Consider the following 57,671-nt stretch of genomic DNA (forward strand, 5'->3'; position numbering starts at 1 on the left):
CGAGTGACCGCCCGGCTCGCCGAGTCCCCCGCCCAGTCGGCCCGTACGGCACTCGGGCACGCGACCACCGAGATCTCCCTGCTGCGCCCCGAGCACCGGGCCGAGGCACGCGTCTGGCTCGCCTTCGTCGCCCAGGCCGCGGTCAGCCCATCACTCGCCGAGATCCTGCGCGGCAACTACACCGACCTGCACGGCCTGTTCACGCGCCTCATCGCCGAGGCCACCGGATCGCCCCACTCGGAGCGCGAGGCGCGCACCCTGCTCGCCCTCACCGACGGCCTGACCACCCACGTCCTGATCGGCCATCTCTCCCCCGACACCGCGCTCGACGCCCTGGACAGCCACTTGGCGCGCCTCTGGGGCGACCTGGCCGCCTGACGCGCCCCGGCCGCCCGACCACCCCCGCGGACGGCACCCCGTACGGCACGGCCCGTCAACTTGCCGCCCACGGCGCCGACATCGCGGTATCGCCGCCGGCCCACCCCGCCTGGGCTCCAGTCTCCGTACGCCCCATCCACGTACCCCGAACGAGGTACTCGTGGAACTTCAGACCTACCGCATACGTCGAAGAGGAAGTACGCATACCAGTCCGGCCGACCGGACGGCGTCGCCCCGACCGCCGGGGCAGGGCTTGCAGAGCGTGACACGATGGATGGTGAATCACTCCGCACAGTCCGAGAGTTGCAACACCGGAAGGGATCTCTGTGAGCAGCCTCAACAAAGGGATCGACAAAGTCGAAGTGACCCTCAAGTGGGACCCCAGCCCCGCGGGCACGTCGGACCACGACCTGGATCTCATCGCCGCGACCTACACGAAGGACGACCCGCGCGGGACCCCCGACTACCTCGTGCACTTCGACAGCCGCTCGCCCGACGGCACCATCATCCTCAGCCGCGACAGCCGCACCGGCCTGGGTCTCGGCACCGACGAGGCCATGGTGCTGGAGCTGAACCGGCTGGCGGACACCTACGCGCGCGTGGTCGTCGGCGTGGCCATTCAGCAGCGCGACGGACGCAAGACCTTCGGGGAGATAGCCAACACCGCCGTCCGCGTCAACGAGGGATACGACGAACTGTCGGCGGACGACTTCTCCGCGGTCGCCGGCGCGACCGCCGCGGTGATAGCCGAATTCGGCCGCGACGAGTCGGGCGAATGGCGATTCCACCCGTCCGTACGGGGCTTCGACGCCGACCCGGAAACCTTCGTCACCGTCATGGGCAACTGAGGGACGACGCAGCCGGCGACGGGCGCGGAGAACACCTCGTACGGACAACTCACCCTTATGTGACCCGCTACGCCCGACCGGTGGGCTCCCCCGCACAGACGCAGGGTGGGGAACCGGAATTCCGGCTCCCCACCCTGGTCATTCAGTCACCCGGAAGGTGTCCCGATCAGCTGCATCCGCTGGTCGAGCCGCAGCCCTCGCACAGGTAGCAGCTGCCCGCGCGCTGCATCTTCGTGCCGCACGAGAAGCACAGCGGCGCGTCGGCGTTGATGCCGAGCTGCATCTCCACCAGTTCCGCGTTGGTGTGGGCCTGCTTCGGGGCCGGGGCCGCGGTCTCCTCGACGATCTCGGTCGTCGAGGTGGGGGCCGACTCCAGGCGGCGCGGGGCCGACTGGACCAGGCTCTCGGCGTCCAGCTCCTCGTCCTCGACCGGCTCGTACGAACCGGTGTCCAGGTGGCGCTGGCGCTCCTCGACGGAGTGGATGCCGAGCGCGGAGCGGGTCTCGAAGGGCAGGAAGTCCAGCGCCAGGCGGCGGAAGATGTAGTCGACGATCGACTGCGCCATCCGCACGTCCGGGTCGTCCGTCATGCCGGCCGGCTCGAAGCGCATGTTGGTGAACTTCGAGACGTACGTCTCCAGCGGCACGCCGTACTGGAGACCCACCGAGACGGCGATGGAGAAGGCGTCCATCATGCCCGCGAGGGTCGAACCCTGCTTGGACATCTTCAGGAAGACCTCGCCCAGACCGTCGTCCGGGTAGGAGTTGGCGGTCATGTAGCCCTCGGCGCCGCCGACCGTGAAGGAGGTGGTGATGCCGGGACGGCCCTTGGGCAGGCGCTTGCGGACCGGACGGTACTCGACGACCTTCTCGGCCGGCTTCTCCTCGGCCTTCTTCTCCTCCTCCTTCTTCTTGGCGGAGAGCGGCTGGCCGACCTTGCAGTTGTCGCGGTAGATCGCCAGCGCCTTCAGGCCGAGCTTCCAGCCCTCGAAGTAGACCTCCTCGACCTCCTCGACGGTGGCCGACTCGGGCAGGTTGACGGTCTTGGAGATCGCGCCGGACAGGAACGGCTGGGCCGCCGCCATCATCCGTACGTGGCCCATGGCCGAGATGGAGCGCTCGCCCATGGCGCAGTCGAAGACCTCGTAGTGGGCGGGGTCCAGGCCGGGGGCGTCGATCACGTTGCCGTTGTCGGCGATGTGGGCGACGATCGCCTCGACCTGCTCCGGCTGGTAGCCGAGCCGCTTGAGCGCCTTGGGGACCGTGTTGTTCACGATCTGCATGGAGCCGCCGCCGACCAGCTTCTTGAACTTGACCAGGGCCAGGTCCGGCTCGACGCCCGTGGTGTCGCAGTCCATCATCAGGCCGATGGTGCCGGTCGGGGCCAGCACGGAGGCCTGCGCGTTGCGGAAGCCGTTCTTGTCGCCGAGGCGGATGACGTCCTGCCACGCCTCGGTGGCCGCGGCCCAGACCGGGGTGTCCAGGTCGTCCATGCGCTTGGCGGCGCCGTTGGCGTCCGAGTGCTGCTTCATGACGCGCTTGTGGGCGTCGGCGTTGCGGGCGTAACCGTCGTACGGGCCGACGACCGAGGCCAGCTCGGCGGAGCGCTTGTAGGAGGTGCCCGTCATCAGCGAGGTGATGGCACCGGCCAGGGCGCGGCCGCCGTCCGAGTCGTACGCGTGGCCGGTGGCCATCAGCAGGGCGCCGAGGTTGGCGTAGCCGATGCCCAGCTGGCGGAAGGCGCGGGTGGTCTCACCGATCTTCTCGGTGGGGAAGTCCGCGAAGCAGATGGAGATGTCCATCGCGGTGATGACCAGCTCGACGACCTTCGCGAAGCGCTCGGCGTCGAACGACTGGTTGCCCTTGTCGTCGTCGCGCAGGAACTTCATCAGGTTCAGCGAGGCCAGGTTGCACGAGGAGTTGTCCAGGTGCATGTACTCGCTGCACGGGTTCGAGGCGGTGATCCGGCCCGACTCCGGCGAGGTGTGCCAGTGGTTGATCGTGTCGTCGTACTGGATGCCGGGGTCGGCGCACGCCCAGGCGGCCTCCGCCATCTTGCGGAACAGGCCCTTGGCGTCGACCTCCTCGATGACCTCGCCGTTCATCCGGCCACGCAGGCCGAACTTCGAGCCGGTCTCGACGGCCTTCATGAACTCGTCGTTCACACGGACGGAGTTGTTGGCGTTCTGGTACTGGACGGACGTGATGTCGTCGCCGCCCAGGTCCATGTCGAAGCCCGCGTCGCGCAGGGCGCGGACCTTCTCCTCCTCCTTCACCTTGGTGTCGATGAAGGCCTCGACGTCCGGGTGGTCCACGTCCAGGACGACCATCTTGGCCGCGCGGCGGGTGGCGCCGCCCGACTTGATCGTTCCGGCGGACGCGTCGGCGCCGCGCATGAAGGAGACCGGGCCGGAGGCGTTGCCGCCGGAGGACAGGAGCTCCTTGGAGGAGCGGATGCGGGAGAGGTTCAGGCCGGCGCCGGAGCCGCCCTTGAAGATCATCCCCTCTTCCTTGTACCAGTCCAGGATCGAGTCCATGGAGTCGTCGACGGAGAGGATGAAGCACGCGCTGACCTGCTGCGGCTGCTTCGTGCCGACGTTGAACCACACCGGGGAGTTGAAGCTGAAGACCTGGTGGAGCAGGGCGTACGCCAGCTCGTGCTCGAAGATCTCGGCGTCCGCCGGGGAGGCGAAGTAACCGTTGTCCTCGCCGGCCTTCGTGTACGTCTTGACGACCCGGTCGATGAGCTGCCGCAGGCTCGACTCACGGGTGTCGGAGCCCACCGCGCCGCGGAAGTACTTGCTCGTGACGATGTTGACCGCGTTCACCGACCAGAAGTCGGGGAACTCGACGCCACGCTGCTCGAAGTTGACCGAGCCGTCGCGCCAGTTGGTCATGACGACGTCACGGCGCTCCCACGTCACCTCGTCGTACGGGTGCACGCCGGGGGTGGTGTGGATGCGCTCGATGCGCAGCCCCTTGCTCGCCTTGCTGCCCTTGGCGCGGGAGCCTCGTGCCGGGCCGCTCGTCGTCTCTGTCATTCCGCCTCCCTGTACGGGCAAACGCCCATATGTGCGCACTTCTTCCCGTGGCACGGTGTGTGTCTGTCTGGCACCAGGGCGCCTGCTTTTGCCCTGGTCAGGTATGTGGTGTGCCGATCTCAGTCGGCGGCGGTGGCGGGCACCGGGACCGCCGGCTGCCCGGCGCTCCCCTCGCACCCGCACTGGCGCGCGGGCGGTCCCTGCTCGCTCTGCTCCCGCAGCTCGGCGATGGCCGCCTCGAAGTCCTCCAGCGAATCGAAGGCCCGATAGACGCTCGCGAAGCGCAGGTAGGCGACGAGGTCGAGTTCCTGCAGGGGGCCCAGTATGGCCAGCCCGACGTCATGGGTGGACAGCTCGGCGCTGCCGGTGGCGCGCACCGCTTCCTCGACCCGCTGGCCCAGCTTGGCGAGGGCGTCCTCGGTGACCGGCCGGCCCTGGCACGCCTTGCGCACGCCGGCGATGACCTTGTTACGGCTGAAAGGCTCGGTGACCCCGCTCCGCTTGATCACCATCAGTGACGCCGTCTCGATGGTCGTGAAGCGGCGGGAGCAGTCCGGGCACTGGCGGCGCCGGCGGATCGAGGTGCCGTCATCGGTGGTGCGGCTGTCGACCACCCGGCTGTCGGGGTGCCTGCAGAAGGGGCAATGCATGAATTCACCCTCCTCACCCTCGAAAATTACGGTCGTGCGCCCATGGTCCCGGCGTACGCCTGATGACCTCCCAGGCGCCCTCACGGGCCCCTCGGAGCAGCCCCAAGCATAGGCGATCCCCAGAGCCCCGAAAGACACCGGCACCACAACTTGTAGGCGGTTGTAGTCATCAAAGCACTAGATGTGGTGTGCGGAGGTCACCCGCGTCCTAGGCGTGTCGCAGCGGGGCGGGGCCTCGGCGGCCGCTCACGGGGCCGCCGACGAGGGTACGGGACATGCCCCGGGGGCGGCTCCGGCGGGGCGGGGATGACAGAATCGACGGCGTCGCGGCACCCGGTCCGTACCCGGCGGGACGGCGCGCGCCCACGGCCAACAGTCCGGGGCGAAGAGTACCGCAATGACCCGAATTGCCTTTCGGCTATACACCTCAGCCCGTGATCAGGTCAGCTAATCCGGAAATTTTCACTCGAACGTGTGTTTGGCGCAACCTTTCGAAAGCAACTACCGTTGGCTAACTAGGGAGCACATTCCGAGAGGGGCCGACGTGACCACCACCGCAGACAGCGCCACCATCACCGCCCAGAGCCACTCCCAGAGCCGATTCGAACCGACCCGGAAACCGCCGATGGACGACGCAATGGCCCCCGAGGGGCAAAAGCCAGCCCGCTCGCTGCCCGGCCGTCCTCCAGGCATCCGCGCCGACAGTTCGGGACTCACCGACCGCCAGCGCAGGGTCATCGAGGTCATCCGGGATTCCGTCCAGCGCCGCGGCTATCCGCCGTCCATGCGCGAGATCGGCCAGGCGGTGGGGCTGTCCAGCACCTCGTCCGTCGCCCACCAGCTCATGGCTCTGGAGCGCAAGGGTTTCCTGCGCCGCGACCCGCACCGCCCCCGGGCGTACGAGGTCCGCGGCTCCGACCAGCCGAGCAACACGCCGACCGACACGACGGGCAAGCCCGCCGCGTCCTACGTCCCCCTCGTCGGCCGGATCGCCGCCGGCGGCCCCATCCTCGCCGAGGAGTCGGTCGAGGACGTCTTCCCGCTGCCCCGGCAGCTGGTCGGCGACGGCGAGCTGTTCGTGCTGAAGGTCGTGGGTGACTCCATGGTGGAGGCCGCGATCTGCGACGGCGACTGGGTCACGGTGCGCCGCCAGCCCGTCGCGGAGAACGGTGACATCGTCGCGGCCATGCTGGACGGCGAGGCCACGGTCAAGCGCTTCAAGCGCGAGGACGGCCACGTGTGGCTGCTGCCGCACAACTCCGCGTACCAGCCCATCCCCGGTGACGAGGCCACGATCCTCGGCAAGGTGGTGGCGGTGCTGCGGCGGGTCTGACCTGCCCCTCGACCGAGCCCCGGGGCCACTGCGCCGGTCCCGGGGCTCTGTCCTGCGCCTGACCGCACCGCTCTCGGCCCCGGCCCTACGCTCCCTCCGCCGTCTTGGCCGCGGCGTCGATGGCGGCCAGGGAACGGCGGACCTGGTTGCGATCGGTGGTGTACCAGAACTCGGGCATGGACTTGCGGAGGAACGAGCCGTAGCGGGCGCGCTCCACGCGGGGGTCCAGGACGGCGACGACCCCGCGGTCGCCCGTGGCCCGTACAAGACGGCCCGCTCCCTGGGCCATCAGCAGGGCGGCATGGGTGGCGGCGACCGCCATGAAGCCGTTGCCGCCCGCTTCCTCCACGGCCTTCTGGCGGGCGCTCATCAGGGGGTCGTCGGGACGCGGGAAGGGCACCCGGTCCATGACCACCAGCTGGCAGTTCGGGCCCGGCACGTCGACGCCCTGCCACAGGGAGAGGGTGCCGAACAGACACGTACGGGCGTCCGCGGCGAAGGTGCGGATCAGCTCGCCGAGGGTCTCCTCGCCCTGGAGGAGGATCGGCATGTCCAGCCGCCCGCGGAGGTTCTCGGCGGCGGCCTGGGCGGCGCGCATGGAGGAGAACAGGCCGAGCGTACGGCCGCCGGCGGCCTCGATCAGTTCGGCCAGCTCGTCGAGCATGTCCGTACGGCTGCCCTCGCGGCCCGGCTGGGCGAGGTGCTTGGCCACGTACAGGATGCCCTGCTTGCCGTAGTCGAACGGTGAGCCGACGTCCAGGCCCTTCCACCGGGGGACGTCCTCGCCTTCCGTCCCCTCCGGTGCGAGGCCGAGGGAGGCGCCGACGCCGTTGAAGTCGCCGCCCAGCTTGAGGGTGGCGGACGTGAGCACGACGGAGCGGTCAGCGAAGAGCTTCTCGCGCAGCAGGCCGGAGACGGACAGCGGCGCGACGCGCAGGGAGGCGCCGAAGCGGTCGTGGCGCTCGTACCAGACGACGTCGTACTCGGAGCCGTTGGCGATGCGCTCGGCGACCGCGTGGACGTTCTCGACGGAGGCGAGGGCCTGCTTGCGTACGGCGTCCTCGTCCTGGACGGACTTGTCGCGGGTCGAGCCGAGGGCCGAGATGACCGTACGCGCCGCGTCACGCAGCGCCATCAGGCAGTAGCCGAGGTCCTCGGGGATCTCTTCGAGGCGGCCGGGCAGGGCCAGCTCCATCAGCCGCTCGAAGGTCTCCGAGGCGGTCAGGAGCTGGTCGGCGGCCTTCTCGTTGACCAGCTTGGCGGCGCGCTTGACGGCCCGGTTGACCTGGCCGGGAGTGAGCTCTCCGGTGGCCACGCCGGTGACGCGGGAGACCAGCTCATGGGCCTCGTCGACGATCAGTACGTCGTGCTGGGGCAGCACCGGGGCGCCCTCGATGGCGTCGATGGCCAGCAGGGCGTGGTTGGTGACGATCACGTCGGCGAGCTTGGCACGCTCGCGAGCGGCCTCGGCGAAGCACTCCGCGCCGTACGCGCACTTCGAGGCGCCCAGACACTCGCGCGAGGAGACCGAGACCTGGCCCCAGGCGCGGTCGGAGACGCCGGGGGTGAGGTCGTCGCGGTCGCCGGTCTCGGTCTCGTCCGCCCAGTCGCGCAGCCGCAGCAGGTCCTTGCCCAGCTTGCTCGTGGGCGTCGCGTGCTCGAAGGGGTCGAAGAGGCCCTCCTCCTCTTCCTGCGGGACGCCTTCGTGCAGGCGGTGCAGGCAGACGTAGTTGGAGCGGCCCTTGAGCATGGCGAACTGCGGACGGCGGCGCAGCTGCGGGTGCAGGGCGTCGACCGTACGCGGCAGGTCGCGCTCGACCAGCTGGCGCTGGAGCGCGAGGGTGGCCGTGGCCACCACCACTCGGTCGCCGTGGGCCAGCGCCGGCACCAGGTAGCCGAGCGACTTACCGGTGCCGGTGCCAGCCTGTACGAGCAGGTGGGAGCTGTCGTCGACCGCTTCGGCGACGGCTTCGGCCATGGCGATCTGGCCGGGGCGCTCGGTGCCGCCGACAGCGGTGACGGCGGCGTGCAGCAGATCGGGGAGGGAGGGCTTCGTCATAGCGCTGCCACCCTACGCGGGCCCACTGACAATCTGCTCGGTCACGGGTGGTGGAGCGGGTTGGGCACGGTGCCGTGCACGGCGGCGTGCGGACGCTGGGCCCGGTCGCGGTATCCGTCGAGGTGGAGACGGTTGCGGTTCAGGCACAGCCGGGCGATGCGGGGGGTGAGCAGGTCGAAGGTCTCGTGTCGTTTCTTCAGGTGCGGGAAGCGTCCCTGGTGGCGCAGGATCTCCGCCCGTACGAGGGACCAGAACTCCGCTTCGGGTACCGCGAGTTGCTGCTCGCACAGTGGGGCGAGGTAGCGGAAGACCCCGACGAAGAGGCCGGAGTGGATGAACTGGGTGAGGAAGTCCGGCGGTTCGGTGAGCAGCACCGCGCGTACGTCGGCGGGCATGCCCGCGTGCTCGGGCAGCGGGTCGGCACAGGTGTTGACGTCGTCGACGAAGTCCTTGACCGCGAGGCGGGTGGGGACGTCCTGCTGGTCGAAGACGACGATGGCGTTCTCGCCGTGCGGGGAGAAGACCGTGCCGTACTGGTAGAGGAAGTGCAGCAGGGGCGGCAGCAGAGCGGCGAAGAGGTGGCGCAGCCAGACGCGGGGGGCCAGGCCGGAACGGTGCACCAGTTCGGCCGTTAAGGCGCGCCCGTGCGGGTCGGTCTGCAGGAGCGCGGCCAGGGTGCGGGCCCGCTCCCCCGGCTCCAGGTAGCGGCTGATCGGTTCCCGCCAGATACAGCCCAGCAGTTCCTTGTACTGGTACGGGACACCGGGCAGCCGGTCGTACAGGGGGTGTTCGACGGTGACGGAGGCGGTCTCGCCGAGCAGGATCACGCGGGTCTCGTCGCGCAGGTACGGGTCGGCGTCACGCAGGCCGTGGACCCAGGCGGTGACGGCGGGGGCGGCGATGGTGCGTTCGGTCGGCAGGCCGCGCCAGACGAGGGTGTTGAGGACGGAGAGCGGGAGTTTGACCGTGCGGGCCCGGGGGCGGCTGAGGTTGAGGAAGGTGCGGATCGACTGCTGGGGCAGTCGCAGGTCGTTGTCAGTGGCGAGTGGGACGATGGATTTGTCGGCGAGTTGGGGGGCGAAGAGAGGCGCGACGGTCTCGTCCCACTGCCAGGGGTGGACGGGGAGGTAGAGGTAGTCGGCGGGGTCGAGGCCCTGCGAGGAGAGGGTGCGGGTGAAGGCGGCGCGGGTTTCGGGGGTGAGTTCATCGGCGTAGAGACGATCGGGGGTGGCCAGGGCCGGGACGCCCCGGTAGACGGCCAGCCGGCGGTGCGCGGCGATCCAGGGCAGGCGCTGCGGGGTGCGGGCCTCGGGTGACCAGACGGCGGCGTCGGTCGCGGAGAAGCCGAGGCGGCCCTTGTTGGCGACGAGCCAGGGGTGGCCGGTCTGGTGGCCTTCCAGGGCGGCGTAGTCGAGGTCGGCGAGCGCCGCCGCGCTGAGGGCCGTGGCGTCCAGCCAGGTGTCGGCGGCGAGGGTGGCGGTCAGCTCGCGGATGAGGTGGCCGGTGGTGTCACCGGACAGGCCCAGGACGGTGTCGTGGGCGTGGAAGAGGAAGTGAAGGGGGTCGCCCGTGGGGGTGATGGAGTCGGGATCGACGCGCCAGTGTCCGTACGCGCCGCGCCGGGCCCGGAAGCGGTAGGTCACGTCTTCGGTCAGACGCAGACGGTACGGGCGGGTCCCGTCCGCGGTGCGGGCGCGCGGGGGGCCTGACGGGGGCGTCTGGGCGGAGGCCGGGAGCGGGACCTTGGAGGGGGGAGCGGGGGCCGGGGCCTCGGAGGGGGAGCCGGGAGCCGGGGCCTTGGGGGCGGGGCTGGGGGCGTTGCCGTGGGCGGAGCCGGGAGCGTGGCTGGGGCCGGGGGCGTGGCTGAGGCCCGGGGTATGGGCGCTGCGGTCGTCGGCGGGGCTGGGGCTGGGGCCGGGAGCGGCGACGTGGCCGTCGCGGGGGCCGGGGACGGAGGCGTCCGGGAGGTCGGGTTCGGGGGTGATCACCTCCTCGTACGCGAACTCCGCCAGCATCTTGGCGAGCAGCCGACGAGCGGCCCTCCGCCACGCGCGGTGGTCGGCTGCGCCGTCGCCGAGCGGCTCGCCTCCGGGGGTTGCGGTGATGGGGGGCTCGGTGCAGGCGACCCCGCTGCCGGGCGGTGCGGTGGCGGGGGCTGCGGTGGCGGGGACTGTGATCGCGGGGGTTGCGATGGAGGGGGGTGGGGCCGCAGGGAAGGCGTGCCCGGTGGAGGGGGGTGCGGGGGTGTCGGCGGCGGGGTTGCCCTGACCGGGGGTGCCGGGGCCGCCGGGCTCGGGGCCACCGACCCCGGAATCGCTGGACTCGCAGCCACCGGCACCGGAATCGCGGGACCCGCTGCCGCCGGAGCTGCCGGGCGGGGGGCTGCTGGGCCCGCTGCTGCCAGGGACTTCAGGACCAGGGCTGCCGGAGCCATCGGTCCGGGAGCGTTCGGTTCCGGGGCTGCTGGGCCCGCTGCTGCCGGCGCTGCCGGGCTGAGCGCCGCCGGAAGCGGGCCTGTCAGCGGCAGGGGCGCCGGAGGCGGTGTTCGCGCCCCCGGGGCTGCCGGACGCGGGACTGCCCGATGCGGGGCTGCCCGACCCGGGGCTGCCGAGGGTGGGTTCGGGGAGGTCGAGGCTGTCGGCGCCGCGGCTGTGGGGGCCCGGGCTGCCGCCGTTGGGGTCGCCGGTGCCGGATTCGGGGCTATGGAGAGGTTCGGGAGAAGGACGCAAGGCGGGACTCCTGGGGACGAGACCTGAGCGACACGGACAGTGCGTGAGAGGGAGGGGTCAGGTGTGGAGACACGGACAGTGCGAAGGGTGCGGTCGGAACGGCCGGAAGAACCGGAAGGGAGAGGAGCGCTGAGAGGGAGGAGAGGGTCGGGAGGGAGGGAAAGGCCGGAGCAGCCTGAAGGGGCGGAGTGGCATGAAGGGGCGGACGGGTGGCTGGTGGGGGCAGAGGCCGCCGCCGTGCATGCGGTGGGGGCGCAGGCAGTGACGGTGGGCAGGCGGAAGCCGCCGACGGGGGAACGTCGGCGGCGGGCGCGAACCGCGGCGGTGGTCACAGGAGGTGGCGGTGGGCGCGATCGCGGATCATGAGGGCCGCGCGTTTGGCGGGCAGGTCGAGCTCGTCGGCGTAACGGAATCCGGCGCCGAGGAACGCGGCGACGGACGGGATGTTGCGCAGGTCGGGCTCGGCGACGACCCGGCCGCACCGCGGGCGGTGGTCCAGGACGAGGTCCGCGGTGGCGCGCAGCAGCGCGGTCCCGATGCCGCGGCCCCGGTCGGCGACGCCCCCGATCAGCAGGTGCAGCCCCGTGTCGTGTGGCCGGGCCGGGTAGTAGCGGGCGACCGGGTCCAGGTCGGCGCGGTAGACCTCCCAGTAGCTCATGGGGACACCGCCCAGTACGCCGAGGCAGGGCACGCTGCGTCCGTCACCGTCGAGTTGGGCGCGCAGGTGGGCGGCGGTGGTCTCCTCCGGTCCGGCCAGTTCCCAGAACGCCGCGACGGCCGGGTCGTTCATCCAGGCCGAGATCAGCGGCAGGTCGCGCTCGATGCGTACGGGAACGAGCTGGAACGGGCCGGCGGCGGTCGGCGCCGGGTGCCAGCCCGCGATGTGGTCGAGCAGGTCGCCGCCGGCCGGGCTGTCGTCCGGATCGGCGGACAGCGGCGCGTCGCTGAACAGCGCGGTGATGTCGGGCGGCAGGTGCAGGTCGAGGGTGTCGTCGAGTGCGTCGTCCGGAGGTGGTTCGAGTGGGGTTTCCAGGGGGCGGTCGAAGGTCTCGTCGGGTCCCGGGTCGATGCCGGATTCGGTGGGGGGCACGGCGGCGCTCTCTCCTTTCCGGGCCTCCTCACGAGGTCACGGGGCGGGCGGGCAGGGAATCGGGGGGAAGGACTCGCGGGGTGGTGCGAGGTGGGGTGGGCGGGGCTGGTTGGGCGGGGCTGCTTGGGCGGGACGGTCGAGGACGCCAGATGTCCGACGCCGGATGTCGGATGTCGGATGTCGAGTGAGACGGCTACGGCATGGGAGCCAGGGACAGAGGCGGGGTGGGGGGCTCGGAACGCCTGCGGAAACGTGGACGGAAACGGGGGACGGACGAGGCGGAATCAGGGGCCGGGAAGGCCAGGAGGGGCAGAAGGGTCAGAGGTGGAGGGGGTTGGGGATGGTGACGTAGACGGACTGGGTGTCGACGGGGCCGACGAGTTCGTCGAGGCCGCGCAGCCGGGTCAGCAGATTGGCCTTGCAGCGCAGGGTGCGGGCTTCGAGGAGTCGGCCGGGCAGCGGTGAACGGTGTGCCGCGGGCCCGGCGGCGGCATCGGTGAGGAAGCGGCGGAAGGCCGCGAGAAGCACGTTCTCGCCGGCCAGGCGCTGCGATCCGAAGGCGCCGATGAGACCTAGGACGTTGTTGATGCCGAGGTAGTAGGCGAAGCGCTCGTCGGTGACCTCGTCGGTGACGAAGGTGTCGCTGGCGGCGCCGATGCCGGGCAGCCGCCGCTCCAGCTCCGCACGCCGCGACTCGCGGAAGTAGTAGCCCTGGTTGTCCCGGTAGCGGCCGCCGGCGGGCCAGCCGTCCCGGTCCAGCAGGACGAGGGTGTTCTGCTGGTGGGCTTCGAGGGCGACGCCCGCGGTGCCGTCGAGCCAGAGGACGGGCCGTACCACCGCTTCGAGGTAGCGCAGGAACCACTCGGTGGCGACGGCGCCCGCGGGCCGGCCGGTGCGGGCGGTGAGCCTGCCGATGACGTCGGCGAGGCGGGAGCGCAGGCCGAGGCGGCCGGGCCACGGGCGGGGCGAGGTGAGGGCGGCGATGCAGACGGCGTCGTCGGAGTCGGCGAACGGGTTGTGCCGGACCACCACGTCCAGCCCGCGCACCGGCTCGCCGTCGGCTCCGGTGACGCCGAGCCAGGCCGGGTCACGGACGATGTCGAAGCCCGGTGTGCCGGGGAAGGCCGCCCGCCACTGCGCGGCGAGGCCGGTACGGAGCAGCCGGTGCACCTCGACGCCGCGTTGCAGCTCCTTGCGGAGGTTGTCGCGGCGGGAGTTGGTGATGCGCACGCCCAGGGAGAGCTTGAGCATGGCGTCGCGGCCGGGGCGGAAGACGGTGCGTACGGAGGAGGTGGGGTGCCAGGCCGGGCCGCCGGCGCCCAGGTCGCGGAGGTGTCCCGACGCGTACAGCTCGGCGATGTCCGGGCGGTGGCCGAGCTGGTGGGCCTGCCAGGGGTGCATCGGCAACGGCAGGGTGCCGGCGGGCGCCTGGGGAGCCCCCTCGGCGAAGCGGGCGGCCAGCCGCTCGGCGGGGACGGTCCGGCCGCGCTCGGTCCAGGCCGAGTCGGCGGCGAACACGTCCCGGTGGACGGCCATCCAGTGGAGGCGGAACGCGCCGCGCAGCTCCGGCGAGTAGGCGCGCGTCTCGGCGTCCGTCAGGCCTTCCCGGCTCTTGGGGGTGGGGTGCATGGGGTGGCCGAAGAGCAGGTCCTGTTCGGCGGCGAGGAAGCGGGAGCCGCCGCGGTCGTCGGCGGGGGCGGCACACCGGTCGGCGAGGAAGGCCGCGGTGTGCCGTACGGAGTCGGCGACGCGGCCGACGAGGTCGGCGCTTTCGCTGTCCGGTGGGCCGGCAGGATGGTGTGAGGACCGGCTGGAGAGGTGACCGGGGGTGGCGCCGGGCGCGGGACGGGGCGCCGCGGGGAGGGCGGAGGCACCGCCGCTGTCCGTACTGCCGGAGCCGTCGTACCCCTGCCCGTGTCCCGGCCCAAATTCCTGCTCGTATCCCTGCTCGTATCCCTGCTCGTATCCCTGCTCGTATTCCTGCTCGTATCCCTGCTCGTATTCCTGCCCGTATCCCTGGGTGTGGCCCTGCCCGTACCCCTGCCCGTGTCCCGGGCCGTCGCCGACGCCTTTGCCGGACACGGCTCCCGCGTCACCCCGCACGGCCTCCCGGCGCAGCAGGGCGGCGAGGGTCACCGCGTCCAGTGGCGCGGCGTCGGCGGGGGCGCCTTCCAGTACGGGTGCGCCGAGACGGTGCCAGCCGGTGTCCGACCAGTACAGAACGGGGATGTGCAGGGCCGCGGCGCTGGCGCCGAGAGGCAGGTGCAGCCGGTTGCCGGACGGGCGGGGCGTACCGCTCTCGCGAATCCAGCAGCGGAGCAGTCCCTCGGCACCGGCGGCGTCGGCGGCGACGGCCGGGTCCGGGTGCTCCAGCCGATCCTGCTCGGGGTCGGGGGCCGGGTCCTGGGCGGAGGCCTCGGCAACGGAGTCCTCAGCAGGGGCAGAGGCCGGGTCCGGTTCCTGCCCCGGGTTCTGCACGGTGGTCTGTCGGGCGCTCCCCTGCTCGGCAGCACACCCGGCCGCGGCCACGGCCACGGGCTCGGCCTCGATCCCGACCTCGTCGTCCGCGTACACGGTGACGACCCGGGTCGCCCCGAGGCCGTGGCAGTCCTCGTGCCCGTGCCGCTCGTGGTGCCCGAGCCGTACGGCGCAACCGGTGTGGCCGCCGTGCTCGCCGCTTTCGGCGGTGTCGTGGGCGCCGGCGCGCCGGTTCTGGCGCGGCACGGCGGGCTCCCGGAGCCGGGCCAGGGGTTCACGGGGCAGACGTCGCTCGTCGGCCGGAGTCCCGTCGGGGCCGGGGCGTTCGTTCATCGGGGTGTGCCTCGCAGGGTCGACGCGGTCTGGACGTGGGTGGGGCGGTGAGAAGGCGTACGGCGGGAGGAGAGCGTGTGGCGGGAGGGGGGTGCGGGGCGAGAGGAGGTCGCGGGGCGGGAGCGGCGTACCGATCGGAGCGGAGCCCGGCGACGGGGCGACGAGCAGCGGTTCCCGGTACGCCCGCAACGGCGGCGCCGCGGACAGCAGCGACGCGGACAGCAGTGACGCACGCCGGAGCCCGCACTCCCGCTCACTCCCCCGCTCACTCCCCCGCTCACGGCGTCCCTCCGGACACCTGCCGCGGTACCGCGTGGTCCTGCCCCCCCGGCGCGGGCGCCCCGCCCGCCGCCCCGTCCGGGCGCGCCATGCCGCCCGCCCCCGTCCGTGCCGCGGCGGCCAGCGCGTCGGCGAGGCGGTCGAGGACCGCGTCCGCCTGCTCGTCGGTGATGGTGAGCGGCGGCAGCAGCCGGACCACCGCGCCGTGGCGGCCGCCCAGTTCGACGATCAGGCCCCGGTCCAGGCACTCCTGCTGGACGGCCGCGGCCAGTGCGGGCGCGGCCGGGCGGGCGCCCGCTGGGTCCGGGGCGGCGTCCGGGTCGACCAGTTCCAGGCCGAGCATCAGGCCGCGGCCCCGTACGTCACCGACGCAGTCGTGTTCGGCGGCGAGTTCGCGCAGCCGGGACGTCATGCGGACGCCCAGCTCACCGGCGCGCCGCGCGAGGTCGTTCTCCCGGACGTACGCGAGGGTGGCCGCGCCCGCCGCCATCGCGAGCTGGTTGCCGCGGAAGGTGCCGGCGTGCGCGCCGGGCGGCCAGGCGTCCAGCTCCTCGCGGTAGACGATGACCGCGAGCGGCAGGCTGCCGCCGATCGCCTTGGACAGCACGAGGACGTCGGGGACCACGCCGCTGTGTCCGACGGCCCAGAACGCGCCGGTACGGCCGACGCCGGTCTGCACCTCGTCCACGATGAGGGGGATGTCCCGTACGGCCGTCAGCTCGCGCATCCGGCGCAGCCAGCTGTCGGGCGCGGGGATCACCCCGCCCTCGCCCTGGACCGGTTCCAGGATCATTCCGGCCGGTCTGCCGACTCCGCTCTTGTCGTCGTCCAGCACGTTCGCGGTCCAGCGCGCCGCCAGTTCGGCGCCGTGCTCGCCGCCCGTGCCGAAGGGGCAGCGGTAGTCGTACGGATACGGGAGCCGGGTCACGGAGGTGTCGCGCGCGCCCCCGGACGCCGCGAGCGCCCCCGCCGTCATGCCGTGGTAGGCGCCGGTGAAGGCCGCGAGCCCGTCCCGGCCGGTCGCGGTCCGTACCAGCTTGAAGGCGGCCTCGACGGCGTCCGTGCCGGCCGGGCCGCAGAACTGGACGCGGCCGTGGTCGGCGAGTTCCGCGGGCAGGGTGGCGAACAGTTCGGTGACGAAGGCGTCCTTGACCGGGGTCGCCAGGTCGAGGACGTGCAGGGGGGCGCCGGAGTCCAGGACGGAGCGGATCGCCTCCAGGACGACGGGGTGGTTGTGCCCGAGCGCGAGGGTGCCCGCTCCGGAGAGGCAGTCCAGGTAGCGGCGGCCGTCGGCGCCCTCGATGGTCAGCCCGCGGGCGCGCACCGGGACGATGGGCAGCGAGCGCGCGTACGTACGGGCGGCGGACTCGCGGAGCGACTGCCGCCGCAGGATGCCCTCGGGGGCGGGAGGGGGTGCCATCGGCAGGGGCTGGGTCAAGGCCACGGCGGTTCGGTCCTCCTGCTGCTGAACTCTTCTGTTGAACTGCTCAGTTGAACTGCGGGCCCGCGGCGCGCCGATCGCGCCCCGACGGGCCGTTCCGTCGCGCACCGGGCCTGGTCCGTTGTCGGCAGGTGGCCGGGCTTCCGCGGTGGGACGCCGCCTCCGTCACCGACCATGACTCAGCCGCCCCCCGTACGTATCAACGACGCCGCCCGCGGGAGAACACGGCCTGCCGGAAGATCCTTGGAGCGCACGCGGGCCGGGCGCGGCGAAGGCGGGAGTCGGGAACGGCAACCGGGGCCGGGAGCGGCTACCGGAGCCGGGAGCGCGCAGGAGCCGGACCCGCAGACCACCCGGCCACCCGACCACCCGACCACCGGGAGCACGGGAAGCCAGGAGCGCACGCCGCGAGCGCCCCGGCGGCACCCCACTCCGACGCCCGCCCCGCACGCCCCATCCGCGCCCCGACACCACCCCCGGCCACCGCTCCCGCCCACCTCTCCCGTCCACCGCCCCGCCCCATCCCCAGCAGCCCCCGCGGAAAGATCCCCTCCGAACCGGAACCGGGGACCCGCTCGCCGCCGTCCCCAACGTCACCGGCATAGTGGGGACCTGCGCCCGGCTTTCCGGTGCATGACAAAACAGCAGATGCGGGCATGTCCGGGGGCATCACCGGCAAGACCACCCAAGGCGCGGTACGGCCGCCCGAGTCCGGACACGTTCCCGCGGCACGCCTGAACAGACCAGGGGGAGTTCACCCATGCGATCCATACGTCGGCCGGTCCTGGCCGCGGCCGCCCTCACCGCCGTGGTGGCGCTGACCGCCACCGGCTGCGGGCCCGAGGGCAACCAGGCGGACGGCAAGCCCAGCCAGTCCGCGGAACAGGGCAGTGCGGGCGGGGGTGGCTTCACGATCCCCAAGGACATCCAGGACAAGCTCAAGGAACACGGCGTCGACCTGGACAAGTGGAAGAACGGCGAGTGGAAGAACTGGGACAAGGACAAGTGGCTCCGCGAGGCCAGTGAGTTCATCAACCCGATCATCCAGGGCCTGTGGGACCCGGACCGGGCGAGCAAGGCCAAGCCGCCGAAGGAGCCCACGCCCAAGGACATCTCCGGTGACCAGGGGCGCACCGACCCGGACCCGCGTCCGGTCCAGGCCAAGGCCGTCAAGCCGCCGTTCGGCCAGAACGCGCCCGGCCTCGGCAAGATCTTCTTCGACACTCCCGAGGGCCACGCGGTCTGCTCCGGCGCGGTGGTCAAGGACCCGGCGCACCCGGGCAAGTCGAACCTGGTGTGGACCGCGGGCCACTGCGTGCACGCCGGCAAGAGCGGTGGCTGGTACCGCAACATGGTCTTCGCCCCGTCGTTCAACGACACCGGCAAGTCCGCGGCCCAGCTGGAGAACGCCTCGCGTGAGCAGATGTTCCCCAAGGGCGTGTGGTGGGCCGACGGCGCGTCGACGTCCAGCCAGTGGATCGGCCAGGGCGGTCCGCAGGGCAACAGCGTGCCGATGGCGCCGTACGACTTCGCCATCATGCACGTGACGCCGGAGAAGGGCGCGGGCAGCAAGTCCCTCGAAGAGGTCGCCGGCGGCGCCTACTCGGTGGACTTCAACGCCTCCGCGATCCCGGACATCCCGAGCATCACCGCCCAGGGCTACCCTGCCGAGGCACCGTTCGACGGCGCGACGCTGCAGCAGTGCACCGACAAGCCGGGCCGTCTCTCGCTGGACGCCAAGAAGCCGACGATGTACCGCATCGGCTGCCTGATGACCGCCGGTTCCTCCGGTGGCCCCTGGTTCGCCAAGGGCTCGGACGGCAAGCCGGCCCTGGTGTCCAACACCTCGATCGGCCCGCGTCCGGCCGGCTGGCTGGCGGGCCCGCACCTCGGCCCGGAGGCCAAGAGCATGTACGGCGCGATGAGCAAGAAGTTCGCGTCGAAGTAGTCGAAGCAGTCGAAGTCGTCGCAACAGCGGCGGTCGCCCCCGCGCACGCCGGGTGACCGCACACCGCGCGCCCCGGCCGCGTATCCGTACAACGGGTACGCGGCCGGTCCCGTCCACCAGCCGTCCGCGACGGAACACAGCCCGGCGCAGGCACAGCCCGGCACGACACAGCACGGCACAGCCCGGCAGGACACGACCGGGCGCGGAAAGCACGACAGAACACGGCGACGCACGGCAGAACACGGCGAAGGCCCGCCCCGGCTCCCCGGGACGGGCCTTCGTACTACCTGCGGTGACGCGCCTGCGTGCTTACGCGCCTGCATCCGCCACGGCGCGCGGCATTACGCCGCGGGCACGTACGGCCGGAACTCCGCGGCCAGTTCCTCGTGCACCCGCGCCTTGAGGACGGTGCCCTCCGCGACGTGCTCCTCGGAGATCACCTCGCCCTCGGCGTGCGCACGCGAGACCAGCGCGCCCTGGGTGTACGGCACCAGCGCCTCGATCTCGACGCGCGGCCGCGGCAGCTCCTCGTCGATCAGCGCGAGCAGCTCGTCGATGCCCTGGCCGGTACGCGCCGAGACCAGCAGCGCGTGCTTCTCCTGGCGCAGCAGCCGCTGGAGGACCAGCGGATCGGCGGCGTCCGCCTTGTTGACGACCACGATCTCCGGGACGTCGGTGGCGCCGACGTCGCGGATCACCTCGCGCACGGCGGCGAGCTGCTCCTCGGGCACCGGGTGCGAGCCGTCGACCACGTGGAGGATGAGGTCGGATTCGCCGACCTCCTCCATCGTGGAGCGGAACGCCTCGACGAGGTGGTGCGGCAGGTGGCGGACGAAGCCGACGGTGTCGGCGAGGGTGTAGAGCCGCCCGCTGGGCGTCTCGGCCCGGCGCACGGTCGGGTCCAGGGTGGCGAACAGCGCGTTCTCCACCAGGACGCCGGCTCCGGTCAGGCGGTTGAGCAGGGAGGACTTGCCGGCGTTCGTGTAGCCGGCGATGGCGACCGAGGGGACCTTGTGACGGCGGCGCTCCTGGCGCTTGGTGTCGCGGCCGGTCTTCATCTCCGCGATCTCCCGGCGCATCTTCGCCATCTTCTCGCGAATCCGCCGCCGGTCCGTCTCGATCTTGGTCTCACCGGGACCACGGGTGGCCATGCCGCCGCCCGTGGAGCCGGAGCCACCGCCACCCATCTGCCGGGACAGCGACTGGCCCCAGCCGCGCAGCCTGGGCAGCATGTACTGCATCTGCGCCAGCGAGACCTGCGCCTTGCCCTCCCGGGACTTGGCGTGCTGGGCGAAGATGTCGAGGATCAGGGCCGTACGGTCGACGACCTTGACCTTGACGACGTCTTCGAGGTGGATCAGCTGGCCGGGGCTCAGCTCACCGTCGCAGACCACCGTGTCCGCGCCGGACTCCAGGACGATGTCGCGCAGCTCCAGGGCCTTGCCCGAGCCGATGTACGTGGCCGGGTCGGGCTTGTCGCGGCGCTGGACGACGCCGTCGAGGACGAGCGCGCCGGCGGTCTCCGCGAGGGCGGCGAGCTCGGCGAGCGAGTTCTCCGCGTCCCGGACCGTGCCCGTGGTCCAGACACCGACGAGGACCACGCGCTCCAGACGCAGCTGGCGGTACTCGACCTCGGTGACGTCTTCGAGCTCGGTGGACAGGCCGGCCACCCGGCGCAGCGCGGCCCGCTCGGTGCGGTCGTACTGCTCGCCGTCACGCTCCCCGTCGATCTCGTAACTCCAGGCGACGTCCTCTTCCATCAGGGCGTCGGCCCGGCGGCTCTCGGGGAGGCGCTGTTGGTCCTGCGGAAGGGATGAAGAGGAGGTCATTTGATCCTTTGTGTCGTTGGGACGTCCCGTGCGGGGCCGTGCGGCCCCGGGACTCTCGATCGTGACAACGTCCATGACGCCCGGGAGATTCCCGGCCGCCGCGTCATCGGCCAGATGATGGTCGCACGACCGCCGGGGGCCGTCACCCGGGTTTTCCGGGCGGGGCGGCGGGCCGTGGCCCGACAGGCTCGGCACCCGGCTATCCGGCGGACTCGGAGGCGGGCTTCCCCACAGGTTTCGCGCCCGGCTTCCCGGCCGGCTTGCCTCCCGTCGTCCCGGCAGGCTTGGCGGCCGGCTTCGCCGCGGGATCGGTGACCGGCTTCCCGTTCGGCTTCCCGGCCGGTTGCGCGGAGGGCTTCCGTGCGCCCGGCTTACGCGCCGGCGGCTGCGGCGTCCGGTAGTGGCTCTTCCAGTCCGGGTGCCCCGGCATCGGCGGGGTCTTCGCGTCGTACAGCCAGCTGCGGAAGAAGCCCGAGAGGTCCTGGCCCGATGTGCGGGAGGCCAGCGCGACGAAGTCCGCTGTGCCCGCGACGCCGTCGCGGTGCCGGGCCACCCAGGCGCGTTCCAGCCGGTCGAAGGCGGCGTGCCCGATCTTGGCGCGCAGCGCGTACAGGACGAGCGCGCTGCCGTCGTACATCACGGGGCGGAAGATGCCGGTCTTGTTGCCCGGGGTGGGCGCCTTCGGTGCCCCGGGCGGGCCGCCCTCGGCCCGCATCCGGTCCGAGACGCTGTAGGCGCGCCGGGTGCGCTCGTCCATGGACATCTTGGCGTGCTCGTGCGCGTACAGCTCCTCGTACCAGGTGGCGTGCGACTCGTTGAGCCAGGCGTCCGCCCAGGTACGCGGGGAGACGCTGTCGCCGAACCACTGGTGCGCCAGCTCGTGGACCATGATCGCTTCGATGTACCAGCGGGGGTACTGCTGCGTGGTGAACAGCCGCTCCTCGAAGAGGGACAGCGTCTGGGTCTCCAGCTCGAAGCCGGTCTCGGCCTGCGCGAGCAGCACCCCGTACGTCTCGAAGGGGTAGCGGCCGACCTTGCCCTCCATCCATGCGAGCTGGCCCGGCGTCTTGGCGAGCCATGGCTCCAGGCGCTTGCGGTCGGCAGCCGGTACGACGTCGCGGAGCGGCAGGCCGTGCGGCCCGTCGCGGCGGACGACGGCGGAGCGGCCGATGGACACCTGCGCGACCTCGGTGGCCATGGGGTGGGCGGAGCGGTAGACCCAGGTGGTGGTGGCCGGGGCCGCGCGCCCGTGCCGTGCGTCCTGCCCTGCCCGTACGTCCTGCACGGCCCGTACGGGGGCCCTCCCCGGCGCGGCGCCCGGATAGCGCGCCACGCGCAGCCCGTTGGCGACGACCGTCAGGCCCTTGGGCGCGGTGACGCGGAAGGTGTAGAGCGCCTTGTCCGACGGGTGGTCGTTGCTCGGGAAGATGCGGTGCGCGGCGTCGACCTGGTTGGCCATCACCAGCCCGTCCTTCGTGCGCAGCCAGCCGTCCTCCTTGACCTTGCCGCCCTTGCGGGGGCGCGGGTCGCTGGTGTGCCGGACGACGATGCGCATCGGGCTGCCGGCGCGCACGGTGTGGTGGGGTGTGACGACCAGGTCCTCGCCGCGGGTGACGTGGCCGGCGGGCCGGCCGTCGACCTCGACGGAGCGGACGGTGCCGTGCGCGAAGTCGAGGTTGAAGCGCTCCAGGCGGGCGGTGGCCCGCGCAGTGATCTTCGTGACGGCGTCCAGCGGCCGGTCGTTGTGGCCGGAGTACGTCAGGGCGATGTCGTACGCGCGGACGTCGTAGCCGGGGTTGCCGAGGTGCGGGTAGAGCCGGTCGCCGATGCCGAGCGGGGTGGCGTCCGGCAGGCCGGCGGCGACCAGTGAGGCGGCGGCGAGCAGGCCGAGCGCGGTCCGGCGGCGGGCGGCGGCTCCCGGGAGGCGGCGTGGCCGCGGGCGGCACGGGGCGCCTTCGGGGCCCCGTGCGGCGGCGGAGCCGGGGCCGGCGGCGGGCTGGGACGAGGAATGCGGCATGACAAACCGCTATCAGCGCGGGGCCCCGGCCCGTGGCCGACGCGGCAGTACGGCACCCGAACGAGGGGATACTTGCGCCCGTCGAGGCCGGAGTGGCGCATGTGGGTGCCGCGCCGTTCAGGCGCCTACGCGTACGTCCTCACCGGCCCGTATGCCCCAGGCCCGTACACCCCCGCAGCCCCCTACGGCCCCCTACGGCCCTCAGGCTCGTACAACCCTCTTCGCCCCTACGCCCCTCCGCCCTGTCTCCCCTACACCCCCTCAGGAGCGCACCGCCACCGTCGACTGCGCCCGGCCCGCCCGCAGCACGTCGAAGACGCCCGGCACCTGCCGCATCGCCCGCATCAGGGACGGCAGCTTGGCCGCGTCCGGCAGATGCAGGGTGTACGTGTGCCGTACGCGCTGCTCGCGGGGCGGTTCCACGGCCGCCGCCACCACGGCGGCGCCCTCGGCGGCGATGGCCTCGGTGAGGTCGGCGAGCAGGTGCGGCCGGGTGAACGCCTCCGCGAGGAGGGTGACCCGGCAGCCCTGTACGCGGTTTCCCACGCCGCGCCAGCGCGCGCCGACCGGCTGCCGCCCGGAGGCCGCCATCCGGGCCACCACGGGACACAGCGCACGGTGCACGGTGACGATGCCGCCGCGCACGGCGAAGCCGGTGACGTTGTCGGGCGGTACGGGCGTGCAGCAGCCCGCGAGCCGCACGGTCGCGCCGGGGAGGTCGGTGGACAGGCCGGGGGTGTCCCCGCCGGGCGAGCGCCCGGAGGTCATGGCGGCCCCACGCGGCCCGCCCGTACCGCTGGGTGTGCCCGCCCCCACGGGCCCCTCCCCCGCTCCCGTCTCCGCCCCCGGGTGGGCGTCCAGCCAGCGGGAGATGGCGAGCCGGGCTGCCGCGGTGCGGGTGTGGTCGAGCCAGTCCGGCGACGGTCCGGAGGCGGAATCGGGGGCCATGAGCAGGTGCAGGCTGTCGCCGTCGCGCAGGACCGTGGAGAGCGTCGCGAGGCGGCCGTTGACGCGCGCGCCGATGCAGTGGTGCGCGCCCTCGCCGTACAGCGCGTACGCGGCGTCCACGCAACTCGCGCCCGCGGGCAGGCCGACCGTGCCGCCGCTGCCTACCGCGCCCGGACCAGCGGTGTCCGGCGCGGCCGGACCGCCACCGTCGTCGAAGCCGCCCTCCGCACAGAAGACCGTGATCTCCCGGTCCTGGGCGAGGTCGTCGCGCAGCGAGGTCCAGAACGTGTCCGGGTCGGGGGTGGCGCGCTGCCACTCCAGGAGGCGGCACAGCCAACCGGGCTGGGTCGGGTCCACGCGCTCCCCGTCCTCGGTGGCGTCCGGGTCCGTCGCGCCGCCCGCCGCGGCGGCCGGGTCGGAGCCGTCCGCGGGGGCGTACGGGTTGCCCAGCGCGATCACCCCGGCCTCGGCGACGCGGTGCATCCGGTGCGTACGGATGAGCGTTTCCGCAACCGCGCCGTCCGCGTCGGTGACGGCGGTGTGCAGCGACTGGTAGAGGTTGAACTTCGGTGCGGCGATGAAGTCCTTGAACTCCGAGACCACCGGGGTGAAGCAGGTGTGCAGTTCGCCGAGGACCGCGTAGCAGTCGGCGTCCTCGGCGACCAGCACCAGCAGCCGGCCGAGGTCGGCGCCGGTGACCGTGCCGCGCGCCAGGCGCACCCGGTGCACGGAGACGAAGTGCCGCGGCCGGATGAGGACTTCGGCGTCGATGTCGGCCTCGTCCAGGACGGCGCGCAGCCGCTCCGCGATGGTGTCGAGCGGGCCCGGGCGGCCGGCGTGGCCGAGGACGAGCGCGCGGGTGGTGGCGTACTCCTCCGGGTGCAGGATCGCGAAGACCAGGTCCTCCAGCTCGGACTTGAGCGCCTGGACGCCCAGCCGTTCGGCGAGCGGGATCAGCACGTCGCGGGTCACCTTGGCGATCCGGGCCTGCTTCTCGGGGCGCATCACGCCGAGGGTGCGCATGTTGTGCAGCCGGTCGGCCAGCTTGATGGACATCACCCGGACGTCGTTGCCGGTGGCGACCAGCATCTTGCGGAAGGTCTCCGGTTCGGCGGCGGCGCCGTAGTCGACCTTCTCCAGCTTGGTCACACCGTCGACCAGGTAGCAGACCTCCTTGCCGAACTCCCGGCCGACCTGATCGAGCGTCACCTCCGTGTCCTCGACGGTGTCGTGGAGCAGGGAGGCGGTCAATGTCGTGGTCTCGGCGCCCAGTTCGGCCAGGATCAGGGTCACCGCGAGCGGGTGGGTGATGTACGGTTCGCCGCTCTTGCGCATCTGCCCGCGGTGCGAGGACTCCGCGAGCGCGTAGGCCCGGCTGAGAGTGTCCAGGTCGGCGTCCGGGTGGTGGGCGCGGTGCACCTTGGCGACGTGCTCCAGGGCGTTGGGCAGTCCGTCGCGGGCGGCCGGTCCGAGCAGCGCCGCCCGGCCGATGCGGCGCAGCCCGCGCAGCTCCAGACGGGGGCGGCCACGTTTACGGTGCGCGGCCTCCCCCGGATCGGGTGGACCGGCCTGGACCGGCGCGACGGGGTTACCAGGGTTCGTGGCCTCTGCGCTCATGGGCACCTCCGGCGGCGTCGACCGGCGGTTGGGCGCCCGCAGTCAGTCGCCCGGGCCGGTGCTTGATGCTACCGAGCCCATCACGCAGCGCTGTCCCGCTCTCGCCCAGCGTGAACCGGATCACCCATTCGAGCGAAGTCTCAGCCGAGGGCCGTGACCAGCCACGCGGGGTCCAGCGCGCCCTGCGCGACGATCACCGCGGGGCCGGTCATCTCGACCGTGCCGTCCGGCAGCTCGGTGATCTCCAGGCTGCCGCCCGGCACGTCGACCGTGTACGTGACGGGGCTGCCGGTGACCGCGGGGTCCGTGCCGTCCCGGCGGGCGGTGGCGACGGCGACGGCGCAGGCGCCCGTGCCGCAGGAGCGGGTCTCGCCGGCGCCGCGCTCGTGGACCCGCATCGCGACGTGGCGCGGGCCGCGGTCGGCGACGAACTCGATGTTCACCCCGTGCGGGTAGACGGCGGCTGGGCTGAACGGCGGGACGTCGTACAGCTCTCCGGCGTGGTCGAGGTCCTCGACGAAGGCGACGGCGTGCGGGTTGCCCATGCTGACGTTGCGGGCGGGCCAGCTGCGGTCGCCGACCGTGACCGTCACGCCGTCCGGGAGCAGCTCGGCGCGGCCCATGGTGACCGTGACCTCGCCGGTCGGTGCCAGGCGCACCCGCTTCACGCCGCCGCGGGTGGCGATGGCGAAGTCGCCCTCCCCGGTCAGGCCGGCGTGCTGGAGGTAGCGGGCGAAGACGCGGACACCGTTGCCGCACATCTCGGCGACGGAGCCGTCGCCGTTGCGGTAGTCCATGAACCACTCGGCCTCGCCGGCCATGGCGCGGGCCGCGGGGTCGGCGGCGGAGCGCACCACGCGCAGCAGGCCGTCGCCGCCGACGCCGGCCCGGCGGTCGCAGATCCGCGCGACGGCGTCGGCGGACAGCTCCAGGACGCCGTCCGGGTCGGGGACGATCACGAAGTCGTTCTCCGTGCCGTGTCCCTTGAGGAAGGCGATGCCGCGGCCGGGGGCGCCCGCGGCGGTCGTCGCGGCGTCCACTGCGGCCCCCGTGGCCTCTGCGGTCCCCTGTGCGTTGGTCATGACTGCATCGTACGGCGCGGTACCGACAGTCAGTGCAGGCGGGCGACCCGCCATACGGCCAGCAGGGCCAGTACGGCGACGACCGCGGCGTACGCCAGGACGACACGCCAGTCCGGGCGGCGGCCGGAGCCCCGGGCGGGCAGGCCGGGCCAGGTGTGGCCGACCCGGCGGGCGGCCATCATGCCCCAGCCCGCGGCGCAGCAGAACAGCAGCAGGCCGAGCATGGAGATCACCGCGCCGCCGTCGCCGCCGAACTCGAAGGCGAGCGGGAAGGCGAACATCAGCGAGCCGAGGGTGGCCAGGCCGACGATCGGCGCGAGCTGCCAGATGCGCAGCCGGCGCGGCGGGCGCAGTTCACGGAAGGACTCGCCGCCCTCGGCCGCCCCCTCGGGGCCGTCCCCGGCCTCCAGGGGCACCGGGCGAACCGGTTCGCCCAGGGCGTCCGGACCGTCGGGCCCACCGGGCACCAGGTGCTCCAGGGCATGGCCGTCCGGGCCCACGGCCCCGGGCCCGTCCTGGGTCAGCGACTCCGCCGCTTCCCGTTGCCCGTCTCTCGGCCCGTCCGGTTGCTGCGGTCTGTTGCGAGGGCCGGCCTCCATCGCCACGCGCCCTCCCCACTTCGACTGCACGCCTCGATCGAAGGTCGATGATGACACGCTCCCGGGGGCCCGGATGACGGGCGGAGCGTCCCGATGCCAGGACGTGATCAGGCTGTGACCGGTCGTTCGACCAACGCCAGCGCCCGTCCCGGGAGTTCCGCGCGGTCCGCGGCGCCGCCGCTGAGCCAGTGGACCCGGGGGTCCCGGCGGAACCAGGAGTCCTGGCGGCGCGCGAACCGCTTGGTGGCCCGGACCGTCTCGTCGCGCGCCTGCTGCTGCGTGCACTCCCCCGCGAGCTGGGCGAGCACCTGCTGGTAGCCGAGGGCACGGGAGGCGGTACGGCCTTCGCGCAGCCCCTCGTCCTCCAGCCGCCGCACCTCTTCCACCAGGCCGTCCTCCCACATCCGGTCCACCCTGCGGGCGATGCGGTCGTCGAGTTCGGGGCGGGCCACGTCGACGCCGATCTGCACGGTGTCGTAGACGGCCTCGTGGCGGGGGAGGTTGGCGGTGAAGGGGCGGCCGGTGATCTCGATGACCTCCAGGGCGCGCACGATGCGGCGTCCGTTGCCGGCCAGGATGGCGCGGGCGGCCTCCGGGTCGGCGGCGGCGAGCCGGGCGTGCAGGACGCCGCTGCCGTGCTCGGCCAGCTCGGCCTCCAGCCGGGCCCGTACCTCGGGGTCGGTGCCGGGGAAGTCCAGGGTGTCGATGGCACCGCGCACGTAGAGGCCGGAGCCGCCGACGAGGACGGGGGTGCGGCCTTCGGCGAGCAGGCGGTCGATCTCGGCGCGGGCCAGCTGCTGGTACTCGGCGACGTTCGCGGCCCGGGTGACGTCCCAGACGTCCAGGAGGTGGTGCGGCACGCCCTGGCGCTCGGGCACCGTCAGCTTGGCGGTGCCGATGTCCATTCCCCGGTAGAGCTGCATGGAGTCGGCGTTGACGACTTCACCGCCCAGATGGCGGGCGAGCGCGACGCCCAGATCGGACTTTCCGGCCGCTGTGGGACCGACGACGGCGATGACCCGGGGTGCGGGAACTGCGGTGTTCACCTGCCCAGTCTCGCAAACCCGGGGACCGCATCCCGAACGAGCGACGTGACGGGTCGCCTCCGTGTTCGTTGCCTGTTGCGAGGTTCCGGCCGCCGGTTTACGGACCGGGGCCCGCGGGCGGCGCAATGGGACGCTCCGGGCGCCCCGGGATTTCGCCCACACGAGTAGGGTATGGAGTAGTTATGGGCGTGTTTTCACGGTTTCGCCGCAAGTCGGCAGAGGCATCGACGGAGGAGGCTGCCGCCGCCACGCTGACGGCGGAGTCCTCGGACGCGGAGGGCGGGGAGCCCGGCGCGGAGACCGCTTCCGCGGCGGAGCGGGACGGGGCGGCCGCGGCGGACGGGAAGCCGTCCGCGGAGGAGAACGGCGAGCCGGCCGCCGCCGAGAGCGTCGAGATCCCCAAGCAGCAGTCGGCCGAGGAGGCCGCGGACAGCGAGGCCGGGGAAGGCGCCCGCAAGTAGCACGCACGCGTACGAAGGAAGGTGGCCCATGGGTCTGCTGGACAACCTCAAGGCCAGGCTCGGTCCTCTGAAGGGCAAGGCCGGTGACCTCGCGCAGCAGCACGGGGACAAGATCGAGCAGGGGCTCGACAGGGCCGCACGGGCGGTCGACGAGAGGACCAAGGGCAAGTACAGCAGCCAGATCGGGACCGGCGCGGGCAAGGCCAAGGACGCCCTCGGCCGGCTGTCCGAGGAGTCCCGCCGCTCCGAGGGCCCCGGTGGTTCCGGTCCGCAGGGGCCGGCCTCCTGACGTTTTCGCCGGGCCCGGGGCAGGGCTTGGGCGGCAGCACCACGGCCGCGGGGCGACGCGCTCCGCGGCCGTCGCGTGCGCGGCGGCCGGAGCTGCGCGGGGCCTGTTCCGGTGGTCCGGGCGGGCTCCGCGCCCGTACGTTTCAGGACAGGTCGCTCGCACGTCTGGGGAGACACGTCCTGGGAGACCAGGGCGCTTCAGGACCGGACTGCCGCCTTCAAGAGCCAGGCCGCTTCAGAATCACGCCGCCGTCTCCGCGGACCGGGCCGCTTCAGGACCAGGCAGCCGTCTTCAGACCGGGCCGTTTCAAGCCGGACCCGCCGTCTTCAGACCAGGCCGCCTCAGGCCGGACCGCCCCTTCACGACCAGGCCGCCACGAAGTACCCCACGCCGTACGGGGCCTCCTCGCGCAGCAGCTCGCCGCTCAGTCCGGCGTCCTGCGCGGCGCCCGCCAGGACCTGCCAGCAGGCCCGTCCGGAGGCCTTCAGCTCGTACGCCAGCTCCGCGTCCAGCCCGCTGAGCGCCGCGGTGTCGGCGGCTCCCAGAGCGCGCGCCACGGCGGCGTCGAAGGCCTCGGCCCGCTCGTCGAGGTATCCGGGAGCCTTCAGCGTCCGGCAGGCGCTACCGTCGCCCATCACCAGGACGGCGACCCGCTCGGCCGATGCCGCGATCTCCCGGCCGACCTGGAGGCAGCGGTCGGCGGCCAGCGGCTCGCCGACGCCCAGCCCCTCGACCGGCGCGTCGGCCCAGTCCGTACGGGCCAGCAGCCAGGCGCCGACGGACAGCGACGGCGGCAGCGGCCGCTCCGGGGGTGTCTCCGCGGCGCCCAGGCTCACTTCCAGGTCCACGCCGAAGCCCCGGAACGAGCCCACCGCGCCCTGGCTGTGCGGCCCGCGGCCCGCCTGTTCGGCGGGGCCGACGACGACCAGCCGGTCCGGCCGGGCCGCCGCGAGCACGCCGACCGCGTCGAGGGCGGCGGCCCGCAGGCCGTCCAGCTCGGGTGCGGCTCCGGAGGCGACCTCCGGGACGAGCACCGGTGGACACGGGCAGACGGCGGCGGCGACAAGCATGGCTGGAACCCTAGCAAGGCCGCTGTACGGGGCACGGGGGCTCGGGCCCCGGGCGCGCGGCCAGGTCCGCCGCCCGTCACACGGAACAGCGGCCCCGCCCACGGCGAGAAGTGGGCGAGGCCGCCGTCCCGTTCGGTGCGTCCTTCAGGACGTCAGTCGCATCCGCAGCCCGCGGCCGGGGCCGGAGCGGGCGCCGGGGCGCCGATCGTCGGCAGGCCGAGCATGACGCCCGCCGGCTTGTCGGCCGGCGCGGCGTTGCGCTTCTCCCAGGCGTCGCCCGCGCGCGTACGGCGGACGGCCTGGGCCGGGCCCTCGGCGAGCAGGTGGTGCGGCGCGGCGTAGGTGATCTCGACGGTCACCATGTCGCCGGGGCGCACCGGCTCCTCGGGGCGGGTGAAGTGGACCAGGCGGTTGTCGGGCGCGCGGCCGGACAGGCGGCGCGTGGCGTCGTCCTTGCGCCCCTCGCCCTCGGCGACCATGACCTCCAGCGTGCGGCCGACCTGCTTCTTGTTCTCCTCCCAGGAGATCTCCTCCTGGAGGGCCACCAGCCGCTCGTAGCGCGCCTGGACGACCTTCTTGGGGATCTGGCCGTCCATCTCGGCGGCGGGGGTCCCCGGGCGCTTGGAGTACTGGAAGGTGAAGGCCTGCGCGAAGCGGGACTCGCGGACCGTGTGCAGGGTCTGCTCGAAGTCCTCCTCGGTCTCGCCGGGGAAGCCGACGATGATGTCCGTGGAGATCGCGGCGTCCGGCATCGCGGCGCGGACCTTCTCGATGATGCCGAGGAAGCGCTCCTGGCGGTACGAGCGGCGCATCGCCTTGAGGACCGTGTCCGAGCCGGACTGCAGCGGCATGTGCAGCTGCGGCATCACGTTCGGCGTCTCGGCCATGGCGGCGATGACGTCGTCGGTGAAGTCGCGGGGGTGCGGCGAGGTGAACCGGACCCGCTCCAGGCCCTCGATCTTCCCGCAGGCGCGCAGCAGCTTGCTGAACGCCTCGCGGTCGCCGATGTCGGAGCCGTACGCGTTGACGTTCTGGCCGAGCAGGGTGATCTCGGAGACGCCCTCCGAGACCAGCGCCTCGATCTCGGCGAGGATGTCGCCGGGGCGGCGGTCCTTCTCCTTGCCGCGCAGGGCGGGGACGATGCAGAAGGTGCAGGTGTTGTTGCAGCCGACGGAGATCGAGACCCACGCCGCGTACGCGCTCTCGCGGCGGGTGGGCAGCGTGGAGGGGAACGCCTCCAGCGACTCGGCGATCTCGACCTGCGCCTCCTCCTGGACGCGGGCGCGCTCCAGGAGCACCGGCAGCTTGCCGATGTTGTGCGTCCCGAAGACCACGTCGACCCAGGGGGCCTTCTTGACGATGGTGTCGCGGTCCTTCTGGGCCAGACAGCCGCCGACGGCGATCTGCATCCCGGGCCGCGCGGCCTTCTTGGGCGCGAGCTGGCCGAGGTTGCCGTAGAGCCGGTTGTCGGCGTTCTCCCGCACCGCGCAGGTGTTGAAGACGACGACATCGGCCCCCTCGGCACCCTGGGGCGCGGGCACGTATCCGGCGTCCTCCAGCAGGCCCGACAGCCGCTCGGAGTCGTGGACGTTCATCTGGCACCCGTAGGTGCGCACCTCGTATGTCTTCGCACTCATCTCAATCGACCAGGGTACGTGCTCCCGCCGCCGCCTCGCCCCTCCCTTTCCCGGTCCGGTGCTGGCAGGATCCCGCCCATGGTCTCCCTCCTCCCCCGCACCGGCGGCCGCCGGGCGCTGCTCGCGGCCGCCGCCGCGCTGGTCGCGCTCGGTCTGCTGCTGTGGTGGCTGCTGCCGCTGGGCGGCCCGCCCCCGCCCGGCGGGCAGCTGACGCTGTCGACCGGCGTGCGCTCCGGCGTGTACGCGCGCTACGGGGAGCTGTTGAAGCAGGATCTGCGCCGGGATCTGCCGCGGGTCGACGTGCGGCTGATGAACAGCGCGGGATCGCTGGACAATCTGGACCAGCTGGCGAACGGCAACGCGCAGTTCGCGATCGCGACGGCCGACGCGGTGGCCGAGCAGCAGCGCCGCGACCCGCGTGCGGCGGCCCGGCTGCGGGCCTGCGCGCGGCTGTACGACGACTACATGCAGCTGGTGGTCCCCGTCGGCTCGCCGGTCGGCTCGGCCAAGGACCTCAAGGGGCTGCGCGTGGGCGTGGGCGCGGACCGCTCCGGCGTACAGCTGATCACCCGGCGGCTGGTGGCGGCGGCCGGGCTGGACTTCGACCACGACATCGAGGCGGTACGGGTCGGCATCGACCGGATGCCGAAGCTGCTGGAGGACGGCGAGCTGGACGCCTTCTTCTGGTCGGGCGGGCTGCCGACCTCGGCCGTGCAGCAGGTGGCCCGGCGGATGCCCGTACGGCTCGTGCAGCTCGGGGACCTGATTCCGGCGCTGCACCGGCAGGGCGGGCGGACCCGGCACTACCGGGCGGCGGTGATGCCGGCCGACGCCTATCCGCAGGTCCAGAAGGGGCAGGCGATCAAGACGATCGCGGTCGCGAATCTGCTGGTGACCACCGACCGGCAGGACCCGGTGCTGACGGAGGCGATCACCCGGACGGTCATACGGAGCAGGGACCGGATCGGGACCGAGGTGCACGCCGCGCAGAAGGTGGATCTGCGGACCGCGGTGTTCACCGATCCGCTGCCGCTGCACGCGGGCGCGCGGCGCTACTACGTGTCGGAGAAGCCGTAGGAACCTGCGCGGGGCGCGCACGGGCGTCCGTGCGCGCCCCGGCGTGTGTCACGCCTTGGGTGCTCGCGGGGTGCGCGGCCCCTTCGGGGCGCGCGAGGGGCGGCGCGACGGACGGCCGCCGCCCGAGGCTCCGGTGCCGCCGCCCGCCGAGCCGCCGCCACCGGAACCGCCGCGGCGCGGACGCCGCCGGCCGCCGGAGCCCGCGGGCTTGGGCCGTTCCTGCTGCGCGGGGACGGCGAGCACCACGGGCTGTCCGGACGGGGCCTGCGCGCCGGTGATCCGTATCAGTTCGCCGTCGCCCGGCCGGACCCGCGCCGTGCCGGGGGTGATCTTCGCCCGGGACATCAGCCGGCTCATGTCGCGGCGCTGGCCGGGGGTGACCAGGGTGACGACGGTGCCGGACTCGCCGGCCCGCGCGGTGCGGCCGCCGCGGTGCAGGTAGTCCTTGGCCTCGGTCGGCGGGTCGACGTTGACCACCAGGTCGAGGCCGTCGATGTGGATGCCGCGGGCGGCGACGTTGGTGGCGATCAGCGCGGTGGCCTGGCCGGTGCGGAACTGCTCCAGGGTGCGGGTGCGCTGCGGCTGGGACTTGCCGCCGTGCAGCGCCGCGGCCCGCACGCCCTGCGACAGCAGGTGCTTGGTGAGCCGGTCGGCGCCGCGCTTGGTGTCCACGAACATGATCACGCGGCCGTCGCGGGCGGCGATCTCGGTCGCGGTGGCCCGCTTGTCGGTGTCGTCCACGTACAGGACGTGGTGCTCCATGGTGGTGACCGTCGCGGCGGACGGGTCCACGGAGTGGGTGACCGGGTCGGTCAGGAAGCGGCGGACGAGCTTGTCGACGTTGCGGTCCAGCGTCGCGGAGAACAGCATCCGCTGGCCGTCCGGGTCCACCTTCTCCATCAGGCGGGTGACCTGCGGCAGGAAGCCCATGTCGGTCATCTGGTCGGCCTCGTCGAGGACCGTGATGGCGACCTGGTCGAGCTTGCAGGCGCGGCGGTCGAGCAGATCGGCGAGCCGGCCCGGGGTGGCGACGAGGATCTCGGCGCCCTTGCGCAGCGCCTCGACCTGGCGGTTGATCGAGGTGCCGCCGACGACCGTGGTGGTGCGCAGGCCGACCGCCGTGGCGTACGGGGCGAGCGCCTGGGTGACCTGGGTGGCCAGCTCACGGGTGGGCACGAGCACCATCGCCAGGGGGCTCTTGCTCTCGGCGCGGCGGCCCGCCGTACGGCTGAGCATCGCCAGGCCGAAGGCCAGGGTCTTGCCGGAGCCGGTCCGGCCGCGGCCGAGGACGTCCCGGCCCGCGAGGGTGGCGGGCAGCGTCGCGGCCTGGATGGGGAACGGCTCGGTGACGCCCTGCGCGCGCAGCGCGGTGAGAAGGGCCGGTGCCAGCGGCAGCTCGTCAAAGGAGACGGCAGGCGGCTGGGGGGCCGTCCGCGCGGACGGCTTGGGCGCGGCGCTCTGTCGCGGTGCGGTCGCTCGGGTCACTGAAAGCCCTTCTGTGGCGGGGAGGCCGAGCGCGTACGGCACGGTGCCGTGCGGTCTCGGGCCGCATGGGTACGGAGGCGTACGCATACGGGTCGTGCGGCTGCGGTGCGGGCGTACGGAACGAGCCGTACGGATGCGGACGGGGCCCGCACCGACCGGTGCGGGCCCCGTCCGCGGACGCGCGGTCCGTCAGGCGGGGATGATGTTCTCCGCCTGCGGGCCCTTCGGGCCCTGGGTCACGTCGAAGCTGACCTTCTGGCCCTCCAGGAGCTCACGGAAGCCCTGAGCCTGGATGTTCGAGTAGTGGGCGAAGACGTCGGGGCCGCCGCCGTCCTGCTCGATGAAGCCGAAGCCCTTTTCCGCGTTGAACCACTTCACGGTGCCGGTGGCCATGTGTTTCTCCTTCTAGGGGCAAACCGGAGACCGCACTTCACGGCCTCCCTGTCGCCGAGATGATCGCCCCACACCGGAGAAAGGTCCGGAAAACAATGAACGCCCGGGGCTTCCAGCCTCCGGGCGCGCACAAAGTTCATGGGTACCACAACTGCAACACCGCCAACGGTAACACACGTCCGTGGAAGCGAACGGAAGCCGCGGACCGGCCCGGACACCGGGGCCGTGGCCGGGGCCGGTGGTCACGGCGCGGTGCGCGGCACCACCACGGTCACCCGCAGCCCGTGCGGCCGGTTCGGCGCGAAGGAGAGCGTGGCGCCCCCGGCGGCGAGCAGGGCGCGGGTGATCGACAGGCCCAGTCCGGAGCCGGAGACGTTCTGGTGGTGGCCGCTGCGCCAGAAGCGGTCGCCGATGCGGGCCAGTTCGTCCTCGGTGAGGCCGGGCCCGTGGTCGCGGACGGTGATCCGTACGCAGGTGCCGTCCGGTGCCGCGCCGACGGTGACCCGCTCCCCGGCGGGCGTGAACTTCAGGGCGTTGTCGACCAGCGCGTCCAGGGCGCTGGACAGGGCGACCGGGTCCGCCCAGCCCGTCACGGCCCGCTGACCCTCGTAGGACAGCAGCACCCCCTTGTCGTCGGCGAGCGGGCGCCAGGAGTCGACCCGCTCGGCGGCGAGCGCGGCGACGTCGGTGAGCTGGAGGTCGGCGGCGGCGTGCTCGGCCAGCGCCAGGTCCAGAAGATCGTCCAGGACCCGCGCCAGGCGCTTGCCTTCCGTACGGACGGAGGCGATCTCGGCGTTGCCCTCGGGGAGTTCCAGGGCGAGCAGCTCGATGCGCAGCAGCAGCGCGGACAGGGGGTTGCGCAGCTGATGGGAGGCGTCGGCGACGAAGGCACGCTGCTGCTCCAGCACGTCCTCGACGTTGTCGGCCATCTCGTTGAACGAACGGGCCAGGCGGCGCAGTTCCGGCGGGCCGGAGGCGGGGGCCACCCGGGACTTCATCCGGCCGGTCGCGATGTCGTGGCTCGCGGCGTCCAGGATGCGCACCGGGCGCAGCACCCAGCCGGTGAGCCGGAAGGCGGCGGCCACGGCGACGAGCATGGCCGCGCACTCCCCCGCCCCGAGCAGCAGCCACCCGTGCAGGATGCGGGAGCGCATCTGCCCGGTGGGCGAGTCGGTGACGACGACGGCCACCACGTCGCCGTCCCGGATGACGGGCGAGGCGACGGGGATACGGCCGCCCTCGTCCCAGGGCCAGATCTGGTGGGGGTCGTGGCTGCGGCGGCCCGCCAGCGCCTCGCTGAAGGCCCGCGCGCCCTCGCCGCGCTCCGGTACACGCCAGTCGGCGGGGGCCGCCGCCATGGGCGTGCCGTCGCGGAAGAAGACGCCGGCGCGGATGCCGTACAGGTCGTGGTAGCGCCTGAGTTCGGCGCCGAGGGTGGACTGCCGCTCGTCCTCGTCGGGGGTCTTGCCGCCGGCGCCCGGCCGGGCGGTCACGTACTGCGCCAGGGAGGCGAAGCGCGCCGCGTCGTCGATCCGGTCGACGACCACCCGCTGCTGCTCGACGGCGGCGGTGATGCCCGCGAGCGGGAAGCCGAGCGCGAGCAGCACCCCGGCCAGCAGGACGATCAGGAGCGGGAGGAGTCGGGTGCGCACGGTGCGGTGCCGCCGACCGTCAGGAGGCCGGGCCGGCCGGCGTCACGGCTGCGGGCGGCGCGACGAGCCGGTAGCCGACCCCGCGCACCGTCTCGATCAGCGCGGGCATCCCCAGCTTGGCGCGCAGCGACGCGATGTGCACCTCCAGGGTCCGGCCGGTCCCCTCCCAGCTGGTGCGCCACACCTCGCTGATGATCTGCTCGCGCCGGAAGACGACGCCCGGCCGCTGCGCGAGCAGCGCGAGCAGGTCGAACTCCTTGCGGGTCAGGGGCACGGCGGCGCCGTCCACGCAGACCTGCCGGGTGGACAGGTCGACCGTGACGGCGCCGAGCCGCAGCCCCTCGCGCGGGCCGCCCTCCTCGGCGGGCGGCTCACCGGCGGCGGCCGGCGCGCTGGTGCGGCGACGGCTGACGGCGTGGATACGGGCGAGCAGTTCGCCGGTGTCGTAGGGCTTGACGACGTAGTCGTCCGCGCCGAGGTTCAGGCCGTGGATGCGCGAGCGTACGTCCGCCCGCGCGGTCACCATGATCACCGGGCTGCTGCTGATCTTCCGGATGCGCCCGCACACCTCGAAGCCGTCCTGGTCGGGCAGGCCGAGGTCGAGCAGCACCACCCCGAAGGGCTCCTGGTCGCCGGGGAGCAGGGCGTGCAGCGCCTCCTCGCCGCTGCGCGCATGGGTGACGTCGAAGCCGTGCCGGGACAGCACGGCGGACAGGGCGGCCGCGACATGGTCGTCGTCCTCCACGAGCAGCAGCCGCACCGGCCCCCTCCTCACGATGTGTGCCCGGTCGCGCATATCTGGACGCGCAGGTGCATAGGTGTACGCCCGCACGCGGGCGCGTACAGGTCGCGGGCCGTCCGCGGAGCGGCCAAAAGGCATCTACGGCGATGGACGGCACGCACGTCAAGGGGGTATTCCCGGAGGGGCGGTTCCGTTATGCAGCCGGTACACCGGGGCGCGGGTCCCGCGCGCCCCGTTCACGCCGCGTGTCCCTTCGCGGCCGTATCGTTATGCTCAAATCCCGCTCAGATGTAATGACGCTGGTCGCAGGGCGTTACTAGGGTCCTCCCCAACCGAGGAGGACGGAGCTGTACGCCGATGAGCGAAGTATCGGTGACCAAGAGCGACAAGGGGCCCGCGCCGGCGGGCGACCCGCTGGTCGTGCTGGACAACGTGAACAAGCACTTCGGCGCGCTGCACGTACTCCAGGACATCGACCTGACCATCCGGCGCGGTGAGGTGGTCGTGGTGATCGGGCCCTCCGGGTCCGGCAAGTCGACGCTGTGCCGCACGATCAACCGGCTGGAGACCGTGGACTCCGGCTCCATAGCGATCGACGGCAAGCCGTTGCCGCAGGAGGGGCGCGAGCTGGCACGGCTGCGCGCCGACGTGGGCATGGTCTTCCAGTCCTTCAACCTCTTCGCGCACAAGACGGTGCTGGAGAACGTGATGCTGGGCCAGACCAAGGTCCGCCGCACGGACAAGAAGACGGCGGAGGAGAAGGCCCGGGCCCTGCTGGACCGGGTGGGGGTCGGCACCCAGGCGGACAAGTACCCCGCCCAGCTGTCCGGTGGACAGCAGCAGCGGGTGGCGATCGCACGGGCCCTGGCGATGGACCCCAAGGTCATGCTTTTCGACGAGCCGACCTCCGCACTCGACCCGGAGATGATCAACGAGGTGCTGGAGGTCATGCAGCAGCTCGCCCGGGACGGCATGACGATGGTCGTGGTCACACACGAGATGGGCTTCGCCCGCTCGGCGGCCAACCGTGTGGTCTTCATGGCGGACGGCCGCATCGTCGAAGAGGCCGAGCCGAACCAGTTCTTCAACAACCCGCGCAGCGACCGGGCCAAGGACTTCCTTTCGAAGATCCTCCACCACTGACCCCGCGGCCGGTCATCATGATTGCCAACTTCCGCTGAACCAAAGGATGTTCACCATGAGGATTCGTAAGACGGCCGCGGCGGGTGCGGTGGTGCTCGCGCTGACGGCGACGGCGACCGCATGCGGCGGCGAGTCGGGCACGGCCGGCGACAAGGCAGCCGGCGAGAAGGTCTTCAGCGGGACGTACCCGGTCAACGACAAGGCCGACCTGAACTCGGCGACCTGGAAGGCCGCCAAGAAGGCCGGGAAGATCACCATCGGCGCCAAGGCCGACCAGCCCTTCCTCGGCTTCCAGGACACCACCGGCAAGCGGACCGGCTTCGACATCGAGATCGCCAAGATGATCGCGGCGGACCTGGGCTTCTCCGAGAAGCAGATCGAGTTCAAGACGATCGACTCCAACGTCCGCGAGACCGCGATCGCCAAGGGCCAGGTCGACTACTACGTCGGTACGTACACGATCAACGAGGAGCGCAAGAAGCAGGTCGGCTTCGCGGGCCCGTACTACACCGCGGGCGCGGACCTCCTGATCCGCAGGGACGACAAGTCGATCACCGGCCCGGACACCGTCAAGGGCAAGAAGGTCTGCTCGATCGTCGGCTCCACCCCGCTCCAGGAGATCAAGAAGCCGAAGTACGGCGCCCAGACCACCGAGCTGGGCAAGTACTCGCTGTGCGTCAAGCAGCTCCTCGACGGCCAGGTGGACGCGGTCACCACGGACGACGCGATCCTCAAGGGGTACGCGGCCGAGCGGCCCTCCAAGCTGAAGGTCGTCGGCAAGCCGTTCACCAAGGAGCCGTACGGCGTCGGCCTGCAGAAGGACGACAAGGTGCTGCGCGACGCGATCACCGACGCGCTGGAGAAGCACATCAAGAACGGCGACTACAAGAAGGCGTACGAAGGCACCCTCGGCAAGTCCGGGACCAGCTTCGTCGCGCCGCAGACGCCGCTGCCCCGCGACTGATCCAGGTCGCGCACCGCTGTCCGCCGCCCGCACGCCCCGTACGCCGCCTCGGCGGGCGTACGGGGCGTGGGTGCCTGAGGACCGGCGCGCCCCGGGCAGCCCGCGCGTACGCCGTCGCGGACCGCGCCCGCACCCCGGGCCGTACACCTGTACGCCGCGCACGCGGACACCCGCACGCCGGGCCGCGCTCCCGTACCCCGCGCGCCGCGCACGCCCCGCGCCGGGCCGTCCACCCGTCCGCCGCTGACCCTGACCGCTACCGCGGAGAACCCATGAACGTACTCCTCGACTACCTCCCCGAGTTCCGCACCGGGTTCCTCGGAACCGTGTCGCTCACCGCGGCCAGCGCGGCGCTCGCCATCCTGCTGGGCCTCCTCATAGCCGGTTTCCGGGTCTCGCCGGTGCCCCCGCTGCGCGCCTTCGGGACGGCCTGGGTGACGCTGCTGCGCAACACCCCGCTCACCCTGCTGTTCCTGGTCGCCTTCTTCGTCGTCCCGCAGATCCTCTTCCCGGGCACCAGCCCGTTCGTGCTGGCGACGCTGGCCCTCGGCTTCTACACGTCCTCGTTCGTCTGCGAGGCCGTGCGCTCGGGCATCAACACCGTGCCGCTGGGCCAGGCGGAGGCGGCCCGCAGCATCGGCATGACCTTCATCCAGACGCTGCGCATGATCATCCTGCCGCAGGCCACCCGCACCGTGATCCCGCCGCTGAGCAGCATCCTGATCGCGCTCACCAAGAACTCGGCCATCGCGGGCGCCTTCAGCAACACCGAGCTGTTCAACGTCTCCAAGCTGCTCAACGACCAGGGCCGGCCGATCGGCTGGATCTTCCTCTGGATCGCCCTCGCCTACTTGATCATCACGTTCGCCATCAGCGGCATCTTCCGGCTGCTCGAACGCCGCCTGGAGGTGGCCCGATGACCAGCGTCCTGTACGACGCCCCGGGGCCCAAGGCCAAGGTCCGCAACCGCGTCTACACCGTCGTGGGCGCGCTCGCCGTCCTCGGCCTGCTCGTCTTCGTCGTGCTGCGGCTGGCCGCCAAGGGCCAGTTCGAGCCGGAGATGTGGAACATCTTCAACAACGCGGGCGTACGGACCAACATCCGCAACGGCGTCCTGACGACCCTCCAGGTCTTCGCGGTGGCCGCGGTGCTCTCCCTCGCCCTCGGCGTGCTGCTGGCGATCGCCCGGCTCTCCGACCACAAGCCGGTGCGCTGGCTGGCGACCGGCTTCATCGAGCTCTTCCGGGCCGTCCCGCTGCTGATCACGATCTACGCCCTGTGGGTGATCCTGCTCTCCTACAAGGAGGAGCTGGGCCTGACCGGCGACACCCCGCAGTTCTGGGCGCTGGTCGTCGGCCTGACCGTCTACAACGGCTCGGTGCAGGCGGAGGTGCTGCGCGCCGGTATCAACGCGGTCCCCAAGGGCCAGCGCGAGGCCGCGTACGCGCTCGGCATGAGCAAGACGCAGGTCATGACGACGGTGCTGATCCCGCAGGCCGTCCGGGCGATGCTCCCGACGATCATCAGCCAGCTGGTGGTGACCCTCAAGGACACCTCGCTCGGCTACGTCATCACCTTCGAGGAACTGCTCTACACGATCCAGCAGATGGCGAGCACCATCGTCGTCAACGACGAGAACCCGTACGTCCCGATGATCATCGTGGCCGGCGCGATCTACGTGGCGATGTGTCTGGCGCTGTCCGGGCTGGCCAACTGGATCGAGCGGCGCGGCCGCCGGGCCAAGACCGGCATCGTGATGGCCGGGGCCGCCGAGCCGGTCACCGCGACGGACGCGCTGGACGTGGTGACCGAGCCCGCTCCCGCGCCCGCCCACCGGCGCCCGGACGGCTTCGACGCGGGCGGCGGGGACGCCGCCCCGCCGAGCGGCCCCGCCGACCGCGCCCCGGGCGGCGGCGCCGGGGGCTGACGGTGTGACACCGTGGACGGGGGCAGTGCCGCGTGCGCCGCTGCCCCCGTCACTTGACGCGGGGGCCCGCAATGGGTTGCATACGCTGTGTGATCGCGCACCGGGTTCCAACTGCCAGTTCCTGTACGTCCCGTAAGCACCCGCGGACCGGGGGAGCCACGCCGTGGACCCGGTGATCGTCGTCGGGGCCGGCCCCGTCGGCCTCGCGCTCTCCCTCTCCCTCGCCCGCCTCGACGTACCGTGCGTCGTCCTGGACGAAGCCCCCGGTGCCTGCGACCCGCGGCCCGCCCGCACGGTCGTACTGCGCCCGGACACCACCGCGTATCTGAACCGGCTCGGCTGCGGCCCCGCCCTGGAGACGGCGGGCACGCGCTGGGCGGCATGGCGCGCGGTGCGCAGGCGCCGCCTGCTCGAACGGGTGGAATTCGGCCCGGACAACCCCTCCCCCCTGCACGTGCCGCAGCACGCGCTGACCCGGGCGCTGCGGACCGCGCTCGCCGCGGAGCCCCTCGTCCGGATCGTCGCCGACAGCCGGCTCGACGAGCTGCGGCAGGACGAGTACGGGGTCAGCGCCCACACCCGCGGCCACAACGGCGCCTGGTGGCGTGCCAGTTATCTGGTCGGCTGCGACGGTCCGCGTTCGACGGTCCGCAAACTGCTGGAGATCCGCTTCCCCGGCCGCACGGCGGTCGAGCGCCATGCGGTCGCGGCCCTGCGCACGGAACTTCCCTGGCCGGGCGAGGCCTTGCTGCACCGCTCCCCCGCGCGCCAGGGCGGCGGCGGGTCCGGCGGCGAGGTGACGGCCCGGCCGCTGCCCGGCGGGCTGTGGCGGCTGGACTGGCTGCTGCCGCCCGGACGCGACCTGGTCACCCCGGACGCGCTGGTGGCCCGCATCCGCGACTCGCTGGCGGTGTGGTCCGCCGAGGCGGCGTCGGGCAGCGGGTCGGGGGCCGGCATCGAGGGCGGGCCGGGCGCTTCGGGGGCGGGGGCCGGTTTCGGGGCCGGCGCGGGGCTGTCGCATGGGGCGGGGGCGGGGGCGTCGCATGGGGCCGCGGGCTCCGGGGGCCCGCGCGAGCCGCACATCCCGTCCGTGCCGCCGTACGAACTGCTCGACACCGGTGTGCACACGGTGCACCACCGGCTGGCGCGGCGCTGGCGGCGCGGGCGCGCCTTCCTCGCCGGGGACGCCGCCCACCTGCTCGGCGCCCTGGGCACGCAGGGCCTGGACGAGGGCCTGCGGGACGCCGAGAACCTCGCGTGGAAGCTGGCACTGGCCTGGCACCAGGGCGCGTCGGACGCCCTGCTGGACAGCTATCAGGCCGAGCGCAGGGGCGCGGTCACGGCCCGGCTGCGCGCCGCCGACCGGGCGCTGCCGCTGCTGCGCGACGGCGAGCGGGGTGGCCGGTGGCGAGCCGTACTCCCGGGGGCCGCCCGTGGGCACACGGCGATGCTCACCGACGGGCACCTGGGGCGCGGGCCGCTCGGCGCGCCCCCCGCGTACGCCCGCTCGCCGCTCGCGGCGGCCATCGACCCGTCGTGCGCGATGACGGTCGCGACGCAGGTCGGCGCGCCGGTCGCGGACGTCCCGGTGACGGCCTCGGACGGGTCCCAGGTGCCGCTGCGCACGCGGCTGGGCCAGGGGCTGCTGGTGGTGCTGGTCGCGCCGGGTACGGGCGTGTGGGACCGGCGGCACTGGAAGTCGGCGGGCCTGATGCCGCGGCTGTCGAAGACGGTCGACGCGCTGCCGATGCGCGCGGAGGTGCTCGTCGCCGAGGCATATCCGGGCGCGGTGGCGCACACCGTCCTGGTCGTACGGCCGGACGGGCACCTGGTCGCGGCGATGGGCGGCGTCCGCCCGGCGGAGCTGTACGCGTGCGCGGACGCGGTGCGGGGCGGGCCTGTGGGGGCCACGGTGGGCGGTGAGCCCCGTGGCGGTGCGGACGGTCCCGACGGGCGGTCGGCGGCGGGCCATGTCGGGGGACGGGACGGCGGTCGGGACGGTGGGACTTCGGATGGCGTGCACGAGGGGGCGCGCGAAGGGGCGTACTCGGATACGGCGCGGCCGGCCGGGGGGCCGCCGCCCGTCGGCGACACGTTCCCGGGAGCGGGCACGGATGCCTCCCGGTCCACGTCCGAGTCGGAGGTGCGGTCGGCCCGCGGTTGACGCTGTTGCCGCTGTTGCCGCTGTTGCCGCTGTTGACCTTGCCGGGGCTGTGCGGGGGGGGGGGCTGGGTGCAAGCCGTAGGAAGGCTGTGCCCGTGGATGAGTGTCCGAGTGCCTCTCGGGGCGCCATGGGTGATGGTCGGTGGGTGGCCCCGTATCCCGGGTGTCGTGTGAGGGGCCGTCGAGCCCGCCCTCGTATGAGGCGCCGTCGGACTCGTACGTATGACGTACCTCGTACGGGGTGCCGTCGGCCCTGCATCTCGTATGGGGCACCGTCGGCCTCGTAGCTCGCATGGGGCGTCGTCGGCCTCGTAGCTCGTACGGGGCGCCGTCGGCCTTGGGAGGAGGCGGTGCCGGCCTCGTACTACACCGCGTGGGGCGGCCGGTTGGCGCCTCCACGCGCAGCCTCGTGGGCCCGGTCCGCGGTTGACCCTGCGGGAAGCCCCGTGCTTGACTCCGGAACGTGACGGAGAACAGTTCGCGCTTCTGGCGGAGGGTCCATCTGGACCTGGTCCGCTACGCGGGCTGCGTGTGTCGTCCGTCCTGCTGATCCGCATCCCTTTCTTCCCGCGCGCCGCCGCGTTCCGCCGCCCGCGCGCCTCTTCGCGATCACTCAGGACGGTCCCTGTGCCCGATGTACGTACTCCCGCGCGCCCGCGCCGTGCCGCCCCCGGCGGTCCGAGTGCGACCGAACTCCTCGACTTCGCCCGCCGCACCGCCGCCGACACCGCGCTCGTCGCCTCCCTGCCCCTCGACCCCGAAGGCCGTACCTGGATCCGCTTGGAGGGGCCCGGCGGCAGCGAGGCGTGGCTGATCGGCTGGCCGCCCGGCACGGGCACCGGCTGGCACGACCACGGCGGCTCGCACGGCGCGTTCGCCGCCGCTTCGGGCGAGCTGACCGAACAGTCCCTCGCCGCCCAACTGCCCACCGAGGGCTGGAAGACGCTGGAACTGGCGGACGGCGTGGACCGGCAGCGGAAGCTGGCCGACGGCCGCGGCCGGGCCTTCGGCCCGCACCACGTCCACCAGGTGCTCAACCTCTCCGAAGACGCCCACGCCGTCTCGGTACACGCCTACTACCCGCCGCTTCCCCTGATGCGCCGCTACAGCCGCACCGGTCCCGTCCTGCGCCTCGAAGAGGTCGAGCGCCCCGAGGACTGGCTGTGAGCGCCGTCGACGCGCTCCTGGAGGCGGCACGCGCCGAGCTGGACCGGGTGTCACCGGGGCAGGCCGCGGCGCTCCAGCGGGACGGTGGGCTCCTGGTGGACATCCGTTACGCGGCTCTTCGCGATCGCGACGGCACCATTCCGGGCGCGCTGATCGTCGAACGCAACGAACTGGAGTGGCGCCTCGACCCCACCGGCGCCCACCGCGCCCCCGAAGCCACCGGTCACGATCTGGCGGTGGTGGTCGTCTGCAACGAGGGCTACGCGTCGAGCCTCGCGGCGGTGTCCCTGCGACAGCTGGGCCTGTACCGGGCGACCGACCTGGTGGGCGGCTTCCAGGCGTGGCGGGCGGCGGGGCTGCCGGTTCACGGGTGAGGTGATGGCGGGGCGGGGCCGTTCCGGGGGCGGGCGGGTCCGTCCCACGGGGCGGGCCTGTCGGCGAGGGGCAGCCTTGGCGGCAGAGGGGAAGCGGGCCTGACCGTCGACGGGGCCGCCGCCTTCGGCTCAGCGTGCGGCGGCGTCGAACTGCCGCACCACGAGAGGCAGGGCTTTGCGTACCGTCTCGTTGTGGTCGACGTCTCCCACGTCGGTCAGCCGGTGATCGGCCCCTTCCGCGGTCAACTGGCGCTGACAGTGGAGGGCATTGGCGAACGCCACGTCCTTGTCGCCGGAGGCGTGGTACAGACGCACCGGCACATCCGGTCGCCAGTCACAGGTCGTGTCCAGCGCCTTCAGCCGCTGCCGCAGCTTCCCCGTGGGCTTGCGAATCCGGTCCAGGAATTCCGGCGTGAAGAGCTTCTCCGAGGTCGCCGGCAGCGCGGCGGCGATCTCCGACGCCTTGTGGTCACCGTCGAAGAGGCTCTCCACCATCTCGTCGTACGGAGCGCGGAACGCCTGCCCCGGCGTGTCGTACAGGCCGTACATCCGGTCCCAGGCGGTCGCGAAGTAGGCGAGATAGAGCGACGACCGGACGATCTCGTCGTCGGCCGCGGCGGCCTCGAACCCGCTCAGGTCGAAGGGGCCGGCGATCGGGGCGAGCGCGCCCAGGCGGAAGTACGGGTCGGTGCCCTGCTGCAGGGCCCGGCCGACCATCATGGTGGCGGGCCCGCCCTGGGAGAAACCGCCGACCAGTACACGCCTGTCAAGACTGCGGTGGTCCCGCCGGACGAACGCGCGGGCCGCGCGCAGCGCGTCGACCGAGGCGGTGACGGTCGCCTGCGGATGCCCGTACGGGTGGGTGCCGGGGCCTTCGCCCAGGCCGAGGTAGTCCGGCGCGGACACGGCCCGGCCGGTCGAGGCGAAGAGCAGGGCCGCCGCGCGGTCGGTGGACTGCTCGTTCACCGAGGCCACGTCGCCCCGGTACACGGTGGTGCCGTGCAGCCAGGACACGACCCGGAGGGCGCGCTCGCCGTTCTTGGGTGTGGCGACCAGTTCGCTGGCCGTGGTCGGTCCGCCGTTGACGCCACGGGTGCGGTAGACGACTCGGTGGGCCCGTACGCCGTAGCGGACCTGGGCCGCATCGATACCGGCCTGCTCCAAGCGCGCCGCGACCTCCTTCGCGTCCAGGTCGGCGACGAGGGTGACGGAGACGACCGACCCGGGCGCCGCGGCCGCCGTCGCTGCGGTGGTGGTCCCGGCCGTAGCCGTAGCCATGGATGTTGCCGTGGCCGAGGATGCGGCGAGTACGACTGCGGCGCACCCCAGGGCGAGAGCACCGGGTGCGGTGAACCGGCCACGGATTCGAGTGAAGATCATGGACCGCACTCTGCCGTGCACAGCGGACTCGGCACATTGCGGCCAACCTCCTTGCCCACGGGGGGTTTTCCCCCGCACGCCCTCGACGCCGGCCCCCGGCGGCAGAGCTACGGCCTCCGCGCTGACACATTCGATCAGGATGTTGCGGGCGACGGACGGCGGGCGGCGAGCTGCGGACGGCTGGCCGCGGTGTTCCGATGCCGCGTGGCGGGCGACGGCCCGGTACGGGTACGAGCCGCGGCAGGGGCGCGGGCACTGCCACCGTACGGGCACGGCCGGGGTACGGGCGTGGTCGGCGTACGGGCACGGCCGGGGTACGGGTGTGGTCGGCGTACGGGCACGGGCCGCGGCAGCCATACGGGCGTGGCCTGGGCACAGGCGCGTCCAATATCCCGCCGCGTCCTATATCCCGCCGTGCGGGCAGGCCTGGCATCCCGCTGACCGGGGCCGGGCGCCCGGGCATGAGCGCCTTGCCGACGTGATCACCGTGCCGATGTGATCATCACCCGATCGGGGGGGCGGCAATCGGGCCCGGACGGCAATCGGGCGCGGACGGCTGCCGGGCGCAAGGCGCGTACTGGCACAGACGACGGCCCGTCGTGTACGGCTGCCGGGCGCGGGCCGTACCGGTCGCGAGTGGCGGCCTGCCTGGGCGGTGTCCAGACCTGAACCGCGACCGGGCGCGTACGGCGCCCGCCGTCCTCACACCTCGGGCAGGTAATACCCCACCAGTTCCGGGTCCTCCCCCTCCTCCTCCAGCGCCTGTCGGACCACCCGCAGAGCGAGCCCTTCCGGGTAACCCTTGCGCGCCAGCATCCCCGCGAGGCGGCGTATCCGTTTCTCGCGGTCCAGGCCGCGGGTCGTCCGCAGCTTGCGGTCGACCAGCTCGCGGGCCGTGCGCTCCTCCTGCTCGGAGTCCAGCTGTCCGAGAGCCTCGTCGACCGTGGCCGAGTCCACGCCCTTGGTACGCAGTTCGCGGGCGAGCGCCCGGCGGGCCAGCCCCCGGCCGTGGTGCCGGGACTCCACCCAGGCGTCGGCGAACTTCGCGTCGTCGATCAGCCCCACCTCCTCGAAGCGGGACAGCACCTCCTGCGCGGCGTCCTCGGGGATGCCTCGCTCGTGCAGGGCGTCCCCGAGCTGCTTGCGCGTCCGCGCGGACCCGGTGAGCAGGCGCAGGCAGATGGCCCGCGCCTGCTCCTCGGGCGTACGCGGTGGCTCCGCCTCGGCCCTCGACGAGGAGGAACCACCGCCGTCCTTGCGTTTCCTACGGTTCTCGGCGCCGCCCGCAGCGCTGCCGCTACCGCCCCGGCCGTCGTCGTCACGCCCCCCGTCGTGACCGACGTCGCCGTGGCCGTAGCTGTGGTCGTCGGGCCATTCCGTTCGCCGCGTCACGATGGACTAGCTCTTGGCCGCGGCGGCCTTGGTGCCCTTGGTGCCCTTGGCGGCCGGTGCCGGTACGGACTTGGCCGGGGCCTCCGCGCCGTCCGCCGCGCCCGCCGCGTCCGCGCCGGGCTCCGCCAGGGCCTCCGGCTTCACGCCGATGCCCAGCTTCTCCTTGATCTTCTTCTCCACCTCGTTGGCGAGGTCGGGGTTGTCCTTGAGGAAGTTGCGGGCGTTCTCCTTGCCCTGACCGAGCTGGTCGCCCTCGTAGGTGTACCAGGCGCCGGACTTGCGGATGAAGCCGTGCTCCACACCCATGTCGATCAGGCCGCCCTCGCGGCTGATGCCCTGGCCGTACAGGATGTCGAACTCGGCCTGCTTGAAGGGCGGGGCGACCTTGTTCTTGACGACCTTGCAGCGGGTGCGGTTGCCGACCGCTTCGGTGCCGTCCTTGAGAGTCTCGATACGGCGGATGTCGATGCGCACCGAGGCGTAGAACTTCAGGGCGCGGCCACCGGTCGTGGTCTCCGGCGAGCCGAACATCACGCCGATCTTCTCGCGGAGCTGGTTGATGAAGATCGCGGTGGTCTTGGACTGGTTGAGCGCGCTGGTGATCTTCCGGAGCGCCTGGCTCATCAGACGGGCCTGGAGACCCACGTGGGAGTCGCCCATCTCACCCTCGATCTCGGCCCGGGGCACCAGCGCGGCGACCGAGTCGATCACGATGAGGTCGAGCGCGCCGGAGCGGACCAGCATGTCCGTGATCTCCAGGGCCTGCTCACCGTTGTCCGGCTGGGACAGGATCAGTGCGTCCGTGTCCACACCCAGCTTCTTGGCGTACTCGGGGTCGAGCGCGTGCTCCGCGTCGATGAAGGCGACGGAGCCGCCGGCCTTCTGCGCGTTCGCCACCGCGTGCAGGGTCAGGGTCGTCTTGCCGGAGGACTCCGGGCCGTAGACCTCCACCACGCGGCCGCGCGGGATGCCGCCGACGCCGAGCGCGACATCGAGTGCGGTCGACCCGGTGGGGATGACCTCGATGGGCTCGTTCGGGCGCTCGCCCATGCGCATCACGGCGCCCTTGCCGAATTGCCGTTCAATCTGTGCGAGCGCGGCGTCCAGCGCCTTCTCGCGGTCAGTGCCTGCCATGGCTTCCACCCGGTTTGCTTGAGTCGATCGCTTCACGTCCATGACGCTAACGCCTGCCACTGACAATGCGCCCGGACCCGGCTCCGGCCTGTGGATAACTCCCGGGAACTCCGGGCGGAAACACGGGTCGGACGTCTCATAAGAATAGATGTTCGATTTTGATGTCAAGCGCACCACGCGTCCCCGGCCGCTCGACTTGGCACTCGGCGACGTGGGTCGTGCGCCCGTGCGGCGAGGGCGCAGCCACGTCAGGGGCATGTCAACGATGCCCCCAAGGGCTCCGCCGCCGGGCCACTCCGGCGGACTGCTCCCGCGGAGCGGCCCGGTGGACGGTTCGCGGCCGGCCAGGCACGGCGCACCCGCCACGCTCACCTCCGGGAGGCCGCACGGCGGGCGCCGGCGGCCGAGCGCGGGAAGGGGGTCCGGACGGTGCCATTCGGCGATCCAGCCGGAGATCGAGGAACGTCTGCCCGCCCCTCACTCGCCCTTGCTCCCCGAGCCCCGCTCGCCCCCGTCCCGCCCCTCCTGGCCGTCCCGCCGGTCCGGGCCGACCCGGCCGTCCGGGCCACCCCGCCGGTCCGGTCCTCGGCGCCCTTCCGAGCCCGGCCCGTCGCCACCCCGGCTGTCACTATCCCGGCCGATGCTGCCCCGTCCGCCGTCGCCCCCTCCGCCGTCGCCCCGCCCGCCGTCGCCCCGATCACCGTCGGTCCCCCGGCCCTCCAGCGGCGCGGTCGGAGGGTCGGCGTGGAGGGTGCGGCGGAGCCGTCGTAGGGCCGAGGAGGCGCGGCGGCGTCCGCCGCCGCGGACCCGTACGTCGTCCGTGACCTCGTACCGCTTCACGTACGCCCCCAGGAACGCCTGCAGCGTCGCGGTCGCCGGGATGGCGATCAGCGCGCCGACCGCGCCCATCAGCGCCGTACCGGCGATCACCGAACCGAAGGCGACGGCCGGATGGATGTCCACGGTCTTGGCCGTGATGCGGGGCTGGAGCAGGTAGTTCTCGAACTGCTGGTAGATCACGACGAAGCCGAACACCCACAGCGCATACCAGGGATTGACGGTGAAGGCGATCAGGATCGGCAGCGCGCCCGCGAGGTATGTGCCGATGGTCGGGATGAACTGCGAGACCAGACCCACCCACATGCCGAGGGCCGGTGCGTACGGCACGCCGAGGATCTCCAACAGGACGTAGTGCGCGACGCCGGAGATCAGCGCCATCAGGCCGCGGGAGTAGAGGTACCCGCCCGTCTTGGCGACCGCGATCTCCCAGGCGCGCAGCACCTCGGTCTGCCGGGACGGCGGCAGGACCGAGCACAGGGCGCGGCGCAGCCGGGGGCCGTCGGCGGCGAAGTAGAAGGAGAACAGCGCCACCGTCAGGAGGTTGAACAGGCTGCCCAGGACGGTCGCCGAGACGGCGAGCACATTGTTGGCGCTGTCCTGGACGTACTTCTGCAGCCAGTCGGATTTCAGCAGGTTGTTCTGCACCTCGACGCGCGAGAGGTGGGTGTGGAAGGTGGTGTTGATCCAGCTGATCACCGAGTCCAGGTACTGCGGGAACTCCTGGACCATGGTCGCGATCTGGCCCGCGAGCATCGAGCCGAGGAGCGCGAAGAAGCCCGCGGTCCCGACGAGTATCCCGAGGAAGACCAGGCCGGTGGCGGCTCCGCGCCGCATCCCGCGGGCCGCCATCCAGTCCACGGCCGGCTCGACGGCCAGGGCGAGGAAGAAGGCGATCAGCACGTTCAGCAGCAGCGAGATGAGCTGGTGGAAGCCCCAGCTGGCGAGCTGGAAGCACGCCACGAGGGCGAGCGCCAGCACCATGGCGCGGGGCAGCCACCGCGGCATCCGCTCGGCGGGTCCGCGGCTTGGTTCGTCGTGGCTGGTGGAATTCTCGGTCGCTGGCACGGGCCCAGTGTCGCGCACGGGACTGACAACTCCCGCCCTGCCCCGCTCACCGGGGGGCCGCCCACCGCCACCCGATACGTCCGTGCGGCTCCGGCTCGCACCGGCGCCCCGCCGCGGTCCGGCCCCGGCGGCGCGCCCCGCCCCGGCCCCGTCCGATGCGACCGTACGCCCAGCCGCCACGTACGCCCCGCACCCCGCACCCCGTCCGGCTCCCGCCCCGCGCCCGCTCCCAGGGCGTGTCCGCAAAGTCCCGCCCCCGGCTCCCGCCGCGCGCCCCGCCCCGTCAGCGCTTGTCGTACGGCACGTCCATCGTCGTGCAGACCACCCGCCAGACGTCCTTCGCCTCCCACCCGTCCGCCAGCGCCTGGTGCACGGTCCGTCCGCCGAGCCCGGCCATCACATGATCACGCGCGAACGAGTCCGCGTAGGACTCACCGAAGTGGTCCGCCATCCGCCGCCAGAAGACCGTCAACCGCATGGAATCCACTCCGCACTCACTCTGACCTGCACTTTCCTCTTCCCGCACGCCCGCGTCACCGCACGACCGCACGTACTGCCGCACAGCTGCGCGTGTCCTGCACGCCGACACGCGGCCGACCGTCAGGCACGCGTCCCGGGAGGAGCACTTCCCTGCCCCACCGCGCCGCCCCACGCCCTGCGGCCCCATGCCGCGCCGCCCCGTGCCCCGCCCCTCCGCGCCCAGTACTCAGGCATGAAGCACGCCACGCCAGGCATGAAGCGCGCACGCCGCGTACGTACGCAGGCTAAGCCCCGAGGGCCACCCCATCATTCCCGCCCCACGGCCACCCGCCGAGTCGCCTCCAGGATGTTCTCCTCGCGGATCGTCCGGAGGAAGGGCAGCAACAACAGCGCGCACGCGAGCGCGCCGAGGCCGAAGACCAGTCGGGGGCCGACGAATTGGGCCAGCAGGCCGGCCAGTGCGGCGCCCAGGGGCATTCCTCCCCAGCCGATGAGGCGGCTGGCGCTGCTGACGCGGCCCAGTAGTTCGTCGGGGATCAGCTGCTGGCGCAGTGTGACCACGGTGACGTTCCACAGGCCGCTGCCGAGGCCGCCCACGAACGTCGCCGCCCCGACGATCCACGGCTGTGCCGTCAGCACGGGTGTGCCGAGCATGATCACGCTGGTGACGACGTCGACGGCGAGGAGGTTGCGCGCGCCGAGGAGGCCGCGGGCCCGGCCCGCGAGGAGCGAGCCCAGTACGCCACCGAGTGCGAGCGTGGTCAGCAGCAGGCCGTACCCGGTGCCGCTGAGGCCCATGGGGCCGGGTGCCACGGCGTACAGCACCAGGACCGCGCTCCACGCGCTCCATGCCGCCGCCATCACGCAGACCATGATGGCGAGGTTCCACAGCACCGGCTGCCGCCGCAGGTACCGCAGGCCCTCGGAGAGTTCGTCCCGCAGCCGGGGCTTCGCGACGGGCCCCGTGCCGCCGTCCGCAACGTCGCCCGTACCGCCGTCCGTCCCGTCGCCTGCCCCGTCGCCCCTGCCGCTCTCCGTCCCATTGCCCGCCCCGCCGTCCGCCCTGTTCCACCCGCCGCGCAGGCGGGGGTCGTAGCGGCCCTGCAGAAGCAGGAGCACCGCCCCCGCCGCCACCGCGTACAGGCCCGCGATGCTCAGGGTGGCGGTGACGGCGCCGATGCCGACGAGCAGGCCACCCAGGGGCGGTCCCACGAACTCGTTCAGGGACGAGCGGCTGCTCTCCAGGCGGGAGTTGGCACCGTCGAGCCGGTCGCGCGGCACGATCATGGGCAGTACGGAGGTGGTGGTGAGGTCCGCCACGAGTTCGGCCGTGCCGAGTAGGAAGGCCACCGCGTACAGGGTGGGCAGCGGCGCCACGTCTCCCGTGAGGGCGAGCGCCAGCAGGGCCAGTGCCGCCGTGCGCAGCACGTGCGCCCACAGGATCAGGCGGCTGCGTTCCGCCCGGTCGATGAGGATGCCGATGGCCAGCGTGCACATCACGTACGGCAGCGTCTGGGCCCATTTCACCCCCGCCACCAGCCCGGGCGACGAGGTGAGGGTGAGGGCCGTCAGCGGCAGGACGATCATCACCAGGCCGTCGGCGAGACTGCTCAGCCCGTAGGAGACCCACAGCCCGGCGAAGTCCCGCCGGGCGGCGGAGGGTGCGCCTGTGCTCATCCGCTGCCTTTCATGAGGTGCTCGGGCTGCCCCGGCGGACGGGGGCCATGGAGGACCCTCGGCGCACAGGGACGACCGCCCCCGACGCATCGGGGACGGCCATCAGGATGTCTCTGTTGCGGCACCCTCAACAGAGAAGGGCGCACGTGGCGCGGGTGAACGTTCCCTCACCGTGGCTGCGTACGGTGTGGGCGAAGGCGGCCCGGTGGTTGGCAGGCGCCGGAACGGCACCTTCCGCCTTGAGCCCGAAGGGAGCGATCACGGCGCGGCTCTGCTCACCGACGCAGTGCACGCCGCGGTTGGCGAGGATGGTCTCGGCGAGCCGGCCACCGAGCCCGTCGAGCGAGTCGCCCGACCAGGTGGAGACCGTGTACTGGCCGTCCTCGGCCTGCTCGAAGAAGCGGATGTGCGCCTGTCCCGCGCTTTCCGTGAGGAGGATGAAGATGCGGCGGTCGGGGAGTTCCATGTCCAGGCCGTCCATCTTGTGCAGGATGGCCTCCGGGTCGCCGTAGAAGTCGTGGACTTCCGGCGTCCAGGAGTAGGAGACGCAACCGAGAGCGGTCTCCGCCTGCTGTGTCTGCGCCGCAGTCTGCACCGTTGTGGTCACCATCGGGCTCCAATCAGCGGGTGCCGTCGAACGGCACCGAGTGGTCAGTGCGCGCAGGTCCATACTTGTCGGCGGGCAACCCGAAGGACAGGCCGCTTCCCGTCACCGTCGTCCCCCCGTCTTCCACGCGCGTGGACCGGAACCCCGGCATCCCGTACGCCCGTGGTGCGAAGTCTTCTGACAGGTGGGCCCGGAGGCGCCATGCCGCGGTGCCATCTGTTGCCGGGCGCCTGGACCGGGATGTTCCGGCCGGGGTCGGGGTGGGGGCCGGGGCTGGCGCATTCCGGTGGGTGTGGCAGGAAGTGCGCGCACCTCTCGGTGCCCCGCGCAAAAAGGTGATTACCGGGATGTGACCGGAGCAGGCGGACAGCGGGGCGGCCGGGACGGAACAGCGGCGCGGGCGGACGACGGGGCGACGGGTGCGGGCGGACAGAGGCGCGGCCGGGGTGGCCGGGCGGCGGGACAGCCGGGAGGAGCGACCGTCCGCCGCCGGACGGACGTCAACCCCGTATGTCCCGTACGCCGCCCCTGAGAGTGCAGCCCTGTCCGTGCCGGTGCCGGGCGGCGCCCGCGGCCCTACCGTCGGTCCATGGCGGAAAACGGAGCACCTCAGCCGACCCCACTGACGCGTGCCGAACGCTTCATCTGGCTCACTGCCCGGGTGCTCGAACAGCGCCGTTTCGCACACCACTTCCTGGGCGGGAGCGCGGACGGTGTCGACGCCGCGCTGGCCGCGTACGCGAATTCCGACGGCGGCTACGGGCATGCCCTGGAGCCCGACCTGCGCGGACCGGTCAGCCAGCCGCTGCACACCGCACACGCCCTGCACGTCCTCGACCTCATCGGGCGCTGCGGCGGCCAACGGGCCGAGCGGATCTGCCGCTACCTCACCGAGGTGTCCACCCCACAGGGCGCGCTGCCCGCCCTGCACCCCTCGCTGCGCGGCTACCCGGCCGCGCCGTGGCTGCCGGTGCTCGACGACCCGCCGAGCGACCTCCTGGCCACCGGCCCCGTCGTGGGACTGCTGCACCGCAACGAGGTGTGGCACGCCTGGCTGTTCCGGGCCACGGACTTCTGCTGGCAGACGGTGGAGGCGGCGGAGTTCCTGGAGAGGACCCATCCGTACGAGGCCCAGGCGGCGCTCGCCTTCCTGGAGGGCGCACCGGACCGGCCGCGCGCCGAGGCCGCCGCGCAGCGCCTGGGCGCGGTGGTGCGCGAGCGGCGGCTGGTCCTCCTGGACCCGGACCGCGCGGCGGACACGCCCGCACCCGACGGCTACGCGCCCGGTGAGCACCACTTCGCGTACGACTACGCGCCCATGCCGGGCTCGCTCGCCCGCCGCTGGTTCACGGACGCGGAGACTGACCGGGCGCTGGACCACCTCGCCGCCCTTCAGCGGGAGGACGGCGGCTGGCCCGTGAACTGGCGCGTGTGGGCCCCTGGGACCGCCCTGGAGGGCCGCCCGATGGTGACACTCAAGGCGTTGCTGGCCCTGCGCGCGTACGGGCGCCTCACCGGCCGGTAGTGGGCGGCGCGCCGGGCCCGTCGCCCTGGCGCAGCAGCAGCGCCGTCAGCGCGAGTGCGGTGCCGTGGGGCGACGTCAGGTCGATGCCGGTCAGTGCGGCGATCCGGGCGAGCCGGTTGTCCACGGTGTTCGGGTGCAGCCCGAGTGCGCGGGCGGTCGCCCGGCGGTCCTGGCGCTCCCCCAGGTGCGTGCGCAGCGTTTCGGTCAGCTCGGGGCGGCCGTCGAGCGGGGCGAGCAGCGCGGCGATGGGACCGCTGCTCTCGTCGCGGCGCGAGAGGTGGAATTCGAGCAGTACGTCGTCGAGGCGGTGGAATCCGGCGGGCCGGCCGCAGACGCGCGCGATGCGGATGACTTCGGAGGCGGTGCGGGCGGCGTACGGAATGCCCTCCGGGCGCTCGGCGCGCGCGGCGGCGCGCCGCGCCTCCACGCCGCACGCCCGGCGCAGCCGCTCCCCCATGCCGTCGCGGACGGCGGCGCCGCCCGGGACGAGGGCGTACCCGCCGCCGGCGTCCAGCAAGGTGAGTACCTCGGTACCGAACTCCCGGTCCAGTGCGGCCTGCAGGCGTCGCAGGGTTCTGCGCCGAGGATGCCCCCCTGGGCCCTGAAAAGGAAGTCGCCGAGTTCGACGAGTGCCTCCGCCTCGCCGGGGCCCGCCTCCTGGCGCAGTGCCTGCCACAGCGCGTACTCCCCCAGCGCATGGGCCCGCAGCAGCAGGTGCAGCGACATGCCCTCCTCGGCGCGCTGCGCGGCGCGCTCGCGGAACACGCCGTAGTCACCGTGCTGCCCCTCGGGGTCGCGGACCCGGCGCAGGAAGAGGCGCACGCCGTGCCGGACCGTGGCGGCCACCTCCCTGTCCTTCAGGTCGCCGGGCAGCTCCGCGTAACCGGGGAGGCCCTCGAAGGCGCCCCGTGACATCCGCCGGGCCAGCTCGTTGACCCGTGGCTCGCAGCGCAGTGCGAGGGCGCGGGCGGCGTCGGACAGGGGCACGGCGGCTCCTTCGCTGCGGGGCGGCGAGGCTGTGACGCGTCACAGTACGCAGCGGGTACGGGTGTGACAGCGGCGGGTGCCGCCGGAGCCCCCGGGACACCAGACTCCTACCGAAGGGGCCGAACCGACCGGAGGACCGAACCACGGACACCCGCCCGGCACGGGTGTACGGCGCACACGAGGAGCCGCTCGGCATGACGGATGGTAGGACGCAGCACAGTCCGCACACGGAGACCACGAGGGCGGGGACCGGGACGCATGGGGCGGGGACCGGGGCGCATGAGGCGGGGACCGGGACGTCCGGGGCGAGGAGCGGGGCGCCTGGGGCGGGGGCCGCGGCTCCTGGGGCGGGGGCCGGGGTTCCCGGGGCGAGGGGCAGGAGCCCCGAGCCCGGGACCACCACCGGATACCTCGCGTACGCGGACCGCGTCTATACGGGCGACGACACCCTGCTGGCCCACTTCACGGGCGCGTACGCCGAGGAAGGTCTCGTCCGTGTCGGGGAACGCACCGGCTTCTTCCCCGCCTTCGCGAACGTCGCGGTCTTCGACACCGGCTCCGAGGGGCTGGTCATGGTGGACTCCGGCGAAGCCCGTACCGCCGAGCGGCTGTACGCGGCCGTGTCCGCGTTCGGCGGCCCCGGACGCGAGGTCCGTACGGTCGTCCACACGCACGGCCACATCGACCACGTCTTCGGCGTCGGCCCCTTCGACGCCGCGGCGCGGGCCCGCGGCACCGAACCGCCCGAGGTCGTCGCACACGAGGCCGTGGCCGCGCGCTTCGACCGCTACACGGCCACCGCCGGGTACAACTCCTGGATCAACCGCCGTCAGTTCGGCGTGCCCGGCATCGAATGGCCCACCGCCTACCGCTATCCGGACACCACCTACCGGGACCGGCTCACCCTGCGCCGCGGCGAACTGACCTTCGAGCTCCATCATGCGCGCGGCGAAACCGACGACGCCACGTATGTATGGGTCCCGGAACTCAAAACCCTCTGTACGGGTGATCTGTTCATCTGGAACGCCCCCAACGCCGGCAACCCCCAGAAGGCGCAGCGTTACCCGGAGGACTGGGCCCGGGCGCTGCGCGCCATGAGCGCCCTGGGAGCGGAGGTGCTGCTTCCGGGCCACGGGGTGCCGATCCGGGGCGCCGACCGCGTCGCGACCGCGCTGGACGACTGCGCCGAGCTGCTGGAGTCGCTGTGCGCGCAGACCCGCGAGCTGATGAACGCCGGGCTGCGGCTGGACGAGGTGCTCCACCGGGTGCGGGCGCCGGCCGGGCTGCTGGACCGGCCGTACCTGCATCCCGCCTACGACGAACCGGAGTTCGTCGTACGCAACCTGTGGCGCCTGTGGGGCGGCTGGTACGACCAGAACCCGGCCCACCTCAAGCCCGCGCCGGACCGGGCGCTCGCCGCCGAATTCGCCGACGCCGCGGGCGGCGCCCCCGTACTGGCGCGCCGTGCGCTGCGGCTGCTGGCCGGGAACGAACAGCGCCTGGCCGCCCACCTGGCGGAGACCGCGGCTCTGGCGGCCCCCGAGGACCGCGAGGTCGCGCGCGTACGGGCGCAGGTGTACGGGGCGCGGGCCGCCGCCGAGCCGTCCACGATGGCGCGCGGGATCTTCGCGTGGGCCGCGGCGGAGTCGGCGGCGGTGGCAGAAGGGACGGATGTGGCGACCGAGTTGACGCGCAGCGAGAAAGGGCGGCGGCGGGCGGCCGGGGCGATCAGCGTGGGCGTGGTCGACGAGGACACGTGCTCGTGCGGGGGCGGCGGGGACGAAGGCGGCCGGACCGACGGCTCAGGTGGCGGGGACGAAGGCGGCCGGACCGACGGCTCAGGTGGCGGGGGCGAAGACGGCACGCCCCACGGCACAGGCGGCGGAAGCGGCGGTCGGCGGGGCGGGGAGACCGCGCGGTGACCCGTACGGCCGGGGCCGGGGCGCGGCCCGGCGCACCATCCGGGATGACCGCCTGCGAGCGCCGACGGGCATGGCGCACCACCTGGCTGCTGGTCGCCTTCATACTCATCAACTTCGCCGACAAGACGGTGATGGGCCTGGTCGCCAACCCGGTGATGACCGAACTCCACCTCACTCGGGAACAGTTCGGCACCGCTTCCGCCGCGTTCTTCGCGCTCTTCAGCCTGGCGGCGCTCGGCGGCTCCTTCCTCACCCGCACGGTGCGCACCCCGGTCCTGCTGCTCGGCATGGCGCTGCTCTGGTCCGCCGCCCAGCTGCCGATGCTGTTCGCCGCGGCCGGATTCGGTGTCCTGGTCGCCACCCGGGTGCTGCTC

General features: G+C 72.9%; 46 protein-coding genes (2 of these 46 cut by a window edge). 19 read left to right on the forward strand and 27 right to left on the reverse strand.

Features of this window, described 5'->3' with window-relative positions:
* Window positions 1-378, forward strand: the 3' portion of a protein-coding gene (locus ACFV57_RS22440) for a TetR/AcrR family transcriptional regulator (protein WP_385235003.1). 210 nt of this gene lie to the left of the window's left edge; 378 of the gene's 588 nt are visible here — the last part of the coding sequence; the start codon falls outside the window, past its left edge; its stop codon occupies window positions 376-378.
* Window positions 379-704: 326 nt separating this feature from the next.
* Window positions 705-1,226 (forward strand): TerD family protein, encoded by a 522-nt coding sequence (locus ACFV57_RS22445; protein ID WP_385235006.1) that lies wholly within the window; start codon window positions 705-707, stop codon window positions 1,224-1,226.
* Between the two features lie 166 nt (window positions 1,227-1,392).
* Here the strand turns inward: ACFV57_RS22445 and ACFV57_RS22450 are convergent, their stop codons facing one another.
* Both ACFV57_RS22450 and nrdR read right to left on the reverse strand, forming a co-directional pair.
* Window positions 1,393-4,266 carry a vitamin B12-dependent ribonucleotide reductase gene (locus tag ACFV57_RS22450; RefSeq protein WP_385235009.1) on the reverse strand — a complete coding sequence of 958 codons (2,874 nt, stop codon included), beginning with the start codon at window positions 4,264-4,266 and terminating at the stop codon, window positions 1,393-1,395.
* 119 nt (window positions 4,267-4,385) lie between these two features.
* Window positions 4,386-4,916 carry a transcriptional regulator NrdR gene (gene nrdR / locus ACFV57_RS22455; protein WP_385235012.1) on the reverse strand — a complete coding sequence of 177 codons (531 nt, stop codon included), beginning with the start codon at window positions 4,914-4,916 and terminating at the stop codon, window positions 4,386-4,388.
* Between the two features lie 544 nt (window positions 4,917-5,460).
* Between nrdR and lexA the strand changes: the two genes are divergently transcribed.
* Window positions 5,461-6,249 carry a transcriptional repressor LexA gene (lexA, locus tag ACFV57_RS22460; protein WP_385235015.1) on the forward strand — a complete coding sequence of 263 codons (789 nt, stop codon included), beginning with the start codon at window positions 5,461-5,463 and terminating at the stop codon, window positions 6,247-6,249.
* A gap of 85 nt (window positions 6,250-6,334) precedes the next feature.
* On the opposite strand, the gene ACFV57_RS22465 is transcribed toward lexA, so the two are convergent.
* From ACFV57_RS22465 to ACFV57_RS22485, 5 genes are all read right to left on the reverse strand, one after another.
* Entirely contained in the window at window positions 6,335-8,308 is a 1,974-nt protein-coding gene (locus ACFV57_RS22465; RefSeq protein WP_385235018.1) for an ATP-dependent DNA helicase, read from the reverse strand.
* A 41-nt stretch (window positions 8,309-8,349) separates the two neighbouring features.
* Complete coding sequence (locus ACFV57_RS22470) at window positions 8,350-10,413, reverse strand: IucA/IucC family protein (RefSeq protein WP_385235188.1); 2,064 nt, start codon at window positions 10,411-10,413, stop codon at window positions 8,350-8,352.
* A gap of 952 nt (window positions 10,414-11,365) precedes the next feature.
* Window positions 11,366-12,127: a GNAT family N-acetyltransferase gene (locus ACFV57_RS22475; protein WP_385235021.1), complete on the reverse strand. Its 762-nt coding sequence runs from the start codon at window positions 12,125-12,127 to the stop codon at window positions 11,366-11,368.
* A gap of 318 nt (window positions 12,128-12,445) precedes the next feature.
* Window positions 12,446-14,938 carry an IucA/IucC family protein gene (locus ACFV57_RS22480; protein ID WP_385235024.1) on the reverse strand — a complete coding sequence of 831 codons (2,493 nt, stop codon included), beginning with the start codon at window positions 14,936-14,938 and terminating at the stop codon, window positions 12,446-12,448.
* 277 nt (window positions 14,939-15,215) lie between these two features.
* Entirely contained in the window at window positions 15,216-16,637 is a 1,422-nt protein-coding gene (locus ACFV57_RS22485) for a diaminobutyrate--2-oxoglutarate transaminase family protein (RefSeq protein WP_385235191.1), read from the reverse strand.
* Window positions 16,638-17,418: 781 nt separating this feature from the next.
* Here ACFV57_RS22485 and ACFV57_RS22490 point away from each other — a divergent pair.
* The gene (locus ACFV57_RS22490; protein ID WP_385235027.1) at window positions 17,419-18,606 is read left to right on the forward strand and encodes a trypsin-like serine peptidase; all 1,188 of its coding nucleotides are present in this window, start codon (window positions 17,419-17,421) and stop codon (window positions 18,604-18,606) included.
* A 341-nt stretch (window positions 18,607-18,947) separates the two neighbouring features.
* Here the strand turns inward: ACFV57_RS22490 and hflX are convergent, their stop codons facing one another.
* From hflX to miaA, 6 genes are all read right to left on the reverse strand, one after another.
* Window positions 18,948-20,435, reverse strand: a complete 1,488-nt coding sequence (gene hflX / locus ACFV57_RS22495; RefSeq protein ID WP_385235030.1) for a GTPase HflX — start codon at window positions 20,433-20,435, stop codon at window positions 18,948-18,950.
* Between the two features lie 199 nt (window positions 20,436-20,634).
* Window positions 20,635-22,452 (reverse strand): M1 family metallopeptidase, encoded by a 1,818-nt coding sequence (locus ACFV57_RS22500; protein WP_385235033.1) that lies wholly within the window; start codon window positions 22,450-22,452, stop codon window positions 20,635-20,637.
* A gap of 261 nt (window positions 22,453-22,713) precedes the next feature.
* Entirely contained in the window at window positions 22,714-25,017 is a 2,304-nt protein-coding gene (locus ACFV57_RS22505) for a RelA/SpoT family protein (protein ID WP_385235036.1), read from the reverse strand.
* A gap of 140 nt (window positions 25,018-25,157) precedes the next feature.
* Window positions 25,158-26,099, reverse strand: coding sequence for a diaminopimelate epimerase (gene dapF, locus ACFV57_RS22510; RefSeq protein ID WP_385235039.1), 942 nt, complete (start codon window positions 26,097-26,099; stop codon window positions 25,158-25,160).
* Window positions 26,100-26,128: 29 nt separating this feature from the next.
* Window positions 26,129-26,698 carry a hypothetical protein gene (locus ACFV57_RS22515; RefSeq protein ID WP_385235194.1) on the reverse strand — a complete coding sequence of 190 codons (570 nt, stop codon included), beginning with the start codon at window positions 26,696-26,698 and terminating at the stop codon, window positions 26,129-26,131.
* 107 nt (window positions 26,699-26,805) lie between these two features.
* On the reverse strand, window positions 26,806-27,744 hold the full coding sequence (gene miaA, locus ACFV57_RS22520) for a tRNA (adenosine(37)-N6)-dimethylallyltransferase MiaA (protein ID WP_385235042.1): 939 nt from the start codon (window positions 27,742-27,744) through the stop codon (window positions 26,806-26,808).
* 182 nt (window positions 27,745-27,926) lie between these two features.
* Here miaA and ACFV57_RS22525 point away from each other — a divergent pair, with 182 nt between their 5' ends.
* On the forward strand, window positions 27,927-28,205 hold the full coding sequence (locus ACFV57_RS22525) for a gliding motility protein (RefSeq protein ID WP_385235045.1): 279 nt from the start codon (window positions 27,927-27,929) through the stop codon (window positions 28,203-28,205).
* Window positions 28,206-28,233: 28 nt separating this feature from the next.
* Window positions 28,234-28,494: an antitoxin gene (locus tag ACFV57_RS22530; protein WP_385235048.1), complete on the forward strand. Its 261-nt coding sequence runs from the start codon at window positions 28,234-28,236 to the stop codon at window positions 28,492-28,494.
* A 359-nt stretch (window positions 28,495-28,853) separates the two neighbouring features.
* On the opposite strand, the gene ACFV57_RS22535 is transcribed toward ACFV57_RS22530, so the two are convergent.
* Both ACFV57_RS22535 and miaB read right to left on the reverse strand, forming a co-directional pair.
* Window positions 28,854-29,564: a class III extradiol dioxygenase subunit B-like domain-containing protein gene (locus tag ACFV57_RS22535; RefSeq protein WP_385235051.1), complete on the reverse strand. Its 711-nt coding sequence runs from the start codon at window positions 29,562-29,564 to the stop codon at window positions 28,854-28,856.
* 152 nt (window positions 29,565-29,716) lie between these two features.
* A complete protein-coding gene (gene miaB, locus ACFV57_RS22540; protein ID WP_385235054.1) occupies window positions 29,717-31,201 on the reverse strand; it encodes a tRNA (N6-isopentenyl adenosine(37)-C2)-methylthiotransferase MiaB in 1,485 nt (494 codons plus the stop codon).
* Between the two features lie 78 nt (window positions 31,202-31,279).
* Here miaB and ACFV57_RS22545 point away from each other — a divergent pair, with 78 nt between their 5' ends.
* Window positions 31,280-32,278 (forward strand): TAXI family TRAP transporter solute-binding subunit, encoded by a 999-nt coding sequence (locus tag ACFV57_RS22545; protein WP_385235057.1) that lies wholly within the window; start codon window positions 31,280-31,282, stop codon window positions 32,276-32,278.
* Between the two features lie 48 nt (window positions 32,279-32,326).
* On the opposite strand, the gene ACFV57_RS22550 is transcribed toward ACFV57_RS22545, so the two are convergent.
* The 4 genes from ACFV57_RS22550 to ACFV57_RS22565 all read right to left on the reverse strand — a co-directional run bounded on the left by ACFV57_RS22550 (window position 32,327) and on the right by ACFV57_RS22565 (window position 36,568).
* On the reverse strand, window positions 32,327-33,850 hold the full coding sequence (locus ACFV57_RS22550; RefSeq protein WP_385235060.1) for a DEAD/DEAH box helicase: 1,524 nt from the start codon (window positions 33,848-33,850) through the stop codon (window positions 32,327-32,329).
* 102 nt (window positions 33,851-33,952) lie between these two features.
* The gene (locus tag ACFV57_RS22555; protein WP_031008163.1) at window positions 33,953-34,156 is read right to left on the reverse strand and encodes a cold-shock protein; all 204 of its coding nucleotides are present in this window, start codon (window positions 34,154-34,156) and stop codon (window positions 33,953-33,955) included.
* 242 nt (window positions 34,157-34,398) lie between these two features.
* Window positions 34,399-35,808 carry a sensor histidine kinase gene (locus ACFV57_RS22560; RefSeq protein ID WP_385235065.1) on the reverse strand — a complete coding sequence of 470 codons (1,410 nt, stop codon included), beginning with the start codon at window positions 35,806-35,808 and terminating at the stop codon, window positions 34,399-34,401.
* 19 nt (window positions 35,809-35,827) lie between these two features.
* On the reverse strand, window positions 35,828-36,568 hold the full coding sequence (locus tag ACFV57_RS22565) for a response regulator transcription factor (RefSeq protein ID WP_385235068.1): 741 nt from the start codon (window positions 36,566-36,568) through the stop codon (window positions 35,828-35,830).
* Window positions 36,569-36,907: 339 nt separating this feature from the next.
* Here ACFV57_RS22565 and ACFV57_RS22570 point away from each other — a divergent pair, with 339 nt between their 5' ends.
* The 8 genes from ACFV57_RS22570 to ACFV57_RS22605 all read left to right on the forward strand — a co-directional run bounded on the left by ACFV57_RS22570 (window position 36,908) and on the right by ACFV57_RS22605 (window position 44,288).
* Window positions 36,908-37,693, forward strand: coding sequence for an amino acid ABC transporter ATP-binding protein (locus ACFV57_RS22570; RefSeq protein ID WP_385235071.1), 786 nt, complete (start codon window positions 36,908-36,910; stop codon window positions 37,691-37,693).
* A gap of 55 nt (window positions 37,694-37,748) precedes the next feature.
* Window positions 37,749-38,657, forward strand: coding sequence for a glutamate ABC transporter substrate-binding protein (locus ACFV57_RS22575; RefSeq protein WP_385235074.1), 909 nt, complete (start codon window positions 37,749-37,751; stop codon window positions 38,655-38,657).
* A gap of 272 nt (window positions 38,658-38,929) precedes the next feature.
* Window positions 38,930-39,577 carry an amino acid ABC transporter permease gene (locus ACFV57_RS22580; protein ID WP_385235077.1) on the forward strand — a complete coding sequence of 216 codons (648 nt, stop codon included), beginning with the start codon at window positions 38,930-38,932 and terminating at the stop codon, window positions 39,575-39,577.
* Window positions 39,574-40,584, forward strand: coding sequence for an amino acid ABC transporter permease (locus ACFV57_RS22585; protein WP_385235080.1), 1,011 nt, complete (start codon window positions 39,574-39,576; stop codon window positions 40,582-40,584). The genes ACFV57_RS22580 and ACFV57_RS22585 overlap by 4 nt, the downstream gene beginning before the upstream one ends.
* A 163-nt stretch (window positions 40,585-40,747) precedes the next feature.
* A complete protein-coding gene (locus tag ACFV57_RS22590; RefSeq protein ID WP_385235082.1) occupies window positions 40,748-42,748 on the forward strand; it encodes an FAD-dependent monooxygenase in 2,001 nt (666 codons plus the stop codon).
* A gap of 462 nt (window positions 42,749-43,210) precedes the next feature.
* Window positions 43,211-43,297: a putative leader peptide gene (locus ACFV57_RS22595; protein WP_385235197.1), complete on the forward strand. Its 87-nt coding sequence runs from the start codon at window positions 43,211-43,213 to the stop codon at window positions 43,295-43,297.
* A gap of 77 nt (window positions 43,298-43,374) precedes the next feature.
* Window positions 43,375-43,914 carry a cysteine dioxygenase gene (locus ACFV57_RS22600; protein ID WP_385235085.1) on the forward strand — a complete coding sequence of 180 codons (540 nt, stop codon included), beginning with the start codon at window positions 43,375-43,377 and terminating at the stop codon, window positions 43,912-43,914.
* On the forward strand, window positions 43,911-44,288 hold the full coding sequence (locus tag ACFV57_RS22605; protein ID WP_385235088.1) for a rhodanese-like domain-containing protein: 378 nt from the start codon (window positions 43,911-43,913) through the stop codon (window positions 44,286-44,288). Before ACFV57_RS22600 ends, ACFV57_RS22605 begins: the two co-directional genes overlap by 4 nt.
* Before the next feature lie 129 nt (window positions 44,289-44,417).
* On the opposite strand, the gene ACFV57_RS22610 is transcribed toward ACFV57_RS22605, so the two are convergent.
* The 7 genes from ACFV57_RS22610 to ACFV57_RS22640 all read right to left on the reverse strand — a co-directional run bounded on the left by ACFV57_RS22610 (window position 44,418) and on the right by ACFV57_RS22640 (window position 52,866).
* Window positions 44,418-45,566, reverse strand: a complete 1,149-nt coding sequence (locus ACFV57_RS22610; RefSeq protein WP_385235091.1) for a hypothetical protein — start codon at window positions 45,564-45,566, stop codon at window positions 44,418-44,420.
* Between the two features lie 804 nt (window positions 45,567-46,370).
* Window positions 46,371-47,060 (reverse strand): recombination regulator RecX, encoded by a 690-nt coding sequence (gene recX / locus ACFV57_RS22615; RefSeq protein WP_385235094.1) that lies wholly within the window; start codon window positions 47,058-47,060, stop codon window positions 46,371-46,373.
* 6 nt (window positions 47,061-47,066) lie between these two features.
* A complete protein-coding gene (gene recA / locus ACFV57_RS22620) occupies window positions 47,067-48,194 on the reverse strand; it encodes a recombinase RecA (RefSeq protein ID WP_385235097.1) in 1,128 nt (375 codons plus the stop codon).
* A gap of 477 nt (window positions 48,195-48,671) precedes the next feature.
* Entirely contained in the window at window positions 48,672-50,039 is a 1,368-nt protein-coding gene (locus ACFV57_RS22625) for an AI-2E family transporter (protein ID WP_385235200.1), read from the reverse strand.
* A gap of 343 nt (window positions 50,040-50,382) precedes the next feature.
* Complete coding sequence (locus ACFV57_RS22630; RefSeq protein ID WP_385235100.1) at window positions 50,383-50,577, reverse strand: DUF3046 domain-containing protein; 195 nt, start codon at window positions 50,575-50,577, stop codon at window positions 50,383-50,385.
* 308 nt (window positions 50,578-50,885) lie between these two features.
* Window positions 50,886-52,256: an MFS transporter gene (locus ACFV57_RS22635; protein WP_385235102.1), complete on the reverse strand. Its 1,371-nt coding sequence runs from the start codon at window positions 52,254-52,256 to the stop codon at window positions 50,886-50,888.
* A gap of 127 nt (window positions 52,257-52,383) precedes the next feature.
* The gene (locus ACFV57_RS22640; RefSeq protein WP_385235104.1) at window positions 52,384-52,866 is read right to left on the reverse strand and encodes a hypothetical protein; all 483 of its coding nucleotides are present in this window, start codon (window positions 52,864-52,866) and stop codon (window positions 52,384-52,386) included.
* A 586-nt stretch (window positions 52,867-53,452) separates the two neighbouring features.
* On the opposite strand from ACFV57_RS22640, the gene ACFV57_RS22645 reads away from it, so the two are divergent.
* Window positions 53,453-54,388 carry a hypothetical protein gene (locus tag ACFV57_RS22645; protein ID WP_385235107.1) on the forward strand — a complete coding sequence of 312 codons (936 nt, stop codon included), beginning with the start codon at window positions 53,453-53,455 and terminating at the stop codon, window positions 54,386-54,388.
* Here ACFV57_RS22645 and ACFV57_RS22650 read toward each other — a convergent pair.
* Complete coding sequence (locus tag ACFV57_RS22650) at window positions 54,375-54,905, reverse strand: PucR family transcriptional regulator (protein WP_385235110.1); 531 nt, start codon at window positions 54,903-54,905, stop codon at window positions 54,375-54,377. The genes ACFV57_RS22645 and ACFV57_RS22650 overlap by 14 nt on opposite strands.
* Window positions 54,906-54,937: 32 nt before the next feature.
* Here ACFV57_RS22650 and ACFV57_RS22655 point away from each other — a divergent pair, with 32 nt between their 5' ends.
* The 3 genes from ACFV57_RS22655 to ACFV57_RS22665 form a co-directional block, all read left to right on the forward strand.
* Window positions 54,938-55,300 (forward strand): hypothetical protein, encoded by a 363-nt coding sequence (locus ACFV57_RS22655; RefSeq protein ID WP_385235113.1) that lies wholly within the window; start codon window positions 54,938-54,940, stop codon window positions 55,298-55,300.
* 269 nt (window positions 55,301-55,569) lie between these two features.
* A complete protein-coding gene (locus ACFV57_RS22660) occupies window positions 55,570-57,297 on the forward strand; it encodes an alkyl sulfatase dimerization domain-containing protein (protein ID WP_385235116.1) in 1,728 nt (575 codons plus the stop codon).
* On the forward strand, window positions 57,294-57,671 hold the 5' portion of the coding sequence (locus ACFV57_RS22665) for an MFS transporter (RefSeq protein ID WP_385235119.1). Its footprint extends 1,077 nt past the window's final position; 378 of the gene's 1,455 nt are visible here — the first part of the coding sequence; the start codon lies at window positions 57,294-57,296; its stop codon lies beyond the right edge, outside the window. The genes ACFV57_RS22660 and ACFV57_RS22665 overlap by 4 nt, the downstream gene beginning before the upstream one ends.

Source organism: Streptomyces sp. NPDC059788 (genome assembly GCF_042732265.1).
Taxonomy (GTDB): domain Bacteria; phylum Actinomycetota; class Actinomycetes; order Streptomycetales; family Streptomycetaceae; genus Streptomyces.

Bases quoted from the DNA above. Each gene is read 5' to 3' on its own strand.
- ACFV57_RS22635 (WP_385235102.1), bottom strand. From the start codon at position 52,256: ATGAGCACAGGCGCACCCTCCGCCGCCCGGCGGGACTTCGCCGGGCTG.
- ACFV57_RS22525 (WP_385235045.1), top strand. From the start codon at position 27,927: ATGGGCGTGTTTTCACGGTTTCGCCGCAAGTCGGCAGAGGCATCGACG.
- ACFV57_RS22580 (WP_385235077.1), top strand. From the start codon at position 38,930: ATGAACGTACTCCTCGACTACCTCCCCGAGTTCCGCACCGGGTTCCTC.
- ACFV57_RS22660 (WP_385235116.1), top strand. From the start codon at position 55,570: ATGACGGATGGTAGGACGCAGCACAGTCCGCACACGGAGACCACGAGG.
- ACFV57_RS22530 (WP_385235048.1), top strand. From the start codon at position 28,234: ATGGGTCTGCTGGACAACCTCAAGGCCAGGCTCGGTCCTCTGAAGGGC.
- ACFV57_RS22545 (WP_385235057.1), top strand. From the start codon at position 31,280: ATGGTCTCCCTCCTCCCCCGCACCGGCGGCCGCCGGGCGCTGCTCGCG.
- ACFV57_RS22625 (WP_385235200.1), bottom strand. From the start codon at position 50,039: ATGCCGCGGTGGCTGCCCCGCGCCATGGTGCTGGCGCTCGCCCTCGTG.
- hflX (WP_385235030.1), bottom strand. From the start codon at position 20,435: ATGACCTCCTCTTCATCCCTTCCGCAGGACCAACAGCGCCTCCCCGAG.
- ACFV57_RS22450 (WP_385235009.1), bottom strand. From the start codon at position 4,266: ATGACAGAGACGACGAGCGGCCCGGCACGAGGCTCCCGCGCCAAGGGC.
- nrdR (WP_385235012.1), bottom strand. From the start codon at position 4,916: ATGCATTGCCCCTTCTGCAGGCACCCCGACAGCCGGGTGGTCGACAGC.
- ACFV57_RS22630 (WP_385235100.1), bottom strand. From the start codon at position 50,577: ATGCGGTTGACGGTCTTCTGGCGGCGGATGGCGGACCACTTCGGTGAG.
- ACFV57_RS22535 (WP_385235051.1), bottom strand. From the start codon at position 29,564: ATGCTTGTCGCCGCCGCCGTCTGCCCGTGTCCACCGGTGCTCGTCCCG.
- ACFV57_RS22490 (WP_385235027.1), top strand. From the start codon at position 17,419: ATGCGATCCATACGTCGGCCGGTCCTGGCCGCGGCCGCCCTCACCGCC.
- ACFV57_RS22575 (WP_385235074.1), top strand. From the start codon at position 37,749: ATGAGGATTCGTAAGACGGCCGCGGCGGGTGCGGTGGTGCTCGCGCTG.
- ACFV57_RS22505 (WP_385235036.1), bottom strand. From the start codon at position 25,017: ATGAGCGCAGAGGCCACGAACCCTGGTAACCCCGTCGCGCCGGTCCAG.
- ACFV57_RS22500 (WP_385235033.1), bottom strand. From the start codon at position 22,452: ATGCCGCATTCCTCGTCCCAGCCCGCCGCCGGCCCCGGCTCCGCCGCC.
- ACFV57_RS22465 (WP_385235018.1), bottom strand. From the start codon at position 8,308: ATGACGAAGCCCTCCCTCCCCGATCTGCTGCACGCCGCCGTCACCGCT.
- ACFV57_RS22550 (WP_385235060.1), bottom strand. From the start codon at position 33,850: ATGCGTACGCCTCCGTACCCATGCGGCCCGAGACCGCACGGCACCGTG.
- ACFV57_RS22645 (WP_385235107.1), top strand. From the start codon at position 53,453: ATGGCGGAAAACGGAGCACCTCAGCCGACCCCACTGACGCGTGCCGAA.
- ACFV57_RS22585 (WP_385235080.1), top strand. From the start codon at position 39,574: ATGACCAGCGTCCTGTACGACGCCCCGGGGCCCAAGGCCAAGGTCCGC.
- miaB (WP_385235054.1), bottom strand. From the start codon at position 31,201: ATGAGTGCGAAGACATACGAGGTGCGCACCTACGGGTGCCAGATGAAC.
- ACFV57_RS22515 (WP_385235194.1), bottom strand. From the start codon at position 26,698: ATGGAGGCCGGCCCTCGCAACAGACCGCAGCAACCGGACGGGCCGAGA.
- ACFV57_RS22640 (WP_385235104.1), bottom strand. From the start codon at position 52,866: ATGGTGACCACAACGGTGCAGACTGCGGCGCAGACACAGCAGGCGGAG.
- ACFV57_RS22555 (WP_031008163.1), bottom strand. From the start codon at position 34,156: ATGGCCACCGGCACCGTGAAGTGGTTCAACGCGGAAAAGGGCTTCGGC.
- dapF (WP_385235039.1), bottom strand. From the start codon at position 26,099: ATGACCAACGCACAGGGGACCGCAGAGGCCACGGGGGCCGCAGTGGAC.
- recA (WP_385235097.1), bottom strand. From the start codon at position 48,194: ATGGCAGGCACTGACCGCGAGAAGGCGCTGGACGCCGCGCTCGCACAG.
- ACFV57_RS22570 (WP_385235071.1), top strand. From the start codon at position 36,908: ATGAGCGAAGTATCGGTGACCAAGAGCGACAAGGGGCCCGCGCCGGCG.
- ACFV57_RS22480 (WP_385235024.1), bottom strand. From the start codon at position 14,938: ATGAACGAACGCCCCGGCCCCGACGGGACTCCGGCCGACGAGCGACGT.
- ACFV57_RS22610 (WP_385235091.1), bottom strand. From the start codon at position 45,566: ATGGCTACGGCTACGGCCGGGACCACCACCGCAGCGACGGCGGCCGCG.
- ACFV57_RS22485 (WP_385235191.1), bottom strand. From the start codon at position 16,637: ATGGCACCCCCTCCCGCCCCCGAGGGCATCCTGCGGCGGCAGTCGCTC.